This window comes from Amycolatopsis sp. NPDC049688 (assembly GCF_040674975.1).
Classification (GTDB): domain Bacteria; phylum Actinomycetota; class Actinomycetes; order Mycobacteriales; family Pseudonocardiaceae; genus Amycolatopsis.
This window is the reverse complement of sequence record NZ_JBFANY010000004.1, coordinates 340290-394212: the sequence shown is the minus strand read 5'-3', so window position 1 is coordinate 394212 and position 53923 is coordinate 340290. Positions and strand designations below refer to the sequence as shown.

At 73.3% G+C, this 53923-nt stretch carries 58 protein-coding genes (1 of these 58 running past the window's edge); 35 read left to right on the top strand and 23 right to left on the bottom strand.

From position 1 onward, the window contains the following. The first annotated feature begins 40 nt into the window (after positions 1-40). Together AB0J55_RS17160 and AB0J55_RS17155 are read left to right on the top strand one after the other, a co-directional pair. Positions 41-1006 (top strand): zinc-binding dehydrogenase, encoded by a 966-nt coding sequence (locus tag AB0J55_RS17160; protein ID WP_364248823.1) that lies wholly within the window; start codon positions 41-43, stop codon positions 1004-1006. Positions 1007-1030: 24 nt separating this feature from the next. Beyond that, a complete protein-coding gene (locus tag AB0J55_RS17155; RefSeq protein WP_364248822.1) occupies positions 1031-1756 on the top strand; it encodes a dienelactone hydrolase family protein in 726 nt (241 codons plus the stop codon). On the opposite strand, the gene AB0J55_RS17150 is transcribed toward AB0J55_RS17155, so the two are convergent. Both AB0J55_RS17150 and AB0J55_RS17145 read right to left on the bottom strand, forming a co-directional pair. Continuing rightward, positions 1753-3060 carry a M20/M25/M40 family metallo-hydrolase gene (locus AB0J55_RS17150; RefSeq protein ID WP_364248821.1) on the bottom strand — a complete coding sequence of 436 codons (1308 nt, stop codon included), beginning with the start codon at positions 3058-3060 and terminating at the stop codon, positions 1753-1755. The genes AB0J55_RS17155 and AB0J55_RS17150 overlap by 4 nt on opposite strands. After that, positions 3053-3880 (bottom strand): M55 family metallopeptidase, encoded by an 828-nt coding sequence (locus AB0J55_RS17145; RefSeq protein ID WP_364248819.1) that lies wholly within the window; start codon positions 3878-3880, stop codon positions 3053-3055. The genes AB0J55_RS17150 and AB0J55_RS17145 overlap by 8 nt, the downstream gene beginning before the upstream one ends. Positions 3881-4059: 179 nt before the next feature. Here AB0J55_RS17145 and AB0J55_RS17140 point away from each other — a divergent pair, with 179 nt between their 5' ends. The 5 genes from AB0J55_RS17140 to mptB are packed head-to-tail and all read left to right on the top strand — an operon-like array spanning position 4060 to position 11045. After that, entirely contained in the window at positions 4060-5892 is a 1833-nt protein-coding gene (locus AB0J55_RS17140) for an ABC transporter substrate-binding protein (RefSeq protein WP_364248817.1), read from the top strand. A 2-nt stretch (positions 5893-5894) separates the two neighbouring features. Further along, positions 5895-6920 (top strand): ABC transporter permease, encoded by a 1026-nt coding sequence (locus tag AB0J55_RS17135; RefSeq protein ID WP_364248815.1) that lies wholly within the window; start codon positions 5895-5897, stop codon positions 6918-6920. Continuing rightward, the gene (locus tag AB0J55_RS17130; protein WP_364248813.1) at positions 6917-7813 is read left to right on the top strand and encodes an ABC transporter permease; all 897 of its coding nucleotides are present in this window, start codon (positions 6917-6919) and stop codon (positions 7811-7813) included. The genes AB0J55_RS17135 and AB0J55_RS17130 overlap by 4 nt, the downstream gene beginning before the upstream one ends. Beyond that, complete coding sequence (locus AB0J55_RS17125; protein ID WP_364248811.1) at positions 7810-9462, top strand: ABC transporter ATP-binding protein; 1653 nt, start codon at positions 7810-7812, stop codon at positions 9460-9462. The genes AB0J55_RS17130 and AB0J55_RS17125 overlap by 4 nt, the downstream gene beginning before the upstream one ends. Positions 9463-9509: 47 nt before the next feature. Then, complete coding sequence (gene mptB / locus AB0J55_RS17120) at positions 9510-11045, top strand: polyprenol phosphomannose-dependent alpha 1,6 mannosyltransferase MptB (protein WP_364248809.1); 1536 nt, start codon at positions 9510-9512, stop codon at positions 11043-11045. Here the strand turns inward: mptB and AB0J55_RS17115 are convergent. The 3 genes from AB0J55_RS17115 to AB0J55_RS17105 are packed head-to-tail and all read right to left on the bottom strand — an operon-like array spanning position 11042 to position 14255. Next, positions 11042-11443 carry a TIGR03668 family PPOX class F420-dependent oxidoreductase gene (locus AB0J55_RS17115; RefSeq protein WP_364248808.1) on the bottom strand — a complete coding sequence of 134 codons (402 nt, stop codon included), beginning with the start codon at positions 11441-11443 and terminating at the stop codon, positions 11042-11044. The genes mptB and AB0J55_RS17115 overlap by 4 nt on opposite strands. After that, positions 11440-12339 (bottom strand): LD-carboxypeptidase, encoded by a 900-nt coding sequence (locus AB0J55_RS17110; RefSeq protein ID WP_364248806.1) that lies wholly within the window; start codon positions 12337-12339, stop codon positions 11440-11442. Before AB0J55_RS17110 ends, AB0J55_RS17115 begins: the two co-directional genes overlap by 4 nt. Then, on the bottom strand, positions 12336-14255 hold the full coding sequence (locus tag AB0J55_RS17105; RefSeq protein ID WP_364248804.1) for a prolyl oligopeptidase family serine peptidase: 1920 nt from the start codon (positions 14253-14255) through the stop codon (positions 12336-12338). Before AB0J55_RS17105 ends, AB0J55_RS17110 begins: the two co-directional genes overlap by 4 nt. Positions 14256-14332: 77 nt before the next feature. On the opposite strand from AB0J55_RS17105, the gene AB0J55_RS17100 reads away from it, so the two are divergent. The 7 genes from AB0J55_RS17100 to AB0J55_RS17070 all read left to right on the top strand — a co-directional run bounded on the left by AB0J55_RS17100 (position 14333) and on the right by AB0J55_RS17070 (position 19886). Continuing rightward, positions 14333-14908, top strand: a complete 576-nt coding sequence (locus AB0J55_RS17100) for a DUF3090 domain-containing protein (protein ID WP_364248802.1) — start codon at positions 14333-14335, stop codon at positions 14906-14908. A 2-nt stretch (positions 14909-14910) separates the two neighbouring features. Continuing rightward, complete coding sequence (locus AB0J55_RS17095; protein WP_364248800.1) at positions 14911-15708, top strand: SCO1664 family protein; 798 nt, start codon at positions 14911-14913, stop codon at positions 15706-15708. Further along, positions 15693-16580, top strand: coding sequence for an aminoglycoside phosphotransferase family protein (locus AB0J55_RS17090; RefSeq protein ID WP_364248798.1), 888 nt, complete (start codon positions 15693-15695; stop codon positions 16578-16580). Before AB0J55_RS17095 ends, AB0J55_RS17090 begins: the two co-directional genes overlap by 16 nt. A 51-nt stretch (positions 16581-16631) precedes the next feature. Next, positions 16632-17444, top strand: coding sequence for a DUF3097 domain-containing protein (locus tag AB0J55_RS17085; RefSeq protein ID WP_364248796.1), 813 nt, complete (start codon positions 16632-16634; stop codon positions 17442-17444). An 84-nt stretch (positions 17445-17528) separates the two neighbouring features. Continuing rightward, positions 17529-17963, top strand: coding sequence for an NfeD family protein (locus AB0J55_RS17080; protein ID WP_364248794.1), 435 nt, complete (start codon positions 17529-17531; stop codon positions 17961-17963). Then, positions 17960-18448 (top strand): SPFH domain-containing protein, encoded by a 489-nt coding sequence (locus AB0J55_RS17075; RefSeq protein ID WP_364248792.1) that lies wholly within the window; start codon positions 17960-17962, stop codon positions 18446-18448. Before AB0J55_RS17080 ends, AB0J55_RS17075 begins: the two co-directional genes overlap by 4 nt. A gap of 88 nt (positions 18449-18536) precedes the next feature. Continuing rightward, positions 18537-19886, top strand: coding sequence for an SPFH domain-containing protein (locus AB0J55_RS17070; RefSeq protein WP_364249532.1), 1350 nt, complete (start codon positions 18537-18539; stop codon positions 19884-19886). A 53-nt stretch (positions 19887-19939) separates the two neighbouring features. On the opposite strand, the gene AB0J55_RS17065 is transcribed toward AB0J55_RS17070, so the two are convergent. Beyond that, complete coding sequence (locus AB0J55_RS17065) at positions 19940-21283, bottom strand: MFS transporter (RefSeq protein ID WP_364248790.1); 1344 nt, start codon at positions 21281-21283, stop codon at positions 19940-19942. A gap of 153 nt (positions 21284-21436) precedes the next feature. On the opposite strand from AB0J55_RS17065, the gene AB0J55_RS17060 reads away from it, so the two are divergent. The 7 genes from AB0J55_RS17060 to AB0J55_RS17030 all read left to right on the top strand — a co-directional run bounded on the left by AB0J55_RS17060 (position 21437) and on the right by AB0J55_RS17030 (position 25706). Beyond that, positions 21437-21592: a hypothetical protein gene (locus tag AB0J55_RS17060; RefSeq protein ID WP_364248788.1), complete on the top strand. Its 156-nt coding sequence runs from the start codon at positions 21437-21439 to the stop codon at positions 21590-21592. 40 nt (positions 21593-21632) lie between these two features. Beyond that, entirely contained in the window at positions 21633-22253 is a 621-nt protein-coding gene (locus AB0J55_RS17055) for a TetR family transcriptional regulator (protein ID WP_364248786.1), read from the top strand. A gap of 78 nt (positions 22254-22331) precedes the next feature. Next, complete coding sequence (locus AB0J55_RS17050) at positions 22332-23837, top strand: FAD-dependent monooxygenase (protein WP_364248784.1); 1506 nt, start codon at positions 22332-22334, stop codon at positions 23835-23837. 26 nt (positions 23838-23863) lie between these two features. After that, complete coding sequence (locus AB0J55_RS17045; RefSeq protein WP_364248782.1) at positions 23864-24250, top strand: VOC family protein; 387 nt, start codon at positions 23864-23866, stop codon at positions 24248-24250. After that, positions 24250-24570 carry a metalloregulator ArsR/SmtB family transcription factor gene (locus AB0J55_RS17040; RefSeq protein WP_364248780.1) on the top strand — a complete coding sequence of 107 codons (321 nt, stop codon included), beginning with the start codon at positions 24250-24252 and terminating at the stop codon, positions 24568-24570. Before AB0J55_RS17045 ends, AB0J55_RS17040 begins: the two co-directional genes overlap by 1 nt. Beyond that, positions 24567-25010, top strand: coding sequence for an SRPBCC domain-containing protein (locus tag AB0J55_RS17035; RefSeq protein ID WP_364248778.1), 444 nt, complete (start codon positions 24567-24569; stop codon positions 25008-25010). Before AB0J55_RS17040 ends, AB0J55_RS17035 begins: the two co-directional genes overlap by 4 nt. Before the next feature lie 90 nt (positions 25011-25100). Further along, positions 25101-25706, top strand: coding sequence for a TetR/AcrR family transcriptional regulator (locus AB0J55_RS17030; RefSeq protein ID WP_364248776.1), 606 nt, complete (start codon positions 25101-25103; stop codon positions 25704-25706). On the opposite strand, the gene AB0J55_RS17025 is transcribed toward AB0J55_RS17030, so the two are convergent. Further along, positions 25686-26462: an SGNH/GDSL hydrolase family protein gene (locus tag AB0J55_RS17025; RefSeq protein WP_364248774.1), complete on the bottom strand. Its 777-nt coding sequence runs from the start codon at positions 26460-26462 to the stop codon at positions 25686-25688. The two genes, AB0J55_RS17030 and AB0J55_RS17025, sit on opposite strands and share 21 nt — an antisense overlap. A gap of 354 nt (positions 26463-26816) precedes the next feature. Between AB0J55_RS17025 and AB0J55_RS17020 the strand changes: the two genes are divergently transcribed. Continuing rightward, positions 26817-27476 carry a class I SAM-dependent methyltransferase gene (locus AB0J55_RS17020; protein WP_364248772.1) on the top strand — a complete coding sequence of 220 codons (660 nt, stop codon included), beginning with the start codon at positions 26817-26819 and terminating at the stop codon, positions 27474-27476. On the opposite strand, the gene AB0J55_RS17015 is transcribed toward AB0J55_RS17020, so the two are convergent. Continuing rightward, positions 27466-27975, bottom strand: a complete 510-nt coding sequence (locus AB0J55_RS17015) for a CGNR zinc finger domain-containing protein (protein ID WP_364248770.1) — start codon at positions 27973-27975, stop codon at positions 27466-27468. The two genes, AB0J55_RS17020 and AB0J55_RS17015, sit on opposite strands and share 11 nt — an antisense overlap. A gap of 25 nt (positions 27976-28000) precedes the next feature. On the opposite strand from AB0J55_RS17015, the gene AB0J55_RS17010 reads away from it, so the two are divergent. Beyond that, positions 28001-28165: a hypothetical protein gene (locus AB0J55_RS17010; protein ID WP_003091228.1), complete on the top strand. Its 165-nt coding sequence runs from the start codon at positions 28001-28003 to the stop codon at positions 28163-28165. A 19-nt stretch (positions 28166-28184) separates the two neighbouring features. Here the strand turns inward: AB0J55_RS17010 and AB0J55_RS17005 are convergent, their stop codons facing one another. Continuing rightward, positions 28185-28541 (bottom strand): darcynin family protein, encoded by a 357-nt coding sequence (locus tag AB0J55_RS17005; RefSeq protein ID WP_364248768.1) that lies wholly within the window; start codon positions 28539-28541, stop codon positions 28185-28187. Continuing rightward, positions 28531-29430: an NAD(P)H-binding protein gene (locus AB0J55_RS17000; protein WP_364248766.1), complete on the bottom strand. Its 900-nt coding sequence runs from the start codon at positions 29428-29430 to the stop codon at positions 28531-28533. Before AB0J55_RS17000 ends, AB0J55_RS17005 begins: the two co-directional genes overlap by 11 nt. Positions 29431-29537: 107 nt before the next feature. On the opposite strand from AB0J55_RS17000, the gene AB0J55_RS16995 reads away from it, so the two are divergent. Further along, complete coding sequence (locus AB0J55_RS16995; RefSeq protein WP_364248764.1) at positions 29538-30458, top strand: LysR family transcriptional regulator; 921 nt, start codon at positions 29538-29540, stop codon at positions 30456-30458. Between the two features lie 5 nt (positions 30459-30463). On the opposite strand, the gene AB0J55_RS16990 is transcribed toward AB0J55_RS16995, so the two are convergent. Further along, positions 30464-31498, bottom strand: coding sequence for a site-specific integrase (locus tag AB0J55_RS16990; protein ID WP_364248762.1), 1035 nt, complete (start codon positions 31496-31498; stop codon positions 30464-30466). A 93-nt stretch (positions 31499-31591) separates the two neighbouring features. Between AB0J55_RS16990 and AB0J55_RS16985 the strand changes: the two genes are divergently transcribed. Beyond that, positions 31592-31936 carry a YciI family protein gene (locus AB0J55_RS16985; RefSeq protein ID WP_364248760.1) on the top strand — a complete coding sequence of 115 codons (345 nt, stop codon included), beginning with the start codon at positions 31592-31594 and terminating at the stop codon, positions 31934-31936. Next, a complete protein-coding gene (locus AB0J55_RS16980; RefSeq protein WP_364248758.1) occupies positions 31933-33132 on the top strand; it encodes an RNA polymerase sigma factor in 1200 nt (399 codons plus the stop codon). Before AB0J55_RS16985 ends, AB0J55_RS16980 begins: the two co-directional genes overlap by 4 nt. Here the strand turns inward: AB0J55_RS16980 and AB0J55_RS16975 are convergent. Then, positions 33105-35834 (bottom strand): P-loop NTPase fold protein, encoded by a 2730-nt coding sequence (locus AB0J55_RS16975; protein ID WP_364248756.1) that lies wholly within the window; start codon positions 35832-35834, stop codon positions 33105-33107. The two genes, AB0J55_RS16980 and AB0J55_RS16975, sit on opposite strands and share 28 nt — an antisense overlap. Before the next feature lie 147 nt (positions 35835-35981). Here AB0J55_RS16975 and AB0J55_RS16970 point away from each other — a divergent pair, with 147 nt between their 5' ends. The 3 genes from AB0J55_RS16970 to AB0J55_RS16960 are packed head-to-tail and all read left to right on the top strand — an operon-like array spanning position 35982 to position 37834. After that, a complete protein-coding gene (locus tag AB0J55_RS16970; protein WP_364248754.1) occupies positions 35982-37043 on the top strand; it encodes a hypothetical protein in 1062 nt (353 codons plus the stop codon). Positions 37044-37052: 9 nt separating this feature from the next. After that, entirely contained in the window at positions 37053-37403 is a 351-nt protein-coding gene (locus AB0J55_RS16965; RefSeq protein WP_364248752.1) for a metalloregulator ArsR/SmtB family transcription factor, read from the top strand. Further along, positions 37400-37834, top strand: coding sequence for an SRPBCC family protein (locus AB0J55_RS16960; protein WP_364248750.1), 435 nt, complete (start codon positions 37400-37402; stop codon positions 37832-37834). The genes AB0J55_RS16965 and AB0J55_RS16960 overlap by 4 nt, the downstream gene beginning before the upstream one ends. A gap of 4 nt (positions 37835-37838) precedes the next feature. Here AB0J55_RS16960 and AB0J55_RS16955 read toward each other — a convergent pair whose 3' ends face one another. Genes AB0J55_RS16955 through AB0J55_RS16940 form a run of 4 tightly spaced genes read right to left on the bottom strand, consistent with a single transcriptional unit; the run spans position 37839 to position 40769 of the window. Beyond that, on the bottom strand, positions 37839-38567 hold the full coding sequence (locus tag AB0J55_RS16955) for an SDR family oxidoreductase (RefSeq protein ID WP_364248748.1): 729 nt from the start codon (positions 38565-38567) through the stop codon (positions 37839-37841). Further along, a complete protein-coding gene (locus AB0J55_RS16950; protein ID WP_364248746.1) occupies positions 38564-39202 on the bottom strand; it encodes a VC0807 family protein in 639 nt (212 codons plus the stop codon). Before AB0J55_RS16950 ends, AB0J55_RS16955 begins: the two co-directional genes overlap by 4 nt. Further along, positions 39199-39792, bottom strand: a complete 594-nt coding sequence (locus tag AB0J55_RS16945; RefSeq protein ID WP_364248744.1) for a TetR/AcrR family transcriptional regulator — start codon at positions 39790-39792, stop codon at positions 39199-39201. Before AB0J55_RS16945 ends, AB0J55_RS16950 begins: the two co-directional genes overlap by 4 nt. 47 nt (positions 39793-39839) lie before the next feature. Then, a complete protein-coding gene (locus tag AB0J55_RS16940; protein ID WP_364248742.1) occupies positions 39840-40769 on the bottom strand; it encodes an AraC family transcriptional regulator in 930 nt (309 codons plus the stop codon). A gap of 107 nt (positions 40770-40876) precedes the next feature. On the opposite strand from AB0J55_RS16940, the gene AB0J55_RS16935 reads away from it, so the two are divergent. Next, positions 40877-41329 (top strand): anthrone oxygenase family protein, encoded by a 453-nt coding sequence (locus AB0J55_RS16935; protein ID WP_364248740.1) that lies wholly within the window; start codon positions 40877-40879, stop codon positions 41327-41329. Here the strand turns inward: AB0J55_RS16935 and AB0J55_RS16930 are convergent. Genes AB0J55_RS16930 through AB0J55_RS16910 form a run of 5 tightly spaced genes read right to left on the bottom strand, consistent with a single transcriptional unit; the run spans position 41326 to position 45271 of the window. Next, positions 41326-41811 carry a GyrI-like domain-containing protein gene (locus AB0J55_RS16930; RefSeq protein WP_364248738.1) on the bottom strand — a complete coding sequence of 162 codons (486 nt, stop codon included), beginning with the start codon at positions 41809-41811 and terminating at the stop codon, positions 41326-41328. The two genes, AB0J55_RS16935 and AB0J55_RS16930, sit on opposite strands and share 4 nt — an antisense overlap. Next, positions 41811-42149 carry a YciI family protein gene (locus AB0J55_RS16925; protein ID WP_364248736.1) on the bottom strand — a complete coding sequence of 113 codons (339 nt, stop codon included), beginning with the start codon at positions 42147-42149 and terminating at the stop codon, positions 41811-41813. Before AB0J55_RS16925 ends, AB0J55_RS16930 begins: the two co-directional genes overlap by 1 nt. A gap of 2 nt (positions 42150-42151) precedes the next feature. Continuing rightward, entirely contained in the window at positions 42152-42910 is a 759-nt protein-coding gene (locus AB0J55_RS16920) for an alpha/beta fold hydrolase (protein ID WP_364248734.1), read from the bottom strand. Then, positions 42907-44181: an RNA polymerase sigma factor gene (locus AB0J55_RS16915; protein WP_364248732.1), complete on the bottom strand. Its 1275-nt coding sequence runs from the start codon at positions 44179-44181 to the stop codon at positions 42907-42909. The genes AB0J55_RS16920 and AB0J55_RS16915 overlap by 4 nt, the downstream gene beginning before the upstream one ends. A 19-nt stretch (positions 44182-44200) precedes the next feature. Then, positions 44201-45271: a TetR/AcrR family transcriptional regulator gene (locus AB0J55_RS16910; protein WP_364248730.1), complete on the bottom strand. Its 1071-nt coding sequence runs from the start codon at positions 45269-45271 to the stop codon at positions 44201-44203. An 86-nt stretch (positions 45272-45357) separates the two neighbouring features. On the opposite strand from AB0J55_RS16910, the gene AB0J55_RS16905 reads away from it, so the two are divergent. Further along, the gene (locus AB0J55_RS16905) at positions 45358-46533 is read left to right on the top strand and encodes a cytochrome P450 (RefSeq protein WP_364248728.1); all 1176 of its coding nucleotides are present in this window, start codon (positions 45358-45360) and stop codon (positions 46531-46533) included. On the opposite strand, the gene AB0J55_RS16900 is transcribed toward AB0J55_RS16905, so the two are convergent. Further along, entirely contained in the window at positions 46516-47292 is a 777-nt protein-coding gene (locus AB0J55_RS16900; RefSeq protein ID WP_364248726.1) for a TetR/AcrR family transcriptional regulator C-terminal domain-containing protein, read from the bottom strand. The genes AB0J55_RS16905 and AB0J55_RS16900 overlap by 18 nt on opposite strands. A 78-nt stretch (positions 47293-47370) precedes the next feature. Here AB0J55_RS16900 and AB0J55_RS16895 point away from each other — a divergent pair, with 78 nt between their 5' ends. The 4 genes from AB0J55_RS16895 to AB0J55_RS16880 are packed head-to-tail and all read left to right on the top strand — an operon-like array spanning position 47371 to position 52716. Then, entirely contained in the window at positions 47371-48297 is a 927-nt protein-coding gene (locus AB0J55_RS16895; RefSeq protein WP_364249530.1) for an ATP-binding cassette domain-containing protein, read from the top strand. Next, positions 48294-49076 (top strand): ABC transporter permease, encoded by a 783-nt coding sequence (locus tag AB0J55_RS16890; RefSeq protein WP_364248724.1) that lies wholly within the window; start codon positions 48294-48296, stop codon positions 49074-49076. The genes AB0J55_RS16895 and AB0J55_RS16890 overlap by 4 nt, the downstream gene beginning before the upstream one ends. Positions 49077-49120: 44 nt before the next feature. After that, complete coding sequence (locus AB0J55_RS16885; RefSeq protein ID WP_364248722.1) at positions 49121-51622, top strand: DEAD/DEAH box helicase; 2502 nt, start codon at positions 49121-49123, stop codon at positions 51620-51622. Next, positions 51619-52716 carry an SWF/SNF family helicase gene (locus tag AB0J55_RS16880; RefSeq protein ID WP_364248720.1) on the top strand — a complete coding sequence of 366 codons (1098 nt, stop codon included), beginning with the start codon at positions 51619-51621 and terminating at the stop codon, positions 52714-52716. Before AB0J55_RS16885 ends, AB0J55_RS16880 begins: the two co-directional genes overlap by 4 nt. Positions 52717-53082: 366 nt before the next feature. On the opposite strand, the gene AB0J55_RS16875 is transcribed toward AB0J55_RS16880, so the two are convergent. Beyond that, a protein-coding gene (locus tag AB0J55_RS16875; RefSeq protein WP_364248718.1) for an FAD-dependent monooxygenase crosses the window boundary here: on the bottom strand, positions 53083-53923 show its 3' portion. The gene runs 371 nt beyond the window's last position; 841 of the gene's 1212 nt are visible here — the last part of the coding sequence; its start codon lies beyond the right edge, outside the window; the stop codon is at positions 53083-53085.

Below are 53923 nucleotides of genomic sequence, written 5' to 3'. Positions count from 1 at the left end.
CGGTGGTCGGCCACCGCTTCCGCCGGTGAGAGTGGGACGCATGAAGACGATGCGTGCAGCGGTGTGTGCCCGGGCCGGCGGCCCGGAGGTCCTGGAAGTCCGGGAGGTGCCGGTCCCGGCGGTCCGGGACGGCTGGAGCCTGGTGCGGATCAAGGGCGCCGGCCTGAACCGGTCGGAGCTGCGGACCCGGCAGGGCCACTCCCCGGACGTGCGGTTCCCCCGGGTGCTCGGCATCGAAGGCACCGGGATCGTGGCCGCCTCCACCGATCCCCGCCTGCCCGAGGGCACGACCGTCGCGGCGGTGATGGGGGAGATGGGCCGCGCCTTCGACGGCGGCTACGCCGAATACGCCCTGCTGCCGAACCCGCTGCTCATGCCGGTCACCACCACCCTGCCCTGGGAGACGCTGGCCGCGCTGCCCGAGACGTACCTGACCGCCCAAGGTGCCCTGGACGCGCTGGGGATCGGCCCGGGCAGCACCGGACGGCTGCTGATCCGCGGCGGCACGTCCTCGGTCGGGCTCGCCGCGGCCGCCATCGCCGCCGGCCACGGCCTCGAGGTCGCCGGCACCACCCGCCGCCCGGCCAAGGCCCGTGCCCTGACCGGCCACGTCCTCATCGACGACGGCGGCCCCCTGACCGGCCTGCCGCAGCTGTGGCCCGAAGGCCCGGACTGGGTCCTCGACCTCGTCGGCGCCCGCACGGCCGTGGACTCGCTGAGCCTGGTCCGCCGCGGCGGCACGGTGTGCGTGGCCGGTTCGCTCAGCGGCTGGCTCGTCCCGGACTTCGAACCGATCGCGAAGATCCCGTCCGGCACCAAGCTGACGGCGTTCCACAGCAAGGACCACGCCGGCGCCACCGCCGTGCTGCAGCGGATCATCGGCGAAGTCGAAGCCGGCACCTACCGGCCGCACGTCGACCGGGTCTTCCCCCTCGACGAGATCGCCGACGCCCACCGGTACATGGAGGAGGACCGCGCCGCCGGAAAACTCGTCGTCGTGCCGTGATCCGGTGGCCTAGGCTCGGTGATCATGCCCACCCAGTCTGTGCAGATCCCCACCCCGGACGGCCACGCCGACGCCTTCGCCGTCTTCCCCGACGACGGTGCCCGCCACCCCGGCGTGCTGATGTACCCCGACGGCTTCGGCATCCGGCCCGTGCTGCGGGAGATGGCCCGCGAACTGGCCGGCCACGGGTACTGCGTGCTCGTCCCCAACCCGTTCTACCGGCACGGCCCCACGCCGGTGCTCGACCTGCCCGAGCACATCGGAGCCGAAGCCCGGCCCGCGATCTTCGCCCGCCTGATGCCGATGATCGAGGCGCACACCACCGACCGCATCCTGCGCGACGCCGACGCCTACCTGGACTTCCTCACCAGCCGGCCCGAGGTCAGCCCCGGACCGGTCGCGGTGACCGGCTACTGCATCGGCGGCCTCCTGGCCACGCACACCGCCGCGGCCCACCCCGGCCGGGTGGCCGCCCTCGCCGGTTTCCACGCCCCCGTGGGCGCGGCGGGGCCCGACAGCCTGCACCGCCTCACCGCCCGGGCCCACTTCGGCCACGCCGAAACCGACCTGACGCCCGAGGCACTCGCCGAGCTCAACCACACGCTGGACGCCGCGGGGATCGAGTACACCTCCGAGATCTACCCCGGCACCGTCCACGGCTTCACCATGGCCGACACCGACGCCTTCGACGCCGCCGCCCTGCAGCGGCACTGGGAAAACCTGCTCGGTCTCCTCGGCCGCGCCTTCTAACAGCTCTCCAGGAACCGGGCCAGGACGCGGGTGCCGAAGTGCAGCCCCTCGACCGGCACCCGCTCGTCCACCCCGTGCGCCATCGCCCGGTACGGGAACCCCTTCGGCAGCCACAACGGCGCGAAGCCGTAGCAGTCGATCCCCAGCTGCGCGAACGCCTTCGCGTCCGTCCCGCCGCCCAGGCAGTACGGCACGACCACCGCCTCGGGATCCTCCGCCTGCAGCGCCGAAGCCATCGCGTCGAACCACGGGGACTCCACCGGCGCCTGCACCGGCGGCTGGTGCGCGACGAACTCCCGCGTCACACCCTCGCCGAGCAGCCCGTCCAACGCCGTGAACAGTTCTTCCTCGGTCCCCGGCAGCACCCGCACGTCGACCTGCGCCGAAGCCGTCGACGGGATGACGTTCACCTTGTACCCCGCGGCCAGCATCGTCGGGGTGGTGCTGTTGCGGACCGTCGGCAACACCAGCGAACCCGCCGGGCCCAGCGCCGCCACCGCCGCGTCCACACCGTCCGAAGAGGACAGATCGACCGGGACGCCCAGCGCGGCGCCGGTCCGCTCCAGGAACGCCCGCACCGCCGGGGTCAGCGACACCGGCCAGCGGTGCCCGGCGATCCGGTTCAGCGCACCCACCAGCCGGACGACGGCGTTCTCGTCGTTCGGGCGGGAACCGTGCCCGGCGCGGCCCCGCGCGGTCAGGCGCAGGTGCGCCGTGCCGCGTTCGGCCGTCCCGACCGGGTACAGGTGCACGTCCCGGCCGTCGGCGGCGGGCACGTGGTAGGTGTAGCCACCCGACTCGCTGATCGCCGCCGCACACCCCTCGAACAACGACGGGTGGTGGGCGACCAGCCAGTGCGCGCCCCAGTCGCCGCGGTCCTCCTCGTCGGCGACGAACGCCAGCACCAGCTCCCGCCGCGGCCGCACCCCGCCGGCCAGCGCGGCCAGCACCATCGCCACGAAGTCCTTCATGTCGGTCGCGCCGCGGCCCCACAGGTACCCGTCGCGCACCTCGCCGGCGAACGGCGGCACCGACCAGTCCGCGGCGTCCGCCGGGACGACGTCCAGGTGCCCCTGCACCAGCAGCGCCGGCAGCGACGGATCGGTACCGGGCACCCGCGCGACCACGCTGGCCCGGCCGGGCGCGGCCTCCAGGATCCGCGACGGGATGCCGAGGCCGTCGAGGAACGCGGCCACGTACTCCGCGGCCGGCCGCTCCGGCTCGGCGTCGTTGTTCCCGCGGTTGGTCGTGTCGAACCGGATCAGGTCCGCGCACAGCTCGACGACGTCGGCCAGGTCAGCCATAGATGCCCTGCACCGCCCCGCCCGCGATCGCCGTGACGACCTTGAAGCACTTCATCGCCTCGGTCATGTCCGGGGCGTCGAACCCGACGCGGCGCGTCCCGATCTGCTCCACCGTCGGGATCACCGCCGTGGCCTGCGCCAGGTGGCTCGCGTCGAACTCCACCTCGATCCGGTGCGGCGCCACCTGGCGCTCCTCCCGGCCCGCGCGCGCCATCGCGTCGGCCGCCGCGGCGGTCAGCAGCTCCGCCGTGCGCGCCGGCGGCAGGCAGATCGCCGCGTACCGGCTCACGCACTCCTTCACCGGGACCAGCTCCGCCTCCGGAGCGTAATCACGGGCGTCGTCACACGTTTTGTCGTCACCCGAAACGAGCAGGACAGGCACGCCGTACTCCGCGGCCATGCCCGCGTTGAGCCGCCCCTCGCTCGCCGGGACGTCGTCCAGCCACACCCCGGTGATCTGGTTCTCCAGGTAGGTGTGGGAAAGGACCCCGTCGAAGCCCGCCCCGGCGTGGTAGCCCAGGAACACCACCCCGTCCACGCCCGAGTCGATGCCCTGCATCATCGACAACGGCTTGTGCCGCCCGGTCAGCATCCGCGCCCGCGGGTCCAGGTCCTCCAGCAGCAGGTTCCGCTGCGACGAATGCGCCTCGTTGACCAGCACATCGGTGGCCCCGCTCGCGTACAGGCCGGCCAGCACCGCGTTGACGTCCCCGGTGAACAGCCGCCGGAAACGGTCCCACTGCGGGGAACCCGGCACGACGTCGTCGGTCCAGGTGACGCCGGTGGCGCCCTCCATGTCCGCCGAGATCAGGATGCGCATGCCGGGCACTCTAGCCAGCCCGCCCGGCCCCCGGACGCGGAACGCCCCTTCCTCGATGTCACTCAGCGTGACGGCGAATGGATCGATAACGATCGGGCACCTGCCGAGGCGGCAACATATTGCGCGGTTGTCCCCGCATGTGGTTACTTCTCGTCTTCGGGGAGGCTCACAAGCGAACGATGGGGTGGTTTTCGGTGCAGTTCCAACGCAGATCGGGGCGGTTCGCCCGCGTGGGCGCGGTCGTCGCGGCCGCGACACTGGCGGCGATCCCGCTCGCCGTACCCGCGCAGGCCCAGCAGGCCAAGGTGCTGCGGGTCGCGCTCACCACCGGCATCGACCACCTCAACCCCTTCACCGCCGTGCTCGCCGCGTCCACGCAGATCGGCCGGTTCACCTTCGAGTTCCTCACCGTCCCGGACGCGGCCAAGGCCGAGGCCTCGCCCGCGCTCGCCGAGTCGTGGACCCCGTCGGCGGACAAGCTCACCTGGACGTTCAAGATCCGCAGCGGCGTCAAGTGGAGCGACGGGCAGCCGGTGACCGCCAAGGACGCGGCCTACACCTTCAACCGGATGCTCACCGACGAGAACGCCCGCACCGCCAACGGCAACTACGTGGCCAACTTCGAGACGGTCACCGCCCCCGACGACACCACGCTCGTCATCAAGACCAAGACCGTGCAGGTCAACATGAACCTGCTCGACGTGCCGATCGTGCCCCAGCACATCTGGGAACCGGTCAAGGACCTCAAGGCCGCCGAAACCGACGACGTCAAGATCGCCGGCGTCTCCGACGGCCCCTTCCAGGTCACCGAGTACAAGCCGAACGAGTACGTCAAGTTCAAGGCCAACAAGGACTACTGGCGCGGCGCACCGAAGGTCGACGAGCTGCAGCTGCTGCAGTTCAAGGACACCGAAGCCGCGGTCAACGCGCTCAAGCAGGGCGAAGTCGACGTCATCAACCGGCTCAACCCCAACCAGTTCGCCGCGCTGCAGGGCCAGCAGGGCATCACCACCAACGCCGCCCCCGGCCGCCGCTACGACGAGCTGACGCTCAACTTCGGCGTCACCGACAACGCCAACAACCCGATCGGCGACGGCAACCCCGTCCTCAAGGACTTCAACGTCCGCAAGGCGATCGCCCAGGCCGTGGACACCAAGACGATCGTGGACAAGGTGCTCAAGGGCCTCGGCCAGGCCGGCGGCGGCGTCGTGCCTGCCATCTACGCCGCCTACCACTGGGACCCCAGCGACGCCGAACGCATCAAGTTCGACCTCGCCGCCGCCAACACCACCCTCGAGCAGGCCGGCTACAAGAAGGGCGCCGACGGCGTCCGCACCACCCCCGCCGGCGCCAAGCTGGAACTGCGCCTGACCGGGCACGCCAACCGCAGCTACGACCAGGGCGTCGCCCAGTACGTCACCGGCTGGCTCAAGGACATCGGCATCACCGTCAAGCAGGACCTGGTCTCCGACGACGAGCTGTCCGACCGCACCTCCACCGGCAAGTACGACCTGGCCATCGGCGGCTACGGCACCAACCCCGACCCGGACTACGTGCTCTCGCTGCACACCTGCGCCGCGCGCCCCAGCCCGGAGGCCAAGGGCGGCAGCACCGACACCTTCTTCTGCGACGCCGCCTACGACGACCTCTACAAGAAGCAGCTGACCGAAACCGACGACGCCAAGCGCGCGGACTACGTCAAGCAGGCCCAGGCCCGGCTCTACAGCCAGATCCCGACGATCGTGCTGGACTACCAGAACACCCTCGAGGCCTACCGCTCCGACAAGTTCGCCGGCTTCACCACCCAGCCGCAGCCCAAGGGCGCGATCCTCGAGCAGACCGGCTACTGGGGCGTCTACGGCGCCACCCCGGCCGGCACCGCGAACGCGGCGGACTCCGGCAGCGGCAACACCGTGCTGTGGATCGTCCTCGGCGCGGTCGTCGTGGTCGTCCTCGTCGGCGGCGGTGTCCTGCTCGGCCGCCGCGGCAAGTCGGCGGAGGACCGCGAATAACCATGACCGCCCCCGAACAAGCCGCGGTGCTCGCCGATCCCGGCGAGCACCGCGGCGGGACCGGCACCGCCCGGTTCGTGCTCAGGAAACTGCTCGAAGCCGTCATCAGCGTCCTGCTGGTGATCGTGCTGTTCTTCTTCCTCTTCCGGATGCTGCCCGGCGACCCGGTCGCGGCGATGACCCGCGACCGCGTCACCAGCCCCCAGCAGATCGCCGAACTGCGCGAGAAGATGGGCGTCGACAAGCCCGTCCTCGTCCAGTTCGGCACCTACTTCTGGAACCTGCTCCACGGCGACCTCGGCGAATCCCGGCTGCTCAACAACGGCCGCCCGGTCGCCGACATGATCGGCGAACGGCTCTGGCCGACCATCCTGCTCGTCGGCAGCGCCACCCTGCTCGCCGTCGTCCTCGGCCTGTGGCTGGGCATCCGCGCCGCCTGGCGCCGCGACAGCCTCTTCGACCGCACCCAGACCGGCATCGCGCTGACCCTGTGGTCGGTCCCGCAGTTCTGGCTCGGCCTGATGCTGCTCGTGGTCACCGGCGGCCTGTTCCCCAGCCGCGGCATGCACTCGCCCGACGCCGCCCCCGACGTGCTGTCCCAGACCCTCGACGTCCTGCACCACCTGGTGCTGCCCTGCGTGACGCTGCTGGCGGTGTTCTACGCCCAGTACATGCTGATCATGCGCTCGTCGCTGCTGGGGGAGATGAACGCCGACTACCTCACCACCGCCCGCGCCAAGGGCCTGCGCGACGACCTCCTCCGCCGCCGCCACGCCGTCCCCAACGCCCTGCTGCCCACCACCACGCTGGTGTTCATGCAGTTCGGCCAGGTCGTCGCGGGCGCGGTCACCGTCGAAGCCGTGTTCAGCTGGCCCGGCCTCGGCCAGCTCACCTACGACGCCCTGCACGGCCCCGACCTGCCGGTCCTGCAGGGCGTGTTCACCGTGCTGGCGAGCGCGGTCGTGCTGATGAACCTGCTCGCGGAACTGCTCTACCGCGTGCTCGACCCGAGGGTGCGTACCTCATGACCACCGCCGAGACGCCCCGGCAGATCGCCTGGGCGCGCCGCCGCGCGTCGCTCGCCCGGACCTGGCGCGAGTTCGCCGCCCAGCGCACCGCGCTCGCCGGGCTCGTCCTGCTCGGCGCCACCGTGCTCGTCGCCCTGCTCCTGCCGCTGATCAGCGACGAGAGCGGCCTCAACGTCACCAAGGCCACCGGGCAGCCGCTGTCCCCGCCCACCGGCGAGTTCTGGCTCGGCACCGACAACTTCGGCCGCTCGGTGCTGCTCATGACCGTCTGGGGCACCCGGATCTCCCTGCTCGTCGGGTTCTCCGCCGCCCTGCTGTCGGTCGTCATCGGCACCCTCATCGGCATCACCGCCGCCCACTTCGGCGGCTGGGTGTCGGCGACCCTGCTGCGGTTCACCGACTTCTTCCTGGTCCTGCCCTCGCTGATCCTCGCCATCGCCCTCTCGGCGGTGCTGCCCAAAGGGGTCGGCACGATCATCGTCGCCATCGGCCTCACCGCCTGGCCCAGCACCGCCCGGCTCGTCCGCGCCCAGACGCTGACCATCGAAAGCCGCCCCTACATCGAGCGCGCCCACGCCCTCGGCGGCGGCCACCTGCACGTCATCGGCCGGCACGTGCTGCCCGGCGTGATGCCGCTGGTCCTGGCCAACACCACCCTGGTCGTGGGCAACGCCGTCATCGCCGACGCGACCCTGTCGTTCCTCGGCGTCGGCGACCCCAACTCCGTCACCTGGGGCCTGGTGCTGGAAAGCGCGCTCAACAACGGCGCCATCAGCCGCGGCGCCTGGTGGAACGTCCTGCCGCCCGGCATCGCCATCGTCCTCGTCGTCCTCTTCTTCACCCTGGTCGGCCGGGGCCTGGAGACCGTGTTCAACCCGAGGTTGAAGAAGTGACCACCCCGCTGCTGCAGCTCCACGACCTGAACGTCACCTACGCGGTGGGGGACACCGACGTCCCCGCCGTCCGCGGCGTCGACCTCACCCTCGCCCCCGGCGGCACCCTCGGCGTCGCCGGCGAATCCGGCTCCGGCAAGTCCACCGTCGCCATGAGCGTGCTGCGGCTGCTCCCGCGCACCGCGAAGATCACCGGCGAGATCCTCCTCGACGGCGAAGACGTCACCGCCATGAAGTGGGGCCGGCTGCGCGCGGTCCGCTGGGCCGAGGCGTCGGTGGTGTTCCAGGGCGCCATGCACGCCCTCAACCCGGTGCGCAAGATCGGCGAGCAGATCGCCGAACCGCTGCGGCTGCACCCACCGTCCGGCAAGGCCCTCACCGACGCCGAGGTCGACGCCCGTGTCGCCGAACTGCTCACCCAGGTCGACCTGCCACCCGGCCGGGCCGGCGCCTACCCCCACGAGCTGTCCGGCGGCCAGAAGCAGCGCGTCATGATCGCCATGGCGCTGGCCTGCTCGCCCCGGCTGATCATCGCCGACGAGCCGACCACCGCCCTCGACGTCATCGTCCAGGCCCAGGTCCTCGCCCTGCTCACCCGGCTGGTCGCCGAACAGCGCATCGGGCTGATCATGATCAGCCACGACCTGTCCGTGCTCGCCGCCACCTGCGAACGCATCGCCGTCATGTACGACGGGCAGATCGTCGAAGAAGGCCCCAGCACCGAGGTGATGGGCTCGCCGAAGCACGAACACACCCGGGCGCTGGCGGCGGCGTTCCCGACGGTCGGCGACCCGGTGTCCCGCTTCGCCCCCGCCACCAGCACCCCGCTGCCACCCGAACCCCCGGACCGGGTGGCGAGCGGGGAGCCGCTGCTGGCCGCGGAAAACCTGCGCGTGTCCTTCCGCGACCGCACCGGCAAGCGCATCGACGCCGTCGCCGGCGTCGACCTCACCGTGTCCCGCGACGAAATCGTCGCCCTGGTCGGGCAGTCCGGCTCCGGCAAGACCACCCTCGCCCGCACCCTGCTCGGCCTGCAGAAACCCGACTCCGGCGTGGTCCGCTACGCCGGGAAACCGGTACCTGCCGGGGGAGCGGGCCGCAAGGCCTACCGCCGCCAGGTCCAGCTCGTCCTGCAGGACCCGACGAGCGCGCTCAACCCGGCCCACACCGTGTACGAGGCCGTCGCCGAAGGCCCGCGGATCCACCGGCTCGCCGACGAACGCGCGGTCGTCCACCGGGCCCTGGAAGCCGCCGAACTGCGGCCGGCGGAGAAGTACGCCGACCGGCTCCCGCACCAGCTCTCCGGCGGCCAGCGCCAGCGCGTCGTCATCGCCGGGGCGCTGGCGCTCGAACCGTCGGTGGTGGTGGCCGACGAACCGGTCGCCTCCCTCGACGCCTCCGTCCGCGGCGAAATCCTCGCGCTGCTGCTGCGGCTGCGGCGCGAACTCGGCCTCGCCGCCCTGGTGATCACCCACGACCTGGGCCTGGCCTGGAACATCGCCGACCGCGTCGCCGTGATGTACCGCGGCGAGCTCGTCGAGACCGGAACCGTCGAACAGGTCCTGCTCGACCCGCAGCACGAATACACGAAGTCCCTGCTGGCCGCCCTGCCCGGCGGGACCGCCCAGCGGCGCACCGTGGAAACCTGATACTGCGGGAACTCCGCACGAGTGCGTTGTGTAATCTCCGAACGGAAATGGCGACCACCACCGACCCCGCACAGACGTCCTCGGCCGGACTGGCCGAGCGGCTCCGCGTGCCCTCGCGATTCCCGTACCGCACGATCGCGATGGGCACGGTCGGCAGCACGCTGCTGATGATCGCCGCCCTCGGTGCCGGCGGCATCCTCATCAAGGACCCGGTGCTCGGCCACGGCCCGCTGTCCTGGGTCCGCTACGGCCACGGCCGCATGCTCGCCAACGCCGTCCTCTACACCGGCTTCGGCCTCGTGGTGTGGGCCTGGGTCCGGCTCGGCCGTTACGTGCTGCTCGGCCGCGTCGGCAGCCGTCCCGTCCTGATCGCGGCCGGCTGCTGGATGGCGCCGCTGCTGGTCTCGCCGCCGCTGTTCACCCGCGACGTCTTCTCCTACCTCGGCCAGGGCGCCCAGCTGCTCTACGGGCTCGACCCGTACGCCAACGGCCCCGCCGAGCTCGACGTGCTGCCGAACGTGGTGCAGAACGTCCACCCGCTCTGGCAGACCACCCCGGCCCCGTACGGGCCGCTGTTCCTGCTCATCTCCAAGGGCGTCGTCGCCACCACCGGCGACAACATGATCCTCGGCGTCATCCTCATGCGCGTGGTGCTGCTGGCCGGCCTGGCGGGGACGCTGTGGGCGCTGCCGCGGCTGGTCAAGCACCTCGGCGGCAAGCTCCCGGTCGCCCTGTGGCTCGCGGTGGCCAGCCCGATGATGGTCATCCACCTCTTCGGCGGCCCGCACAACGACCTGATGATGCTCGCGTTCCTCACCATCGGCGTCCTCGCCGCCCTGGAACGCCGCCACGTCGCCGCGATCGTCCTGGTCACCATCGGCATGCTGATCAAGCCCACCGCGGCGATCGCCCTGCCGTTCCTCGTCTGGATCTGGGCCAACCACCTCGAAGGCGAGTCCAAGGTCCGCAACTTCCTGCGCGCCGGCGCCGCCTCGGTCGGCCTGTTCCTCCCGGTGTTCGTCGCCGGCACGTGGATCTCGCTCGGCTCGCTCAACCTCGGCTGGTGGTCGGGGCTGAAGGCCCCGCAGCTCATCGCGAACTGGCTCAACATCCCCACCGGCATCGGCGAGGTGTTCTACAACCTGGTCCACCTGATCGTGGACGTCCAGGTTTCGCCGTTCGTGACGGTCGCCCGCGCGGCCGGCATGCTCCTGCTGATCGCGATCGGCATCCGCCAGTGGTGGCTCGGCCGCGGCGGCGGCACCGAGGCGGTCTACCGCGCCGGGATCTCGCTCCTGGCCGTGGCGATCCTCATGCCGCCGACCCTGCCGTGGTACCTGACCTGGGGTTTCGTCCTGCTGTCGGCGTTCAAGTGGCAGCCGCGCCACCTGGCGCTCGTGGTCGCGGTCTCGGTGTTCGTGACGCTGGTGTACTACCCGACCGGCGAGCAGGCCCTGTACGACTGGTGGTTCATCGCCGGAGTCGTGCTGGCCAGCCTGTATGCGGCGGCGTCCCTGCTGCGCCCGGACCCCCTCGGCCTGATCGACGCCTGGCGCCGCCCGGAGAAGTTCCTCCGCGACTAGCTCCCCGTCCAGCCGCGCCACGTGTGCACGTCCGTGACCACCACGGCGTGCTCCGGCGGCCGCTCCGCGTACTGCTCGTACTTCGCCACCAGCCACGACGCCGGCTCCGAGCCCGGCGGCAGCACCCGAGCGGTGCCGTCCGCCCGCGCCCACCACAGCCGCGACCAGTCCTCGTCGTAACCGTCGGCCAGGAAGCACACCGCCGGGTTCGCCTCGATGTTGCGCAGGCGGCGCAGCGCCACCGAAGACTTCGGCTTGTGGTCCACCGCGAACACCACCACGTCGCCGCGCACCGCGAACGTCACCGGTACCAGGTGCGGCACCCCGGCCTCCGACACCGTCGCCAGCCGCGCCACCCGCGCGGCGGCGAACCGGTCCCGCGCCGCGTCTGGAGTCACGTCAGCGCCGGCTCGTCGAAGGTCAGCGTCCCCAGGTCCGCGTCCAGCGTCACCGGCACGCCCAGCGGCAACGTCGGCGACGACGCCACGTGCCCGAACCCGAAGTCCGCCACCAGCGGCACCCCCAGCGGCACCAGCCGGTCCGCCACGAGGGCCCGGATGTCCGCCGGGTCGCCGCACGCCGCCCACGACCCCAGGACGATCCCGCGGACCCCGGCGAACCAGCCGCTGCGCAGCAGCTGCGTCAGCATCCGGTCCAGCCGGTACACGCTCTCCGTCACGTCCTCCAGCAGCACCACCGCGTCCCGCGCCGACCCCTGCTCCGGCGTCCCGATCCCCGCCGCCAGCAGCGACAGGTTCCCGCCGGTCAACCGGCCCGACGCCCGGCCCGGCACCAGCGCCGACCCGCCCCGGACCACCAGGTTCCGCTCCGGTTCGAACAGCGCCCGCCGCAGGTGCTCGTGAGCGAAGTCGTCGAACAGCACGCTCGCCGGCATCGGGGAGAACAAACTGGACAGTCCCAAGTGGACGTCCACCGCGCGGTGCAGCGCCGTGACGTCCGACGACCCGGCCAGCACCTTCGGCCCCGCCGCCCGCAGCGCCGCCCAGTCCACCAGGTCCAGCATCCGCTGCACGCCGTAGCCGCCCCGCGCCGCCAGCACGCACCGGACGCCGGGATCCAGCCACGCCTCGGTGAACTCCGCCGCCCGCGCCGCGTCCGGACCGGACAGGTACGGCGGCGAGGCGGGCGACGCACGCACGCACGGCCCGACCCGCACCTCCACGCCCCAGCCCTGCAGCACCGGCAGCGCCTTCTCCAGCAGGTCCGCCGGCACCGGCCCGGCCGGCGCCACCAGCGCCACCGTGTCCCCGGCCCGCAACCGCGGCGGCCTCACCGCGACAGCTCCAGCCGCGCCACACCCGGCGTCTCGAACCCGAACGCCTGGCCGTAGAACGACAACTCCGCCTCCAGCGCCGCCACGATCGTCGCCGCCTGCCGGAATCCGTGCTGCTCCCCGGGGAACCGCTGGTAGGCGTACGGGATGCCGCGCCCGGCCAGTCCGGCCACGAACCGGTCGGCCTGTTCCGGCGGGCAGATCTTGTCCTCGAGGCCCTGCTGGAACAGCACCGGCCCGGCCAGCGCCCCGGCGTTCGCCAGCGGCGAGCGCTCCACGTACCGCTGCCGCGCCGCCGGCAGCGGCCCCACGAGGCCGTCGAGGTACCGGGACTCGAAGTCGTGCGTGTCGCCCTCGGTGCCGGTCCACCCGGCCAGGTCCAGCACCGGGAACATCACCGTGCCGGCCCGGTAGGTCTTCGTCGTCGTCAGCGACGCCGCCGCGGTGAACCCGCCCGCGCTGCCCCCGCGGATCCCCAGCCGGTCGCCGTCGGCCAGCCCGGCCGCCACCAGCGCCTCGGCCACCGCCACGCAGTCGGCCACGTCCACCACGCCCCACTGCTCCCGCAGCCGCTCGCGGTAGGCGCGCCCGAACCCCGTCGACCCGCCGTAGTTCACCGCCGCCACGCCGATCCCGCGGCTGGTGAAGTACGCGATCTCCAGGTCCAGCCCCGGCAGGTGCTGCCCGGTCGGCCCGCCGTGGACGTGCACCAGCAGCGGCGGCCGCTCACCCTCGGGCGCGGCGAAATCCGGGTTCCGCGGCGGGTACAGGACCACGGGCAGGGCCTCGCCGTCCGCTGTGGTGAACACCCGCTCCTGCGGCACCGGCAGGTACGCGTGCGGCAGCTCCGGCTGCGGTGTCAGGTCCGTCACCGCGCCGTCCGGGGAAACCCGCACGACCGCGGCCTCCCGCTCCGGGCCACCGGCGGCGCCCACCACGTCGTCCCCGGCGACCGCGAAGGCGGTCGAAGACCACGCCGTGAGCTCGGCCGCCACCGGCGTCACCGAGCCGTCCGCCTCGTCGAGCACCACCAGCCGCCCCGAGCACAGCACCGCGTGGCGCCCGCCGCCCAGGGCCGCGAACCACCGCGAGCCCGGCTTCCACAGCGGTCCGCCGAGCTCCTGCTCCACCGGAGCGACGTTCACCACCGACCCGTCCAGGCCGATCCGGTGCAGGTTCCACCAGCCGTCCGGGTCCAGCAGCGCCAGCAGCGACGCCGACGTCTCCCATTCGACCTGGCACACCGAGACGTCCGCGCCGCCGGCCAGCACCCGGTGCGGCCCGAACCCGCCGTCCTCGGCGACCGGCGCCACGCACAGTTCGGTGCCGTCCCACGGCATCAGCGGGTGGTCCCAGCCGAACCAGGCCGCGTGCCGCCCGTCCGGCGACAGCTTCGGCACGGTCAGGAACCGGTGGCTCGCGGCCAGCACCCGCTCGCCGCCGCCGTCGAGCCCGATCGCCACCAGCTGCCGCTCGACGTCGGTGGGACGCGGCCCGGTGCTGCGCTCCCGCACCGCCCACACCTCACCCGGCCGCCCGGCCCGCAGATCGCCGTAGCGGACCCCCTGCGGTTCGGCCGGGGACGGCGTGAGGGGCGCCACGCCGGTTTCGCTCTGCGCGTACACGCGCTGATCGGCCCAGTGCGTGAACACCACGACCCCGTCGACCGCCGCCCACGGCCGTCCGCCGTACTCGTGCAGCCGGTTGCGGACGTTCCACGGGGCGGCCAGGACGTCCTCGGTGCCGCCCGGCACCGCCCGGACCAGCGCGACCCGCCCCTGCTCACCGGGCCGCGCCTCGGCCCACCACACTTCTCCGGAGACGACGTCGAGCCACTGCGGGCCGCCACCGGCGGCGGCCACCCCGGCGGCGGTGATGGGCGAAGACCAGGTTCCGTACGGCGAGATCCGAGACACCCCCCGAGGCTAGCGGCCCCGCGAACCAGGGGCGGCGGATGCCGATCATGCGCCGGTGGCCTAGGGTCGTCAGTGCTATGTCTCGCGTAATCCACGTCTTCCGCCAGCCGGATCGGTTCGTCGCCGGCACCGTCGGCGAGCCCGGCGATCGCACGTTCTACCTCCAGGCGTCGGAGGACGTGCGCACGATCAGCGTCACCATCGAAAAACAGCAGGTCGTCGTCCTCGCGGAACGGCTGAGCTCGCTGCTGGAGGAGGTCGCCAGCCGGTTCGGCGCCGACGTGCCCGACGACGCTCCCGACGACCTCGTCGACCTCGACCCCCTCACCGTGCCGGTCGAGGAGGAGTTCCGCGTCGGCACCATGGGGCTGGGCTGGGACGCCGACAGCAGCGCGGTCGTCATCGAACTGCTCGCCATCACCGAAGGCGAGGTCGACGAAACCGTCGTGCTCGACGACACCGAGGAGGGCCCGGACGCGGTCCGCGTCTTCCTCAGCCCGGCCGCCGCCCGCGCCTTCGCCGAGCGCGCCGACCGCGTCGTCAACGCCGGCCGCAAGCCGTGCCCGCTGTGCGGCGAGCCGCTCGACCCGGCCGGGCACATCTGCCCCCGGCAGAACGGCTACCGGCGCGAGACCGACGCGGGCGAAGACTGACCATGACGCCTGTCCCGGCCGACCCCGCCTCCCGCGAACTCGTCACCCACGGCCGCATCGACGTCGAAGGCCGGCTCGTCGACGCCTCCAACGTCACGCTGTTCTGCAACATCGAACTCGACGGCGTCACCGGCCGGGTCGTGTACAAGCCGGTGTCGGGGGAGCGGCCGCTGTGGGACTTCCCCGACGGCACCCTGGCCGGGCGCGAGGTCGCCACCGCGATCATCGCCGACACGACCGGCATCGGCGCGATCCCGCCGACCGTGCTGCGCGACGGCCCGTTCGGCCCCGGCATGGTCCAGCTGTGGGTGGAGACCACCGAGGACGACCTGGTGGAGGTCCTGCCGCCCGCCGACGTGCCCGACGGCTGGCGCGTGGTCCTGCACGCCCACGACCGGGCCGGCGAGCCCGCGGTCCTGGCCCACGCCGACCACCCCGGCCTGCGCGACCTCGCCGTGCTCGACATCGTCACCAACAACACCGACCGCAAGGGCGGGCACCTGCTGCCCGGCACCGACGGCCGCGTCTACGGCGTCGACCACGGCATCTGCCTGCACACCGACCCCAAGCTGCGGACCGTCCTGTGGGGCTGGATCGGCGAGCCGGTGCCGCCCGACACCGTCGAGAAGCTGCGCAAGCTGCGCTCGGAACTCGACGGCGGCCTCGGCCGGACCCTCGCCGAGCACATCACGAAGCTCGAAATCCGCGCACTGGCCGAACGCACCGACGTGCTGCTCGCCGAGGGCATCTTCCCCGAACCCGGCGACGACTGGCGCGCGATCCCGTGGCCCCTGTTCTGATCGACGACGCCGCCCGCGCGCGGCTGGCCGGCCGTTTCGGCGCCGAGCTGGCCGGACCGTGGTGCGACGCGCTGCCGGACCTGGTCGCCCGGCTGGCCGCGAAGTGGGGCCTGACCGTCCGCGAAGCCCGGCCCGGCAACACCGGCCGCACCCTGCTGTGCACCGGCCCGGCCGGTGAGCTGCAGGTCCTCAAGCTGACCCCCGACCACGAAGTCGCCCGCCTGGAGTTCGCCGGGCTGCAGGCGTGGAAGGGCTGCTCGCGGGCGGTGCAGGTGCTCGACACCGACCTGGACGTCGGGGCGATCCTGCTCGAAGGCCTGGTCCCCGGCACCGAACTGCGCGGCCGGGACGTCCCGTGGCCGCAGGTCGGGCGCCTGCTCACCGAGCTGCACAGCGTGCCGCCCCCGGCCGGCCTGCCGCCGCTGACCGAGCGCGTGACGTTCATGTACGACATCACCGAGCGGACCCTCGCGGAGTCCGCGGCCGGGCACCTCCTGCCGCCCGGGCTCCTCGCGGAAGCCCGCGGCCGGGCCCTGGCCCTGGCCGGGGACGGCCCGGTCGCGGTCGTCCACGGCGACCTGCACCCCGGCAACGTCCTCGACGCCGGCCCCCGCCGCGGCCTGGTCGCCATCGACCCGCGCCCGAGCGTCGGCGACCCGGCGTTCGACCTCGCCGACTGGCTCTACCTGCCCCTGGCCGCGGGCGGCACCGTCGACGACGGCATCGAGGCGCTCCGCCCCCACCTGCCCGGCCTCGACGCCGGGCGGGCCCGCGCGTGGTGCGCCGCGCTGGCTCCGCTGGCCGCCCTCGCCCCGCTGCGCCGGGGTGAGCGCACGCCGTTCACCGATGCCCTGCTGGAGATGGCCCGCTGACCGGCGTGGCATGACCCGCCGCGGCCGTCACCGCCGCTAGGTTCCCAGGTCGTGCGCTCCCACTCCTATGACGACGTGCTCGCCGGCCCCCGCCGCAGGAAGGTGCCGGAGGTCCCCGCCGAACCCGGTCTGGTCGTCGAGGACCCGGCCAGCGGCTACTGCGGCGCGGTGGTGAAGATCGAGTACGGGAACGTCGTGCTCGAAGACGCCAAGGGCCGCCACCGCGTCTTCCCGCTCGCCCCCGCCGGGTTCCTGCTGGAAGGCAAGCCGGTCACCCTCGTCCCGGTGAAGACGGTGAAAGCCCCGGTCAAGCAGGTGTCGGCGTCCGGATCGGTGAAGGTGCAGGGTCTGCAGGCCCGCGTCGCCCGCGACTCCCGCATCTGGGTCGAAGGCAAGCACGACGCCGAGCTCGTCGAGCGCGTCTGGGGCCACGACCTGCGCGTCGAAGGCGTCGTCGTCGAGCCGCTCGACGGTGTCGACGTGCTCGCCGACCGGATCGCGGAGTTCGGCACCGGGCCCGGCCGCCGGCTCGGCGTGCTGGTCGACCACCTGGTGCCCGGCAGCAAGGAGTCCCGGCTCGTGGAGGCCGTCCGGGACGAGAACGTGCTGGTCACCGGCCACCCCTACATCGACGTGTGGGAAGCCGTGCGGCCGGAGGCGGTCGGGATCAGGGCGTGGCCGAAGATCCCCCGCGGCACCGAGTGGAAGCAGGGCATCTGCGACGCGCTCGGCTGGGGGCAACCTTTCGAAGGCTGGCAGCGTGTCCTGAGCGGGGTGAGCAGTTTCCGCGACCTCGAGACCCCGCTCATCGGGGCCGTGGAGCGGCTCATCGACTTCGTCACCGAACCGGCGGAAGAGGGCTGAATGTCCGTTTTGTCCAAGGTCACGCGAAGGTTACGTCCCGTCACTGCTCCGGTGCGAACCGGCGCGATCTGAGAGCATGAAGCCATGGCTTGGGCACTGGTCTGGTTGATCGTCGGCATCGCCCTGATGATCGCCGAAGTCGTCTCCGGCGACTTCGTGCTGATCATGCTGGGCGTCGCCGCGCTGTTCGGCGCCGGGGCCGAGGTCCTCACCGGGAACCTGCTCGTCGACGTCGCCGTGTTCGCGGTCGCCTCGGTCGGCATGCTCCTGCTGGTCCGCCCCGCCCTCAAGCGGCGCCTGCTGTCCGGGCCGGCCCACCACACCGGCATCGACGCGCTGATCGGCGCCCGCGCCGTCGTGTTGTCCACAGTGGACGCCGAGGCGGGCCAGGTCAAGCTGGGCGGCGACGTCTGGTCGGCCCGCAGCCTGGGGGAGCACCTCCCGCCGATCCAGCCCGGCACCTCGGTCACCGTCGTCGAGATCTCCGGCGCGACGGCCGTCGTGTCGGCCGAGCCGTGAGCCTGGGGCTCGTCATCGTCGGCGACGGCCACGCCGCGGTGATCGAACGCGGCGGGAAGTTCCGCACCGTGCTCGGCCCCGGCCGCCACTTCGTGCTCCCGTTCGCCGACCGGGTCCGGGCCCGCGTCGACCTGGGCGAACAGATCCTGTCCGCCCCGCCCCGGCCGGTCGAGGCCGGCGACGGGCAGGACGTCCTCATCGGCTTCGAGGTCACCTTCGCGGTGACCGACCCGCGCCTGGCCGCCTACGGGATCTCGAACCCGGCGCTGGCGATCGAGCAGCTGACCCGCACCGCGCTGCGGCAGGAAGCCGGCCTGACCACGGCCGAGCGCGCCGTCACCGCGCCGGGCGACCTGCACCGTACAGTGTGGACGGTCCTGCACGACACCACCGGCCGCTGGGGCATCACCGCGAAGGAGCTCAAGCTCGCGGTGCGCCCGCCCGCGGCACCCACAACGCCGTCAACCGCGCAAGAATGGTACTAGGTAAGGGGAAAGTCTCTTGACCGGATTCGCGATCGGCTTGGTCATCGCCTTGGTCCTGCTCGTGATCATCACGATAGCCAAGGCGGTCATGGTGGTGCCGCAGGCGCAGTCGGCCGTGATCGAGCGGCTCGGCCGGTTCCGCACGGTCGCCTCGCCCGGCCTCAACATCCTCGTGCCGTTCCTGGACAAGGTGCGCGCCCGGATCGACCTGCGCGAGCAGGTCGTCTCGTTCCCGCCGCAGCCGGTGATCACCGAGGACAACCTGACGGTGTCGATCGACACGGTCGTGTACTTCCAGGTCACCGATTCGCGTGCCGCGGTGTACGAGATCTCCAACTACATCGTCGGTGTCGAGCAGCTGACCACCACCACGCTGCGCAACGTGGTCGGTGGCATGAGCCTCGAGCAGACCCTGACCTCCCGCGACTCCATCAACAGCCAGCTGCGCGGCGTGCTCGACGAAGCCACCGGCCGCTGGGGCATCCGCGTCGCCCGCGTCGAGCTGAAGGCGATCGACCCGCCGCCGTCCATCCAGGACTCGATGGAGAAGCAGATGCGCGCCGACCGCGAGAAGCGCGCGATGATCCTCACCGCGGAAGGTCAGCGGGAGTCGGCGATCAAGACCGCGGAAGGCCAGAAGCAGAGCCAGATCCTCGCCGCCGAAGGTGCCCGGCAGGCGACCATCCTCGCCGCCGAGGCCGAGCGGCAGTCCCGCATCCTGCGGGCCCAGGGTGAACGCGCCGCGCGCTACCTGCAGGCGCAGGGCCAGGCGAAGGCGATCGAGAAGGTGTTCGCCGCGATCAAGGCCGGCCGCCCGACCCCGGAGGTGCTGGCCTACCAGTACCTGCAGACGCTGCCGCAGATGGCCCAGGGCGACGCGAACAAGGTCTGGATGATCCCCAGCGACTACGGCAAGGCCCTCGAAGGCTTCGCCCGCGCGCTCGGCGCCCCGGGCGACGACGGCGTGTTCCGCTACGAGCCGCCGAAGGACGACGACGTCCCGGACAAGGTCGACCTCGAGGACGAAGAGGTCGCCGACTGGTTCGAGACCAAGAGCGACCCGAAGGTCGCCGAGGCCGTCGCGGCCGCGGAAGCGGTGGCGCGCAAGGAGGTCCCGGCGATCGGGGCGCCCTCATCGCCGCCCGTCCGGCCGTCGATCCCGCGCCCGGCCCAGCAGCAGGCCGAGCCGGAGGCCGACGAGGACCGCGGCACGGAGGCGGTGCCCCCGCCGCAGCAGCCGTCGACCCCGAAGAGCGGCCAGCCCGCGCTGCCGCAGCCGCAGGCCCCGGCCGGCCCGCCCCCGGGTGGCCAGTACCAGGGCCCGCCGCCGCAGGCCCCGCCGCCGGGCCAGTTCGGCGGCCCCCAGCAGAACCCGGGCACCGGCCCGTTCCCGCAGCAGCCCCCGTTCGGCGGCCCCCAGGGCGGCCCGCGCCGCTGACGTCCGGCACGCCGAAGGCCGCCACCGAAGGTCGGTGGCGGCCTTCGTTTCGTTCAGCGCTGGTAGACGGTGACGTCGTCGATGTCGGCCTTCGAGCGGTCCTTCAGGAAGATCACGCACAGCACGGTGACCACCGCGGACAGGATGATGTAGCCGGAGATCGCGTACGGCGTCCCGGTCGTGTGCAGCAGCCACGTCGCCAGCAGCGGCGCCGGCCCGCCCGCGAACACCGACGCCAGCTGGTAGCCCAGCCCCGCGCCGCCGTAGCGCAGGTGCGTCGGGAAGCTCTCGCCGATCAGCGCCGCCTGCGGGCCGTACTGCAGCGCGTGCGGGACGAACGACACGACGACCGCGACGAACACCAGCGCGTGGCTGCCGTGCGCCAGGATCGTGAAGTACGGGAACGCGATCAGCCCGGTCAGCACCGCCCCGCACAGGTAGACCCGCTTGCGGCCGAAGGTGTCCGACAGCGAGGAGAACAGCGGGATCAGCGCCAGCTCGCAGGCGGCGCCGACGAGGACGGCGTTGAGCACGAACGTCTTGCTGAAGTCGTGCCGCGACACGACGTAGATCAGCACGTAGCTGGTGAACAGGTAGAACGGCATCTGCTCGCTGAACCGCACGCCGGCCGAGAGCAGGATTTCCCGCCAGTGGTGCCGGATCGCGTCGAGCACCGGGGTGCGGGCGGTCTGCCGGTTCTCGACGAGCTTGGCGAACATCGGCGTCTCGAGGATCTTCAGCCGGATCACCAGGCCGACCGCGACCAGCACCAGGCTGAGCAGGAACGGGATCCGCCAGCCCCAGGAGTCGAACGCGTCGGGGGACAGCGTCGCCGACAGCAGCGTCATGCCGCCGGTGCCCAGCACCAGCCCGACCGGGACACCGATCTGGGCGAAACTGCCGAGCAGCCCGCGTTTGCGCTGGTCACCCCACTCCATGGCAAGCAGCACCGAGCCGCTCCACTCACCGCCGATGGCGATGCCCTGCACCAGCCGCAGCAGCACCAGGATCAGCGGCGCGGCGATCCCGATCGCGGACGTCCCGGGCAGCATCCCGACCACGCCGGAGGAGATGCCCATCAGCAGCAGCGTGACGATCAGCGTCGCCTTGCGCCCGATCCGGTCGCCCCAGTGCCCGAAGATCGCGGCCCCAACCGGCCGCGCGGCGAACCCGACCGCGTAGGTGGCGAACGACTGCATGGCCCCCGCGTACGCGCTCGAGGCGGGGAAGAACAGGTGCGGGAAGACCAGCGCCGCCGCGGTGTTGTAGAGGAAGAAGTCGTACCACTCGATGGTCGTGCCGATGGCGCTCGCCAGCGCCGCCCGCCGTACCTGCACTCGCCCCGACCTGCTGTCCGGCGCCACCTGGTGAGTGACGCCGTTGTCGCCCAGAACCATCTCGCAACACCTCCGGTGACCGATGTCACACAACAGTGTGACGCGCGTCGACGCTTTCGGCGATCGATGACTCGGTTTCCGTCCGGTGCGTGACGGGGTACCGCGAAAACCAGGGGCTACGACACCGACCGGGGTCCGTCGTGGATCGCCTGGGTGCGGTTCTCCAAGACGTGGCGGACCGCCTACGTCCACGGCCGGGAGCTGCGCCGGTGGCCGGGGCAGTGGGACGCCAACTTCGTCGACGACGACGCAGCCGCCCGCTACGCCGCTTTCCTCGGCGGCGCGCCCGACACCAAACTTGCCGGCTAGGCAACTTTGCAGATTCGGCAAACTTCGGTACCGTGAAGCCATGGACACCGGACACGGCCTGCGCGAGCGCAAGAAGCACGAAACGCGCATCGCGCTGAGCTGGGCGGCGATCCGGCTGACCGTCGAGCGCGGGTTCGACAACGTCCGGATCGAAGACATCGCCGCCGAAGCCGGGGTGTCCACCCGGACCTTCAGCAACTACTTCGGCAGCAAGGGCGAGGCCATCGTGGCCCGCCACCACGACCGGGCCCGCTCGATCGCCGCCGCGCTGCGGGAACGGCCGGACGGCGAGCCGATCTGGGAGGCCATCACCCAGGCCGCGCTCGCCGGGTTCGCCCTCGGCGAACCCATGCCCGGCAAGGGGATCCCGGACCAGGCGTGGGTGGAGGGGCTGCGGCTGATGGTCGCCGAACCCGCGCTGCAGGGCGAGTTCCAGAAGGCCGGCGCGGCCGCCGAAGCCGAGTTCGCGCTCGTCGTCGCCGAACGCACCGGCACCGATGCCACCCGGGACGTCTACCCGCGGCTCGTCGCGGGCGTCGTCGGGGCCGCGCTCAACGTCGTCACCCAGCAGTGGCTCGTCGCCGAGCCGTCGCAGTCGCTGGAAAGCATCCTGCGGGACGTGTTCGGGCGGCTCGCCGCCGGCCTGCCCGCCCCGCGCTAGACCACGCCGCACTCATGCCCGCGTGCGCCGGGCTTCTTCGGCGTGCCCATTTTCCCTGCCACCACAAGGAGTTCCGTCATGGAAGACGTCGTCATCGCCGGAGCCGGCCCCAACGGCCTCATGCTCGCCTGCGAACTCGCCCTCGCCGGCATCCGGCCACTGGTCCTGGAACGGCTGCCCGAGCCGACCACCGAAAACCGCGCCAACGGCCTCGTCGGCCAGGTCGTCCGCCTCCTCGACCGCCGCGGCCTGCACGAACGCCTCGCCGGGCCGATCGGGCCACCCGTGCCCGGCTTCGTCTTCGGCGCGATGCGCCTGGACCTCACCCTCGCCGAGCGCAATCCGCTCCACGTCCTCGGCGTGCCGCAACGCCGCATCGCGGCGATGCTCGAGGAACGCGCCGCCGAACTCGGCGTCGAGATCCGGCGCGGGCACGAGCTCGCCGGCCTCGCCCAGGACGCCGACGCGGTCACCCTCGAGGTCACCGGTCCGGACGGGCCCTACCGGCTGCAGACCCGGTACCACGTCGGCGCCGACGGCGGACGCAGCGTCACCCGCAAGATCGCCGGAATCGGCTTCCCCGGTGTCACCGACGACCGCACCGTCTCCCACTCCGCGAACGCGACCGTGCCGGCGGAGTTCACGGACCCGGAATCCGGCGGGCTGCGGATACCGGGCCGCGGCGTGATCCCGCCGTTCTTCCACTACCGCACCGAAAACGGCCTGTTCGCCTACGCGCCGTTCCCGGCGGGCACCCTCGTCACCGCGATGGAGTGGACCGGCGACGAAGGGTCCGACGACGAACCGCCGATGTCCCTCGGCGAGGTGCGCGCGAGCATCCGGCGCGTCCTCGGGTTCGACCTGCCCCTCGGCGAGCCCGAAGGGGCGGGGCCGCACCTGCTGCGGCGGTTGCGCGGGCGCAACACACGGCTGGCCGAAAAGTTCCGCGAAGGGCGCGTTCTGCTGGTCGGCGACGCCGCGCACGTCCACTCCGCGATCGGCGGTCCCGGCCTCAACCTCGGCCTGCAGGACGCCGCCGGTCTCGGCTGGAAGCTCGCCGCCACGCTGCACGGCTGGGCGCCGGAGGGGCTGCTCGACACCTACGAAAGCGAACGCCGTCCGGTCGCCGAGCGCGTGGTCATGCACACCCAGGCCCAATCCGCGCTCATCGCCCCGGGCGGGGACGTCACGGCGCTGCGCGAGTTGTTCGGCGAGCTGTTGCGGCTCCCGAGCACGGTGCAGCACATCGCGGATCTCATGTCCGGCGCCGACGTCCGCTACGAACCGGCCACCGGCCACCCGCTGGACGGCCGCTGGGCGCCGGACCTCGTGCCCGCCGAGCTGACCCGGACGGCCCGCCCGGTGCTGCTGGACTTCACCGGCTCGCTCGGCGACGAGCTGCGCGGCTGGGGCGACCGGGTCGATCTGGTCCCCGGCACCGCGCAGGACGACGTGACCGCGCTGCTGGTCCGGCCCGACGGGTACGTGGCCTGGGCGACCAGCTCGGCCACCCCGGACGACGCGGACCGCAAAGCCCTGCGGACCGCTCTCGAACGCTGGTTCGGCGACCCCCTTGACGCGTAGGAGATCTCCTACGTAATGTCGGCGGCATGACGATCACCCACGTGCAGTTCCTGACCCTGCCGGTCGCCGACCACGCCCGCGCGCGGGACTTCTACGTCGGCAAGCTCGGTTTCGAAGCGCTCGTCGACCGCCGCACGCCCGAGGGCGGCCGGTTCGTGCTGGTCGCGCCGAAGGGGGCGAAGACCGGCGTGGTCCTCACCGACCAGCAGGTCACCGGCGCCGGCGGCGGGCCGCAGCACTTCCAGCTGCAGTCCACCGACCTCGACGCCGACGTCGCCGCGCTGCGGGCGGCCGGGGTGGAGGTCGCCGACCCGGAAGTGCGGCCGTGGGGCCGGGCGACGTCGTTCCGGGATCTCGACGGCCACACCCTCGGCCTGCTCGAGCCGTCGGACTTCGGCGCCGTGCCGCGCTGATGCCGGTCAACGACGACGTCTTCGCCGCCCTGGCCAGCCCGGCGCGGCGCGAGGTGCTGCGGCTGCTGCTCGACGGCCCGATGGCCGCCGGCGCGATCGCCGAGCGGTTCGCGATGGCCCGGCCCAGCCTCTCGGAACACCTGCGGGTGCTGCGGGAGGCGGGCCTGGTCACCGAGCAGCGCCAGGGCCGCAACCGCGTCTACCGGCTGGACGCGGCCCCGCTGGAAGAGGTCGCGGACTGGCTGACCCCGTACGAGCGCTTCTGGCGCACCAAGCTCGCCAACCTGCGCGACCTGCTGGACGAAGAGGAAGACCTGTGACCGACGACGACCCGGCCGCGATCCACGTCGACCAGTTCCTCGCCCACCCGGCCGCCAGGGTGTGGCGCGCCTTGACCGAGCCGGACCTCCTGGAGCGCTGGCTGAACATGCCCAACGACATCAAACCCGTGGTGGGGCACCGGTTCGAGCTGCTGGCCGAGCCGGTGCCGGCGGCCGGGTTCGCCGGGGGCCCGGTCGCGTGCGAGGTCCTCGAGGTCGAGCCCGAGCGCCGGCTCAGCATCCGCTGGGGTCCGCAGTGGACGGTCACCTGGCGGCTCGAACCGGAGGGCACCGGCACCCGGCTGTTCCTCAGCCACGAAGGGTTCGACCCGGACGACGAGTTCCAGCGCATCTCGCGGCGGATCATGGGGGCCGGCTGGCGCTCCCACGTACCACGGGCCCTGGCCCGGTTGCTGGACACGCTGCCGAGCCGCCCGTAAGGAGGCCGGTCTCCGCATGGCGGGTAACGGCGGCCACGAAGCCGTTCGGCCGTGGCCGGGCCGCCGGGATCGGCGCAGTACGATCGGAGGGTGAATCCCGCCGCCGCTGACCCCGCGTCGAAACCCTTGCGCGCCGACGCCCGGCGCAACCGGGCTCGCGTGCTGCAGGCGGCCGAGAACGTCTTCGCCGCCAAGGGCACCGGGGCGCCCACCGAGGAGGTCGCGCGCGTCGCCGGCGTCGGTATCGGCACGGTGTTCCGGCACTTCCCGACGAAGGAGGCGCTGCTCGAAGCGGTGCTCTTCGCGCGGCTGCGCCGGTTCGTCGACGAGGCCGAAGCGGCCGTCGCGGCGGAGTCGGCGGACCCCGGCGCCGCGTTCTTCGCCTTCCTCACCAGCTGGGTGGAGATGTCGAGCGCGAAGAACGCCTACTTCGAGGCCCTCACCGCGGCGGGGGTGACGGTCCCGGTGGCGAAGTCCGACACCGGCGCGCGTCTGATGTCGGCGCTGGGTGTGCTGCTGTCGCGGGCGCAGGAGGCCGGTGCGGTCCGCGGCGACCTCGCCGTCGGCGAGCTCGTCCCGGTGATCATCGGGGTCGCGCGGGCGGCCGAGTACGCCGGCCCGGACGCGCCCCTGCGCGACCGGGCCGTGGCGATCCTCTTCGACGGCCTCCGCCCGTCAGCGGGAAACCGGAGCTGACTCGACCGGCGCCAGCGCCGGGCGTTTCGCGGTGAGCGTGTCGCCGGAGGACTCGCCCCGCAGCCGGCGCCGCACCCACGGCAGCGCGTGTTCCTGCGCCCACTTCAGGTTCTGGCTCCGGCGCGCGGCGGGACTCAGCACCACGCGCGGCGCCGGTTCCGGGTTGACCAGCGGGTGTTCCACACCGAGCACCCGCAGCACCTCGATGGCGACCTCGGTGTGCCCGAGCGTGTTGAGGTGCAGGCGGTCCGGCGCCCAGAACCGGCGGTCGCACAGCTGCCGCATCGACCACAGGTCCACCAGCAGCGCATCGTGACGCGCCGCGATGCCGCGAACGAGCTCGTTGTAGATGGCCACCCGGCCGCGGATCGCGCGGAACAGCGGGTCCTCGACGCCGTCGACCCCGGTGAACAGGACGAGGCGGGCGCCCGTCGCCCGGATCCTCGCGACGGCGGCTTCGTAGTCGGCCATCAGCCCGTCGATGTCGACCTTGGGCCGCATCAGGTCGTTGCCGCCGGCGTAGAGGCTGACGAGATCGGGCTCCATGGCCAGCGCCGGTTCGAGCTGCTCGGCGAGCACCTGCGGCAGCAGCTTGCCCCGGATGGCGAGGTTGGCGTACCGGAATCCCGGCTCGCGCGCGGCGAGCTGCTCGGCCACGCGATCGGCCCAGCCACGCACCCCGTTCGGGGCGGCGGGGTCGTCGTCACCGACGCCTTCGGTGAACGAGTCCCCCAGGGTCACTAAGCGCTTGCTCATGTGTCCAGTGTAGGCAGGGCGGAGAACGAGGTTCCGCCAGGAGTGTCCTCTGCCTTGGCCACCTTTCCACGCTCGACGGCTACGCCGGCCACCGCAGCCATTGGGCAGGCGGGGCCCCGGCTCCTTGGCCCACCGCGCGGCCGCCTACCACCATGGTGACTCGGCCAGGACCTGCCCGGCGAACGCGCCGTTCCTCCGCGCGGACTTCGACCTGGAGCTGCTCGGCGCCCGGACCTTCGACGCCACACGCAGGTGCTGACCTACCGCCCGGCCCGGCATGGTCGACCGGCGCAGCCGTTCCGCCCGGCGCGGAATCCGTGGACCGCCGCCCCGCGAGCCCGGTACACGGGACAGGTGACCGACTACGACGCGATCGCCGACTGGTACGAGACCACCCTCGTCCCCACCTGGCGCGAGGACCCGCTGGAGTTCGGGCCGACGCTGCGGGAACTCCTCGGCCCGGGCTCGGGACCGTGCCTGGAGCTCGGCTGCGGCACCGGCGCCCACGCCGGGCGGCTCCGGGAGCTCGGGCGCACGCCGCTCGGGGTCGACGTCTCCGCCGGGATGCTGCGGCACGCGGCCGCGCGGTTGCCGGTCGTGCGGGGTGATGCCACGGCGTTGCCGATCGCTTCCGGGGTGCTGCCCGCCGCCGTCGCGATCATGGTCCACACCGACATGCCCGCCTACCCGGCGGTGCTGCGCGAAGCGGCCCGTGTCCTGGCGCCGGGCGGGGTGTTCGTGCACGTCGGCGTGCACCCGTGCTTCTGCGGCGGGTTCGCCGACCGCAGCGACAGCCGGGCCGTGGTCATCCGCCCCGGCTACCGGGAATCCGGCTGGACGATGGAGTCGTGGAGCGACCAGGGCCTGCGGGACAAGGTCGGCGCCACCCACCTGCCGCTGCCGGCGCTCCTGGGCGCGGTCCTCGACGCGGGCCTGGTGTTCGAGCGCTTCGCCGAGGGTGGCGCGCCGACCCCGACCGTCCTGGCCTGGCGGGCGAGAAAGCCTAGGCGCTGACCTGCCGCGCCCGGTGCTCGGCGACGTGGACCCGCGTCGCGCAGCGCGTCGAGCAGAACCGGCGGCGGCCGTTGCGCGAGGTGTCGACGTACGCCGTTTCGCAGCCTTCGCGGCTGCAGATGCCCAAGCGGTCCGGGGCTTCGCACACCAGGTGGGCCAGGCCGCCCGCGGTGTACGCGCGGACCCGGCCCACCGGGCCCGCGTCCGCCGCCGAGTAGTGCAGGTGGGGTGGCTTGCCGTCGTGGGTGGTGATGTACGGCCGGCAGGCCGCTTCGGCCAGCAGGTCGTTGACCAGCCCCGGCCGGTCCGCCGGGGCCGCGGCGAACACCGGCCGCAGGTGCTCCGCCCACGCGCCGATCCGGGCCGCTTCGCCGGCGGTCAGGGCCGGAATGGACATGCCGTTGCGGACCATGCCGTCGAGGAGCTCGCTCGCCGACCCGGCGTTGACCAGGTCGGCGGCCACGAGCGCGGCCGGCCCGCCGTAAGGGTTGAAGTGCACTGAAGCATTACAGCACGATCGGGGCATGGATCGGAACCGTTGCCCCCGCTGCGGCTGGCCGCTGGCCGAACTCACCGCGACGCGGCCCGTCACCCACCGGCTCGACTACGTGCGCTGCGTCTGCGGCAGCTGGCTCGCCCGCCTCGACGGCGAAGTCGTCGGCGCCACCCGCGCGCGGCTGACCCCGTGAGGCGGGCGGAGCCGGCTCGTCAGGTGCCGATGGTGGCCACCGTCTCGACGCCGTAGGTGTGCGCGTAGCCGTTTTCGGTGCCCACCAGCAGGTCGACGACGTCGAAGTAGCGGTCCCAGAAGGGGGTTTCGCGCAGGGCGTCGATCAGCAGCCGGTAGGCCGCGTGGTCGTCGGCTTCCCAGACCCAGACGTCGGTGACCCGTGCCGAGTAGAACTCCGTGTCGTAGAAGCGGCAACGGACACCGTGGGTGCGGGCCTCGATCACCGGGACGACCTCGGTGGTGAAGGCGTGGATGCGTTCGGCGACGGACATCGCCAGCCACTCGGGGCTGGTCTTGACCAGCATGAACGCGGTGACCGGGGGCTCAGCGGGCATCGACGGCCTCCGCGGTGACCAGGGGCTTCAGCACGTCCGCGCACCACTGCGCGAACCCGGTGCCCGCGCGCGGGCACCGTTCGACCCCTGAGTCCAGGCCCTCGTCCTTGGCGCGCTTCATCTCGACCATGCCTTCGACGAACGTCTCGTCGAGGCCGTAGCCGAGCATCGTGGACCGCAGGTCGCCGAGCGATTCGCGCTCATAGCGGACCGGGCGGCCCAGCTCCGCGGTCATGATGCGGGCGAGGTCGTCGGGGGAGAGGTCCTGCGGGCCGAGCACCGGGACGCTGCCGGTGCCGGACCACGAGCGGTCCAGCAGCAGCCCGGCCGCGGCCGCGGCGATGTCGGCGACGGCCACCAGCGGAGCCTTCCGGTTCGCGGCGACGGTGTCGGTGAAGACGCCGCGTTCCCGGATCGAGCCGGCCTCTTCCAGCAGGTTCTCGTAGAAGGACGGGCAGGCCAGGGCGCGGTAGGCGACGCCGGAGCCGGCGATGAGGTCGTCCATGGCGAGGGACGCAGTGACCAGCCCGGCCTTCCCGGCCAGCGGGGTGTCGCGGCCGAGCGCCGAGACACCCACGACGTGGCCCACGCCGTGGGCGGCGAAGGCTCGCACGGCCGGGCGGGTGAAGCCGCGGTACGCCTGGTCGGGCGGCACCGAGCCGTCCGGCGGCACGAGCCAGAAGACGGCGTCGGCCCCGGCGAAGGCGCGGTCGACGGTCTCGGCGTCGCCGTGTGAGCCGGTGACGACGTCGACGCGGTCGAGGACGGACTCGGGCAGCCGGGCCGGGTCGCGGACCACGACGCGCAGCTCCTCGCCGGGGGCGGCCTCGACCAGCAGTGACAGCAGCCGCCGGCCGATGTTCCCGGTGGGGGCGGTGATGACGATCATGAAAACCTCGGTCGGGATCGGGATCGGATGACCCCTTCAGCGTGCTGATCCGTACCGCATTGCCACAATGGGAACCTCAGCATCCAATCATTGCCTGAAACGGAACAATGCCGGTGAGCACCCTCGACGCGAATCTGGCCGTCGCCCTCGACGCCCTGTTGACCGAACAGAGCGTCACGCGCGCGGCCGCGCGGCTGCAGACGTCACCCGCGGCGATGAGCCGGACTCTCGCCTGCCTGCGCCGGGTGCTGCAGGACCCGCTCCTGGTGCGGGCCGGGCAGGCGATGGTGCCGACCCCGCGCGCCGAGGGGCTGCGGGACGAAGCCGCCGCGGTGGTCCGCCGGCTCGAGGCGTTGCTCACGCCGGGCGGCGGGGTCGACCTCGCGGCCCTGCGGCGCACCTTCACCGTCCAGACCTCGGACCTGGTCGGCGCGGCTTTGGCGCCGGGGCTGCTGGAGCTGGCCCGCCGCGAGGCCCCGGGCGTGTCCCTGCGGGTGCTGGCCGAGGAGTGGGAAGCCGGTCCCGCGCTGCGCGAAGGCCGCGTCGACCTGGAGATCGGGGCCATCGACCACGTCGACCCGGAAACCCGGGTGGAGGACCTGGTCCGCCTGCGGATGACGGCGGGTGTCCGGGCCGGGCACCCGCTCGACGGGGAGACCCTGACCCCCGCCGCCCTGGCCGCGGCCGAGCACGTGGTGGTCAGCCGGAAAGGCCGGTTCACCGGGCCGCTGGACGGGGCGCTGGCCGAGCACGGCCTCGGCCGGCGGGTCAGCGTGGTGCTGCCCGGCCACCTGGCGGCGATGGCGCTGGCCGCGGCCGGCGATCTGGTGTGCCTGGTGCCGGCCGAACAGCCGGGCGAGCCGCCATCACCCCTCGGCGACGCGGCCCGCGCGATGGGCCTGCGCCTGCTGGACATCCCGCTGCCGTTGCCGCCGCTGGTGATCGGCATGGCGTGGCACCCGCGCCACACCGCCGACGGCGGCCACCGGTGGCTGCGTGGTGCCGTGCGCCGGGTGTTGTGCCCCTGACGGGCTCAGAGGTCGAGCGCGCCCGCCGCGTTGTCGTTCCACTGGTCGACGCGGCGGATGTACTCGTACAGCGCGCGGCTGCCGCGCACCCAGCGGCCCTGGTCGGCGATCGCCAGGTCGTCGGCCCCGGCGCGGCGGGCCTCGGTGGCGAACCCGGACCGCAGGGAGTGCCCGGTCACCGGGTACGGCAGGCCCGCGCGCACCCCGGCCCGGGTGAGGATCTGGTTGACGCCCGTGGTGGTCAGCGCGGGCACCCCGACGTTGCCGTGCCGGTCGACGCGGCGGAACGCCGGTCCCTCGGTGATCCCGGCGCCGGATCGCCACGCGTGCCAGGCCCGGACGGGGTCGGTGTCGGGGTTCTCGCGCCGCGGGACGACCATGTCGCCGGTGCTCTTGCCGTGCCGGACGGTCACCGCCAGGCCCCGGTCCTCGACCGGCTGCACGTCGGTGACCAGCAGGTTCGCCAGGTCGGAGCAGCGGGCGGCGATCGGGAAGCCGATCAGCAGCATCGCCCGGTCGCGGGCGCCGGCGAGGGTGTCCGGGCACGCGCGCGACATCGCCCGCAGGTCGGCGAGGGTGACCATGGTGGCCTTGCCGCGGCCGCGCTGGATCCCCTCCCTGGCCAGCCGCTGCCGGTAGCCCTTCAGCGCCCGCCACGCGGCGCGGCTCGCCTCCGGATCGACGACGACCTTGTGGTGGCGCAGCCCGGCGAGCGCGCCGGTGAGGCGCCGCTCGATCGTGGACGGCGCCGCCGGGGCGGCCCGCTCGGGCACCTCGGGCACGGTGCGTTCGCCCGGCCGCAGCGTGCGTCCGCGTTCGAGCCAGACGACGAACCCGGTCAGCGCGCCGATCGAGGCCGACAGCGGCGGGATCCCGGCTTCGGCGGTGTAGTCCTGCCAGACCTGCCAGTCCTGGGCGTAGGCCTTGAGCGTGTTGGGCGGCCGCTGCTCGTCGACGTGCCGGGCGGCCGCGGCGTCCAGCAGCGCCAGCCGGTCCTGCGGGCCGAGCGCGGCGTCGATCACCGGTTCCAGGTCGGGCACGCGCCGAGATTACGGGATCTCGGTAGGTTCACGTGTCGATCCACGCGGGCGCCGTTCGTATCAGTGCCGGAAGCCCGATCCGAGGAGGACGCCGTGAAGCAGTACCTGCTCAGCATCTACCAGCCCGACGGCCCGACCCCGCCGCCGGAGGTGCTCGAGGGCATCGCGAAGCAACTCGACGCGCTCAACGCCGACCTCAAGGCCGCCGGGGCGTGGGTGTTCGCCGGCGGCCTGCACCCGCCGTCGACCGCGACCGTGCTGCGGGCCGACGACGGCGGCACCTTGGTCACCGACGGGCCCTACGCCGAGGGCAAGGAGCACCTCGGCGGGTTCACGATCATCACCGCGCCCGACCTCGACGCCGCCCTCGCCTGGGGCGGCCGGCTCGCCGACGCGGTCGCGCCGCTGCCGGTCGAGGTGCGGCCGTTCCGCGGATGAGCGTCGAGGCGGTGTTCGCCGCCGAGTACGGCCGGGCGGTGTCGGTGCTCGTGCGGGTCTTCGGGGACATCGACATCGCCGAAGAAGCCGTGCAGGACGCCTTCGCCGAGGCGGTCCGGCGGTGGCCGTCGGCCGGGCTGCCGCCGAGCCCGGCCGGGTGGATCATCACCACCGCCCGCAACCGGGCCGTCGACCGCCTGCGCCGCGAGGCCGCCCGGGCGGACAAGCACGCCCAAGCCGCGTTGCTGCACGCCGCCGCCGACCCCGTGGAGGAGGGCGCCGTGCCCGACGAACGGCTCCGGCTGATCTTCACCTGCTGCCACCCGGCACTGGCCCGGCCGGCACAGGTCGCGCTGACGCTGCGGCTGCTCGGCGGCCTGACCACCGCGGAGATCGCGACCGCGTTCCTGGTCGCCGAGCCGACGATGGCGCAGCGGATCGTCCGCGCGAAGCACAAGATCCGCGACGCGGGCATCCCGTACCGCGTCCCGCGCGACGCCGACCTGCCCGCGCGGCTGGCCGCGGTGCTCGGCGTGCTGTACCTGATCTTCAACGAGGGGTACTCGGCCAGCGCGGGGGAGAACCTGGTCCGCGACGACCTGTGCCGGGAGGCGATCCGGCTCACCCGCGCCCTGGCCGGCCTGATGCCCGACGAGCCCGAGGTGCAGGGGCTGCTGGCGCTGATGCTGCTCGTCCAGTCCCGCCGCGCCGCGCGCACCACCGCCGACGGCGCGCTGGTGCTGCTGGCCGATCAGGACCGGGCCCGCTGGGACGCGGACCTGATCGCCGAAGGCCAGGACCTCGTCCGCCGCTGCCTGCGCCGCAACCAGCCGGGCCCGTACCAGATCCAGGCGGCGATCCAGGCCGTCCACAGCGACGCGCCCACGGACTGGTCGCAGGTCAAGGCGCTCTACGACCACCTGCTGACCGTGACGCCGACCCCGGTGGTGGCGCTGAACCGGGCGGTCGCGGTGGCCGAGGTCGACGGCCCGGCGGCGGCATTGGCGCTGGTCGAGGACCTGGAGCTGGCCCGGTTCCCGCTGTTCCACGCGATCCGCGCGGACCTGCTGGCCCGGTTGGACCGGCGCAGGGAAGCGACCGAGGCGTACACGAGGGCGATCGAGCTGACCGGCAACGCCGCGGAGCGGGACCTCCTGCGGAGCAAGCTTCAGACTCTGCCCGGTGCGAGCACGTAGGAGAACCGCCGCACGCGCGGTACCCACGTCTGGAACACGCTGACGTCGGGCAGCGTGATCGACGGCGCGAGTTCGGTCAGGCTGCGGTGCAGGTGCGCCCACTGCGCGACCTCGGCGGCGGTGATCGGGCCGATGGCCTGGCTGTGCCACTGCTCGTCGCTCTCCACCGGCTGCAGGTCCGCCACGAAGTCGCTCCACGGGGTCTGCGGCGCCTGCCGGAGCAGGGCGTCGGCGAACCGGCCGAGCAGGCGCCCGTGCGCGGTGCACGTCCCGAGCAGCACGACCACGGCCTCGAACTCGCCGTCGAGGAAGGCGGACGCCGCCGAAAGGTCCCGCGTCGCCCGCAGCATCCGGTAGAGGTTGATGAGGCGTTTCGCGTCCCGGGGCGTGTCGACCAGCCAGTCCAGGCGCGCGAGCAGGGTGATCTCGGGTTCGGTCAGGGGACGCGGTTCCGCCGGCGGCTCGGCCGGGTCCAGCTGCGCGGCGACCTGCGAGCCGGGCTCCACCGGCTGGTCGGTGACCGGCCGGTCCCACGTGGCCGGCGGTTCCGGTTCCGGAGCCGGCTCTGGTTCCGGAACCGGAACCGGAACGAGCGGCGGTTCGGCGAGGTCGTCCAGCAGCCGCCGGAGGCTGCCGGCGGGCATCCGGGGCAGGACCAGCGGGATGTTGAGAATCTTTTCCAGGTAGTCCTCGGGGGTCACGTGCCACCCGTCGGCCCGCACGACGGGGTCGGCCTCGATCAGCCGATCGTAGTGCGAGCTCAGCGACCGCAGCAGCCACCGCGGGTCCACGCCGACGACCACGACGAACAGGTCGAACGCGAGCAGCAGGTGCACCGCCTGCAGCACGTCGACGACCTGGCTCGGACTGCAGCGGTCGAGGTCGTCGATGTAGAGCACGATCCGGTCCAGCGGCCGGGTCCCGTCGTCGGCACCGGCGGTCATCAGGGCGACGAGCTTCTCGAAGTCCTTGCGGATGGTGGAGATCAGGCCCAGGTTGCCGTGGTAGTCGTCGGTGCGGGAGCGCTCGGCGAGGAAGGCGTAGAGCCGCCGTCCGGGCGTCAGTTCGGTGAGCTGCCGGCCCAGCTCGCCGATCCGGGCGACGACCTCTTCCAGCTGCCGTTCGGCGATCTGCTGCTCGGCGTCGGCTTGCCGCAGGGCGGCGACCTCCCGGCGCGTGGTGGCGTCGAGGCCGTTTTGCAGGTCTTCGGCGAGGGTCCGCAGCCGCCGCAGCCCGCCGGCGGCCATGCGCACCAGCGTGAGCCCGGTGGTCAGGAGGGCACCGGCCACGGCCCCGACGCCGATCAGCCAGCTGCGGATGTCCGGGACGAACGCCGTGAGGGCCACACCCGCCAGCAGCACGATCCCGGCGACTGCCAGCGCCGCCCGGCCGTGGCGATACCGCGAGATCCGGCTCAGCTCTTCGGTTTCCCCGCGGGTTTCCCGGAGTTCGCCGGCCAGCAGCCGGCCCTGCTCGGCCACGTCGCCGACGCCGAGCTTCCGCCACACCTCGGCGTACTGCTCCCGCAACGTCGGCGAATTTCCCAGTGCGCGGACGAGGTCGAGGGCCCGCTGGCGGCGGCTGCTGCCGGCTTCGCCGATCTTCAGCTTGAGCGCAGCCGCTTCGGCTTGGGCTCGCTCGGTCACCGCGGTCAGCTGTTTGCGCTGTTCCAGTTCGCCGGCGAGCTGTTCGCGCAGGCGGGCACCTTCCTTGAGCCGGGCCTCGTGCTCGGCGTCCGGTTCGCCTGGTTGCCGGACGGGTTCGGCGAGCTGGCGGAAGATCTCGTCACCGAGGCTGGCCCAGAGGTTCGCGTCCGCGTAGTGCCAGGCGTTGAACCCGACCTGCGCGATCTTCCGGCACTGCCCGGGCTTGCCCTCCAGGTCTTTGACCTGGCCGCGCAGCATGCCCATGAAGAAGCTCTTCCCGGCGCCCCACTCGCCGAACACCCCGATCGACAGCGGCAGCGGCGTGTCCTTCGCGGCGATCACGGTGGCCAGCATCGAGACGTAGGGCTTGACACCGAGGTGGTCGCGGGACAGCGGGATGCATTCGTTCGGGTCGACGAGGTCCTTGTCCAGCCCACCGGCGAGCTGGTCGGCCGAGAAGCCGCGCACGACCTTTTTCCGGGGGAACTTCGCGGTCAGCCACCGCGCGGCGATGGCGTCCACGTGGTCTTCACGGAGAGAGAAGAACACTACTCGGCGCACGGCGGTGTGCGCGGCCAGCGCGCCCTTGATCAGGGCGTCGGCGGCGACCTGTGGCGCCATGCCCAGCTGGCCGGTGGCGAACAGCGGCAGCGCGACGGAGACCGCCCCGGCCTGAGCGGCGGCGTGGATCGCGGCCTCGGACGCGGCCGCCACCGCCTCGGCGGTGGCGGAATTGCGCCCCCCGGGCGAGTGGGGCGTCGCGATCACGATCAGCCGGACCTGAAGCTCCTCGTCCCGGCCTTTCAGGTCCAGCACGGCCGGCGCGTGCGGCGTGACGAGGTCCAGGTCGATCACGTCGAAGCCCGTATCCGGGAACTCCTGCCGGACTTCCGCCGCGAGCTGCCCGTAGCCCGCGCCGACGGAAACCGCCAAGGCGTCGACCGGCAACTCCCAGGGACGGTTGGTCAGGGCGACGCCGTAGGAGACGCCGTCGATGGTCCGGAGCGGGGTCACCTCGGGCCGCGGGGAAGGGTGCACAGTTTCAGACTCGCCCATCCACCCTCCGTCGTTACTCCGGGGGCTCCCCGGGTGTTCTGAGTTGGGATATGTGACCTTATCCAAACTCAAGCACGTCAACCTGAATCTTTAAATTTTGAACAGATGCTTCTAGTTCTGATCAGAAGCTTTGATAGAGTCCTGATCATGACGGAAGACGCAGGTCAGGTGCGGGTTTGCGAGTACCGGAGGTGCGGGGCGCCGCTGCCACCGGCTGTGGGACGCGGAAGCCGGGCCCGGTTCTGCCAGGACGGCAAGACCTGGGGACGCCGCAACCTCACCTGCCGCGACGCCGAGGCCGTGCTGTCGGACGCCGAGTCGCTGCGGGAAAGCGACACCGAGCTGGACGACACGGCCGTCACGGCGTTGGCCGGCCAGGTCGACCGGGTGCTCGAACCGGCCCGCGGGCTCGTCGAGACGCTCACGACCCTGCGCCACCAGCTCGAGGCGACGACCGCGACAGCGCTCGCCGAACGGGACGCCGCCCTGGCCGAGGCCGACGAACACCGGCTGCAGCGGGGCCGTGCCGACGCCGAAGCCGCTCAGGCGCAGGACACCGCCGAGACGGCCGTTGCCGCGGCCGCCTCGGCGGAGAAGGACAAGGCAGCCGCCGTGCGCGAGCGGGACGAGGAGCGGGCCGCCCGGCGCGCCGCGGTTCAGGAGCAGCAGCGGGCCGAAGGGCAGCTGGCGGCGGTGCGGGACGAACTGGCCCGCGTCGCCGATCGTGCCGATGCCTCCGCGGCCCTCGCCGGCGAACGCGCCGCGGTGATCGCCACGCTGACCGCCGAACTGGCCGCCGTCCGGACCGCGCTCGAGGAGGAACGCGGGCGCGGGCAGGCCGCCGCGGCGCGGGCGGAGACGGCCGAGGCCCGCGCCGACGCCGTCCAGGAACGGCTCGACGCCACCCGCGACGACCACGTCCGGGCGCTCGCCGCCCAGGAAGCCGCGCTCGATCGGGCCCGTGCCGACGCTGAGCGCCGGCAGGCGCAGTTCGACCAGCGGCTGGCCGAACTGCAGGCGGCGCACGAGCAGACCGTCCGGTCGATGCACGAAACCACGACGAACCTCGGCGCCGAACTGCGTGCCGCGCTGAGCCGGGCCGACACCGCCGAGCGCGAACTGGCCGAAGTGGTCAGGGTTCTGCGTGCCACTTCCGAGCTCCCGGCAATACTTAAGCAATTACTTGACCGTTGGCCGGAGCAGAGTTAGCTTAAGTAGGTGCTTAACCATGAGGAGTCGTTGGACCTGGTGTTCCGCGCCCTGGGCGACCGGACGCGGCGGGCCATGGTGGAGCGGCTGGTGCGCGGCCCGGCGTCGGTCAGTGAGCTGGCCGAGCCGCTGACCATGTCGCTCGCCGCCGTCGTCCAGCACCTGCAGGTGCTGGAGACCGCCGGGATCGTGCGGTCGGAGAAGGTCGGCCGTGTCCGCACCTGCCGGATCGAACCGGCGGTGCTGCGCGCGGGCGAGCAGTGGCTGGGGCGCCAGCGCACCACGTGGGAGAGCAGGCTCGACCGGCTCGGCGACTTCCTCGCCGAGCCGCCCGGAACGTCGGAAGGGAGCACGTCATGACCGTCTTGCACAGCACGTTCAGCCTGGAGCGCACCTACCCCGTGCCGCCGGAGCGGGTGTTCGCCGCCTGGGCCGACCCGGTGGCGAAGCAACGCTGGTTCGTTTCCGCCGGCGAGCACGAACTGGACTTCCGCGTCGGCGGCCGCGAGACCGTCGAGGGCCGGACCCCGAACGGGGGTCCGATGACCTTCGTCGCGAACTTCCACGACATCGTGCCCGACCGGCGGATCGTCTTCTCCGGCACGCTCACCGGCGACGGCACGCTCGCGACCGTCTCGACCACGACGGTGGAGCTGTTCGGTGAAGGCGAAGGCACGCGGCTGGTGCTCACCGAGCAGGACACATTCCTCGACGGCGCCGAGAAGCCGGAGTGGCGCGAGCAGGGCACCGGCGACTGGCTCGACCGGCTCGGCGGCGAACTGAAGTCGTGACGGCTCAGTCCGCCGCGAGCGCCACCTCGGGTGCCGGGACCAGGGTCAAGGGCCGGCCGGCCTGGGTCGCCCACACCTGCCCGGTGCCGGGGCCGGCCAGCACGGTCTCGACCGCGGCGGCGACCGCGTCGGGATCGGCCAGCTGCAGGCGGTGTTCCCGCAGCGCCCGCCGGTGCAGGGCGAGGGCGGGGGTGTCGACCAGGCCCGGGCACAGGGCGTTGATCCTGATTCCGGCGGCGGCCAGCGCCGGGGCGGCCGACCGGGCCAGGCCGACCAGCGCGTGCTTGCCGGCGGCGTAGAACACGTCCGGTGATCCGCTCAGCCCGGCGAGGCTGGCCATGACGGCGATGGAGCCGTGACCCTGCCGCCGCAGCGGGGTCAAGCAGGCGTGCAACCCGTAGACCACGCCGTCGAGGTTGGTGCGCAGGGTGTCGCGGTAGCGCTCGACGGTGAAGTCGTGCAGCCCGCAGCGGCCGGGGACGCCGGCGTTGAGCACGACGTTGTCCAGCCGCCCGAAGGCTTCGACGGCGGCGTCGACCGCGCGGGTGTTGTCGGCCGGTTCGCCGACGTCCGCAGGGACGAACAGGCCGCCGACCTCGGCGGCGACGGCCTCGCCGGCGGCCGAATCGCGATCGGCGATCACGACGCGGCCGCCGCGGCGGCCGAACCGGCGGGCGGTCGCCGCGCCGATGCCGCTCGCGCCGCCGGTGATCAGCGTGACCGCGCCGGTCACCGGGCCGCCGCCACGGACGTGAGCTGCACGCCGTCGAGCCGCAGCCCGTGGCGGCGGAGGAAGGCGCGGCCGAAGAGGCGCTGGACGAGGACGAGGGCGGCGAGCGTCACCGCCAGCAGGGCCAGTTCGGCGATGGGCACCGCGTCCACCGGCAGGGCCAGCACGATCACCGCCCGCAGCCCCGCGTCGAGCAGGCACGCCGCCGCCCAGAGGGCGCTGCACAGGCGCAGCAGGCGGCGGAACGGCGGGTGGTCGTCCCAGTTGCGGCACCAGGTGCGCTGCTTGTCCGGGTCGAGGACCGTCTTCGTCGCCTCGTACAGGAACGGGCGCCGGGCCCACACGGTGACCAGCAGGAACACGCCGAGTGCCGCCATCAGCACCACGCTTCGCAGCAACAGCGCGCGGGGGCTGCCGCTGATGAAGGACCCGGCCACGGTCACTGCCATGGCCCCGAGCACGAACCAGCGCACACCGCCGATCCGCTGTCCCGCCGTCAGGTCACGCAGCCCGGTCACGACCGGGATGGCCGCTCCGGCGAGCAGGGCGAGCAGCTGGTTCACCCCCGCGGCGCGCAGCCCGTAGAACAGCGCCAGCGGCGCGAGGACGTCGACCAGGATGCCGTTGAACCGCTTCACCGGGCCACCGCCCGGGTGAACGTCGTGACGGCTTCGCGGGCGTAGGCGTCGAAATCGAAGTCGGCTTCGTCGCGCATCCGCCGGGCGGCGCCGTCGACGGCGCCCCGGATCAGCACGGCCATCGACCGGACGTCGAAGTCGCGGAATTCGCCGCTGGTCTGGCCCTGGGCGAGCAGTTTCTCGAGGCTCTGCACGCTGACTTCCTGCGCTCCGACGGAGGTGTAGGGCCGGCCGGCCGCGGTGCGCAGGTGCGGGCCGATCTCGGTCAGGGCCGCCATGTCGGCGGGGTGTTCGCGCAGGAACTGCAGGTTGGCCTCGAGGTAGGCGCGCACCTTGCCGGTCGCGGTGTCCTCGGCTTCCACGCGTTCGTTGATGAACACGGCCCCGGCGGTGAAGACGTGCATCAGGATCTCGTGGATCAGGTCGTCCTTGTCGGCGAAGTGGTAGGAGATCATGCGCGGGCCGCTCAGCCCGGCCTTCTCGGTGATCCGCGCGAAGGACGCTTTCGCGTACCCCACCTCCGCGATCGTGTCGATCGCCGCCCGCATGATCTGGGCCCGCCGTGCCTCGTTGGTGAACGTCCGTCCCATGGCCCCCTCCGAACTTTTATCTGGTCAGATAAAAGTTACCACAGGCATTACGTTCGGGATCGGTAGTTCTGCGGGCTGACGCCGAACTCGCGCTTGAACGCGGCGCTGAGGGCGAACGCGCTGCCGTAGCCGACCTGGCGGGCGACCGAGGCGATCGTCGTGTCGGGGTGCTGGCGCAGCAGGTCCGCGGCCAGCGCGAGCCGCCACCCGGTCAGGTACGCCATCGGTGTCTCGCCGACCGCCGCGGCGAACCGCCGGGCCAGGGCCGCACGGGACACGCCGACGTCGGCGGCGAGCTTCGCGACCGTCCACGGCTCGGCCGGCTGGTGCTGCAGCAGCCGCAGCGCCTGACCCACCACCGGGTCGTCGTGGGCCCGGTACCAGGACGGCGCGGGGGTGTCCGGCCGGTCGAACCAGGCCCGCAGCGCGGCGATGAGCAGCAGGTCGAGCAGCCGGTCGAGGACGGCTTCCTGGCCGGGGACGTCCCGGCCGATCTCGGCGGCGAGCAGCCCGGCGAGCGGGGTGGGCCAGTCGGCGGCGCGCAGGACGATCAGGGTGGGCAGCGCGGCGATGAGCTTCCGGCTGATTTCGCCCGCCATGCCGTAGGTGCCGGTGAGCAGCACGACCGGGCCGCCGGTGCCCCAGGTGCGGACGCCGAGGTCGGCGTAGGCGGTGAGGTGGCCGCCGTCGGGGGTGCGGCACTCCTGGCCGGGCAGGATCACCGCCTGTGGCGGCGTCGAGGGGTGGTCGGCGACCAGGTACGGGTCCGGGCCCCGCGCGATCGCGACGTCGCCTTCGCCCAGCAGGACGGCGTCGCCGGTGTCGGGCACGATCCACGCTTCGCCGCGGACCACCGACACCACGGTCAGGGGTGCCTCGTCCTCGATGCGCAGCGACCAGGGCGGCGTCAGCACCGAGCGGAGCAGGAACGCGCCGTGGGCGCGGGGGCCGTCCAGCAACGCGGCAAGGGGATCCATGCCCGGGAAGTGTAGACGCTGAAACATGCCATCGAGGTCTTTAACTATGGAGAGTCTCACTGAGGGCCGCTTGACTGAGCGGCATGACAACGGTGAAGGGGAGACCGATGGCGACGGTGGTGCTGGTGGCCGCGATGGTCGCGGCCGGGCTGATCGCGGGGCTGTTCTACGCCTACGCCTGCTCGGTCATGCCGGGCCTGGCGCGCGCAGACGACCGGACGTTCGTGGAGGGGATGCGCGGCATCAACGTCGCGATCGTCAACCCGGTCTTCATGCTGACGTTCCTGGGCGCGCCGCTGCTGGCGGGGGTGGCGGTGTTCCTGAACCCGGGGCCGCGGCCGTGGGTGATCGCGGGGTTCGTGCTGCTGGTGGCGATGGTGGTGCTCACCGGCGCGGTGCACATCCCGCTGAACAACGCCCTCGACGGCGGCGGGGACGACTACCCGGCGGTGCGGGCGGCATTCGAGGCGGTGTGGGTGCGCTGGAACGTCGTGCGGGCGCTGGTGACCACGGCCGGGTTCGGCTGCCTGGTGGCGGCCGTGGTCACCAGCCGCGGCTAGTCCGCGAGGCGGAAGAGCAGGTCGGTCACCCACTGCGCCGGATCCGGGACTTCGCGCGGGTCGGTGCGCAGCACTTCCAGGCGGCCGCCCCACTCTTCGCCGTCCGGGGTCTCGGTGCGGTCCCACGTGAGGCCTTCGGCGGCGCCCCAGGCCAGCACGGCCTCGGTTGCGGCGGCCAGGCCGTCCGGGGCGCCGGCGTGGGTGTCCAGGACGTACCGGCCCGCCGGCAACTCGCCGAGGAAGGCAGGCCCGGCCGGGGTGTGCTCGCCGTCGATCGGGACCCCGGCTTCGACGGTGAACCGCTGGCCGGGGTGCAGCACGCGGTAGCGGAAGAACGGGGCTCCGGCCAGGGCGACGCCCTCGGCGGCGAGGGTGCCGACGAGCGGGGGCAGCCGGTCGGCGATCCGCGGGAACTCCGGGATGCCGAGGGTGGCGCGCTCGGCGACGTACCGCTGGGCGGGCCGCTCGACGATCACGGGCATCAGGCGAAGTCCTCCGGGCCGAGCATCGGGCGGACTTCGATGCTGCCGTAGCCGGCGGCGGGGTGGCGGGCGGCGAGCTCGAGGGCCTCGTCGAGGTCTTCGCAGTCGAGGACGACGAAGCCGCCGATCTGTTCCTTGGCTTCGGTGAACGGCCCGTCGGTCAGCAGCACTTCGCCGTCGCGGACGCGGACGGTGGTCGCTTCCGACGGCGGGCGCAGGCCACCGCCGCCGCGGACCTTGCCGGCGCGGGCCATGTCCTCGCTCCAGCCGCCGCAGCCGTCGGTGCCGTGCTCTTCGGCGGTGGCTTCGTCACCGCAGATCATCAGCAGGTACTGCATCTTCAGCATCCTTCCAGTACTTCGCGCAGGCGCGCGGCGAAGGCTTCCGCGTGGGTGGCGAACCCGCCGTGGCCGCCCGGGAACGTCTCGGTGCCGGCGCCGAGGGCGGCGCCCAGGCCGCGGGCGGCCTGGTGGACCGGCAGGGCGGCGGAGTCTTCGCCGACGGCGACGACGATCCGCGCCGGGCTCGCCCGCAGCGCGTCGAGGTCGGGGTCGTAGGCGCCGATCGCGGGCATGAGGTGGCCGAAGAAGTAGGCGAAGTTGCCTTCCGCGCCCGGGTCGAGCGGCGGGGCGGGGTCGACGCCGACGACCTTCATGAACGCGGCGTAGGCGGGGGCGAGGCCCTGGTCGCGGAAGAGGGCGGGGATGTCGGGGCCGGCCTGGCCGGGCAGGTAGCGGGTGACCGGCGGTTCGTGCAGCACGGCGGTGCGGACGTCGGCGGGGTGCCGTCGCAGGTGTTCGAGCAGGGTGAGCGCGCCGCCACTGGAGGCCAGGACGTCGGCCGGGCCGACCTCGGCGAGCAGCCGGTGCACGTCCTCGGCGTGGTCGCGGACGGGGTCGGGGCCCGGGGTGCCGTCGAGGGGGCTGCGGGACAGCCCGCGCGGGTCGTAGGTGACGACGGTGTGGTCTTGGGCCAGCAGGGGCCGCAAGTGGGTGAACACCGCGGCGTCGGCCGGCCCGCCGGGCACCAGCAGCAGGACCGGTCCGTGGCCGTGGACGTCGTAGGTGAGGGTGGCGCCGGGGACGGCGAGGGTGGTCATGGGTGTTCCTCCGGTGGTCGGGCTTCACCTGCCCGACGAACGGGCTCGCCCGTGACCGACACCGATTCGGAAATCCGCCGGGTGAGGTAGCGGCGTTCGGCGTCGGTGCCGGCGAGGTCGCGGGCCCGGGTGTACCAGTGGACGGCTTCGGCGTGGCGGCCGAGGCGGCGGAGGAAGTCGGCGCGGGTGGCGGCCAGCAGGTGGTAGCCCTCGAGGGGCAGGTCGCCGAGGAGGGCGAGCCCGGCTTCGGGGCCGTCGGCCATGCCGACGGCGATGGCCCGGTTGAGGTCGACGACGGCGCTGGGGACGTGGCGGCGCAGCTGGTGGTAGAGCCCGGCGATCTGGGGCCAGTCGGTGTCGGCCGGGTGGGCGGCGGTGGCGTGGCAGGCGGCGATGGCGGCCTGGATCTGGTACGGCCCGGGCCGGTGGCGGCGCAGCGCGGTCTCCAGGACTCCGGTGCCCTCGGTGATCGCGGTGTGGTCCCAGCGGGTGCGGTCCTGCTCTTCGAGGGGCACGAGGACGCCGTCGGCGCCGACGCGGGTTTCGCGGCGGGCGTGCTGGAGCAGCATCAGCGCGAGCAGGCCGAGGACCTCGGGTTCGTCGGGCATCAGCCGGGCCAGGACGCGGGCGAGCCGGATCGCTTCGGCGGCGAGGTCGGGGCGGAGCAGGTCGGGGCCGGTGCTGGCGGAGTAGCCCTCGTTGAAGGTCAGGTAGAGCACGCCGAGCACGGCGTGGGTGCGTTCGGGCAGCAGGTGGGCGGGCGGGACGCGGTAGGGGATGCGGGCGTGGCGGATCTTGCGCTTCACCCGCACGAGCCGCTGGGACATGGTGGCTTCGGGGACGAGGAAGGCGCGGGCGATCTCGGCGGTGGACAGCCCGGCGAGGGTGCGCAGGGCCAGCGCGACCTGGGCTTCGGTGGCCAGTGCGGGGTGGCAGCAGGTGAAGATGAGCCGCAGCCGGTCGTCGGTGACGCCGCTGTCGTCGGGTTCGGGTGCGTCGGGGACGGGCATGCGGGCGGCCTCCCGGAGCTTGGCGGCGCCGACGGCGTCGCGGCGGAGGCGGTCGGTGGCGCGGTGGCGGGCGGCGGTGGTCAGCCAGGCGCCGGGACGGGCGGGGACGCCGTCGCGGGGCCAGGTGCGCAGGGCGAGGGCGAAGGCCTCCTGGGCGCATTCCTCGGCGAGGTCCCAGTCGCCGGTGATCCGGATGAGCGTGGCCACGACCTGGCCCCACTCCTCCCGGAACGCCTCGGCGACCGCGGTCTCGACGTCCACTTCCGCTCCTTCCGCCGGGTCACCCTCCCGACGAACGGCCGGGCCCGGGACCGACAGCCACCGCGTGGCACGCGCCGAACCCTTCGGCGCGCGCGACGATCCGGCCGCCTTCTACGCGGACGGCGGTCTCGGTGGCGTCGCTGACGGCGGTGACGCCGGCGGCCGCGGCGAGGTCCCCGGTGGCGTCGCAGACGATCCGCAGCCGCGGCCGGGCCGGGGGCGTGATCGCCTGGTCGAGGCAGCCGCGCAGGTCGGCGACGGCGAGCCGGGCCAGCGGGGCGAGTTCGCCGGGGTCGCTGGTGACGAGCACGGCGGTGACGTCGGCGCCGGCGCGGACGGCTTCTTCGAAGGCGGCGGCGCGGTGCAGGCCGAGGACGGTGACGACGCCGTCGCCGGGGCGGACGGGGTCGCCGGTGAGCAGGTCGGTCGCGGCCGGCGGGTCCCACGGGCGGTCGTCGGGGCGGGCGGTGGTGGTGATCGGCGGTTCGGCGGGCCAGTCGTCGGCCAGGTCGAGGCCGAGCAGGGCGGTGCAGGCGGTGACGAGGTGGAACGGCTCGCCGAAGCCGGGTGCGGCGGCGGCGAGCTGGCTGGCGCCGTGCAGCGTGGTGAGCGCGGCTTCGGCGACCCGCACGAGCCGGCGGCCCGGGCGCAGGCGTTCGAGGGCGAGCCCGAGCAGGATCGCGTTGACGCGCATGAGCTGCGCGTACGGCCGGCGGGTGTGCTCGTCGGCGAGGATTTCCGGGAGCAGGTCGCGGGCGAGGCGGGCGTCGTCGCTGTCGCTGTCGGTGGCCAGCGGGAGCCGGGCGATCCAGGCCCGGGCGAAGGCGGCCAGGACGTCGTCCGCGGCGGGGTCCGGCGGTGGGGTGGCGGGGCGGGGGGCGCGTTCGGCGAGGTCGGCCAGGACGGCGAAGTACAGGGCGCGTTTGCCGGGGAAGTTGGAGTAGACCGCGCCGCGGGTGAGTTCGGCGCGTTCGGCGATGACGTCGATCTTCGCCTCGCGGAAGCCGCGGCGGGCGAACTCGGCGCGGGCGGCCGTGAGCACCTTGGCGCGGTTGCGTTCCTGGGTCTCCGCCCTGCTGAGCCTGACCATGGTCCTCCTTGCCGCCGGGTCGGGAGCCAAGATACCGTGACCACTGAGATGCTAAGACCATCTGATTTGAACATCTGGAGTGGTGGATGACCCCCGAGATCGACTTGACCGACCCCAAGGTGCTGACCGACCCGTTCACCGCCTACGACCGGGCGCGGGAGGTGAGTGCGGTGGCCAAGCTGGTCATCCCCGGCTTCGGCCCGTTCTGGGCCCTGACCCGCTACGCCGAAGCGCGCGCGATGCTCGCCGATTCCCGGTTCGAGGTGAATTCCGGCAGCTTCCTGCGCCCGCCCGGGATCCCCGAGCACTGCCTGCAGTACCTGGAGACGATGGCGGAGAAGGACGGCCCGGAGCACCTGCGGCTGCGGCGCCTGGTGGCTCCGGCGTTCACGCCGAAGCGTGCCGTGCAGCTGCGGCCGCGGCTGGTGGCGATCACCGGGAAGCTGCTCGACGAGCTGCCCGCGCACGCCGAGGACGGCGTGGTCGACCTGGTGCCGCACTTCGCGCGGCCGTTGCCGATCGACGTCATCTGCGAGCTGGTCGGCATCCCGCACGCCGACCGGGCCCGCTGGCGCGAGTACGGGGCCGCGGTCGCGAGCGGGATGGGACCGGACTTCGCCGCGGCGATCCCGGCGATCATCGAGGGCGCGAAGGATGCGGTGGCGCGCAGCCGCGCCGAGCCCGGCGACGACCTGATCGGCGACCTGGTGCGGATCCAGGCCGAGGACGGTGACCGGCTCACCGACACCGAGCTGGTCACCCTGGTCTGGCACCTGGTGCTGGGCGGGCAGACGCCGGTGAACCTCATCGCGAACGCCGTCGAGGCGCTGCTGCGGCACCCCGATCAGCTGGCGCTGGTGCGAGCGGACCCCGGGTTGTGGCCGGGGGCGGTGGAAGAGCTGATGCGCTTCTGCAGCCCGCAGCTGCTGACCACGCCGCGCTTCGCACGGGAGGACGTCGAGATCGACGGGCACCTGATCGGCACGGGCGAGCGGGTGACGGCGGCGGTGGTGGCCGCCGACCGCGACCCGCGGGCGTTCGACGACCCGGACCGGTTCGACGTCACCCGCACGGGGCCGGCGCAGCTGGGCTTCTCCCACGGGCCGCACTTCTGCCTGGGGGCGTCGATCTCGCGGGTGCAGACCGAGGTGGCGTTGTCGTCGCTGTTCGCGCGCTTCCCCGAGCTGGCTCTCACCGAGGACGTCCCGAGGGCACCCGACGGCGGGACCTGGCGTCCGGCTCGGTTACTGCTTTCGCTGTGACACCAGCGCCTCGATGCCGTCGAGGACGCGGGCGAGGCCGAACCGGAAGGTGTAGGCCGGGTTCTCGGCGGCGTTGTGGGCCTCACCGGCGGCTTGGCCGACCCGGGAGGACAGCGGGTAGTGCGCCGCGTCGGCGGCCGGGATGCCGGCCAGGACCGGCGCGGCGCGCTCCCACCACTGGGCGTCGGTCATCCCGCTGGTGCGAACCAGCCGGGCGTTGTCGAGCGAGCTGCGCGCGGTCGTCCGGACGAGTCCGGTGACGAGGCTGACCACGGCGTCCATTTCGACGTCGTCGAGGCCGATGCCGTCGACCGCGGCCAGCTCGTGCTCGTACTTGGCGAAGCTGTGCGGCCCCAGCGCCGAGCGGCTGGTGGTGACCTGCAGCAGCCAGGGGTGGCGGTGGAACAGCGCCCACTGCTGTTCGGCGATCGCGGTCAGGGCTGCGCGCCAGCCGAGGCCCGGTTCGGGCGCGGGGAGTTCGCCGTGGGCGTGGTCGATCATCAGGTCCAGCAGCTCCGTGCGGCCGGGCACGTAGGTGTAGAGGGACATGGGGGAGACGCCGAGGTGTTCGGCGACGCGGCGCATGGTGACGGCGTCGATGTCGTCGGCGTCGGCCAGTGCCACCGCGGCCCGCACGACGTCGGCGGTGGTCAGCTTCGGTTTCGGGCCGCGGCGCGGGGGTGCCGGGACGCCCCAGAGCAGCTCGATCGCCCGCCGCGGGTCGCCTTCGCCGTTGTCCTGCGTGCGCACGCCGGCCATTCTGCCCGCCTTATTCTCGTACAACGTACAGAGTTGTGCTAACCTCTTCTCCGTACACAGTACAGAGTTAGGGGCTTGATGACTCCGCAGATCCACGCCGAGGGACTCCGCAAGCGCTACGGCGACGCGTACGCCCTCGATGGGTTCGACCTCTCCGTCCCGGCCGGCACCCTGTGCGGCGTGCTGGGACCCAACGGCGCGGGCAAGACCACCGCGGTCCGCGTGCTCGCCACGCTGCTGCGCCACGACGGCGGCCACGCGCGGGTCGCCGGGTTCGACGTCGCCACCGAACCGGCGAAGGTGCGCTCGGCGATCGGGCTGGCCGGCCAGCAGGCCGCGCTCGACGAGCTGCTTTCGGGCCGGCAGAACCTGGTGCTGTTCGGCCGGCTGCACCACCTGGGCCGGCGCGAAGCCATCCGCCGCGCCGACGCGCTGCTGGAGCGGTTCGGGCTGGCCGAGACCGGGTCGAAGCCTGTCTCGGCGTACTCGGGCGGGATGCGGCGGCGGCTGGATCTGGCCGCGTCGCTGCTGGCGGCGCCGCGGGTGCTGTTCCTCGACGAGCCGACGACCGGGCTGGACCCCCGCAGCCGCATCGAGGTCTGGACGGCGGTGCGCTCGCTGGTCGCCGACGGCACGACCGTGCTGCTGACGACGCAGTACCTGGAGGAGGCCGACCGGCTGGCCGACCGGATCTCCCTCGTCGAGCACGGCCGCGTGATCGCCGAAGGCACCCCGGCCGAGCTGAAGGGGTCGCTGGGGGCGACCCGGATCGAGCTGCTGCTGACCGATCCGGGCGCGCTCGGCGCGGCGGCGGCCTTGCTGGCGCGGGTCACCGGGGCCGAGCCGGTGACCGACCAGCTGCGGGTCAGCGCACCGGCCGAGCCGTCGATGCTGACCGGCGTCGTGCGCGAGCTGGCCGTGACCGGGCTGTCGTTCGCCGACGTGGCGCTGCGGCACCCGACGCTGGACGAAGTGTTCCTGGAACTGACGGGGGTGGCGCGATGAGGTGGGCGATCGAAGACGGCTGGACGCTGACCCTGCGCTACCTCGCGCAGCTGGCGCGGCGCCCGGCCCGGCTGGCCACGGTGGTGGCGTTCCCGATCCTGATGGTGCTGATCTTCGCCTACCTGCTCGGGGGCGGGATGACCGTGCCCGGCGGCGGCTCCTACCGCGAGTTCCTGATGCCGGGGATGTTCGCCATGACGATGGCCTTCGGGCTGTCGGGGACGATGATCGCGGTGCTGGACGACGCGGCCAAGGGGGTCACCGACCGGTTCCGGTCGCTGCCGATGGCGCCGTCGGCGGTGCTCACCGGACGGGTCGCGGCGGACCTGCTGAACGCGCTGCTGGCGTTGGCGGTGCTGCTGGGCTGCGGGTTTGCCGTCGGCTGGCGTCCGCACGGCAGCCTCGGCGAGACCCTGGCCGCGCTCGGCCTGCTGCTCCTGCTGCGCACGGCGCTGGTGTGGGCGGGGATCTACCTGGGCCTGCTGACGGCGGATCCGTCGATGGTGACGCTGGCCCAAACTCTCGAGTTCCCGTTCGGGTTCCTCTCCAGCGCTTTCGTGGCGACCTCGACGATGCCGGCGTGGCTGGGAACCGTGGCGGAGTGGAACCCGTTGTCCTCCACGGTGACCGCGGCGCGGGTGCTGTTCGGCAACCCCGGCGCGGCCGGGACGTCCTGGGTGAGCGCGCACGCGGTGCCGATGGCGGTGGGGTGGCCGCTGGTACTGCTGGCGGTCTTCGTGCCGCTGTCGGTGCGACGGTACGGGAGGCTGGGGAACTGAACGTCCACTTCGAACCGGGTGAGCCGCCGCGGGCGGGCCGCCTGGTGGTCGACGGTCGCGATCTGTCCATCGTGGACGGCCTGCCGGAACTGCTGGGTGGCGCCGGCGCGTTCTGGGCGACCGCGGCGCAGGCCGCGCTGCGGCTGGTCGCGGCGGGACGGCTGCTGCCGGGGGTCACCGAAGCCGGGCACGACGCCTGGCGGATCGGCCCGCTCGAACCGGCGGAAGCGGCGTGGCTGCGGGACCTCGCGGCGGCGATGCCCGCGGACGAGCGCGCGCCGGGGCCGCTGCTGCGGGCGTTCCTCGACGCCGTCGCCGACACGCTGCCCCGCACGCCCGCCGCGGCGAAGGCCGCCGGGACGCGGTTGTTCGCCGCCACGGCACCCCAGCGCGCGGAGGCGCTGCGGGACTGGGCCGGGGAACTGGCGGCGGGGCTGGACTCGGGGGTGCGGGTGTCGTTGCGGGTGGAAGCACCCGAGGGGTTCGACACCGGCCGGTTCCGCGCCGTGGTGCAGGTGCACAGCCTCGCCGAGCCGGGGCAGGTCGCCGACGCGGCGCAGCTGTGGGAGACCGGCCGGTTCGGGCCGCGGGCCCGCATCGACGTCGTGCTGGCGCTGCGGCGGGGTGCGCAGGTGTGGCCGGCGCTGGGCCCGCTGCTGACCTCGGCGGTGCCGGATGCGCTGGCCCTCGGCGAGGACGACGTGACCGAGCTGGTCGCGTCGGCGGCGCCGCGGCTGGCGGCGGCCGGGATCGACGTGCACTGGCCGGCCGAGCTGGCGGGAGCGCCGACCGCGCGGGCGGTGGTCCGCGGCGGGGACGACCCGGGTGACCTGCCGTCGTTCTTCGGCGGCGGCCGGGCCCTGCGGTTCGACTGGCAGCTCGCCCTGGGCGGCGAGGTGCTGACCGAGGCCGAGCTGGACGCGCTGGCCGAGGCCCGCCGTCCGGTGGTGCGGCTGCGCGACCGGTGGGTCCTGGTCGATCCGGCGTTGGCGGCGAAGGCCCGCGAACGCACGCTGAAACCGCTGAACCCGGTCGACGCGCTCGGGGTCGTGCTGTCGGGAACCACCGAGGTCGACGGCGAACCCGTCGAGGTCGTCACCGACGGCTGGCTGGCGCGGCTGCGGGAACGGCTGTCCGCACCGCCGGAACCGCAGGCGCCGCCGCCGGGGCTGGCCGCGCAGCTGCGGGACTACCAGCTGCGCGGGCTGCAGTGGCTGGCCACCGTCACCGGCCTCGGGCTCGGCGGCTGCCTCGCCGACGACATGGGCCTGGGCAAGACCGTCACGCTGATCGCGCTGCACCTGCACCGGGCGTCGGGGGCGACGCTGGTGGTGTGCCCGGCGTCGCTGCTGGGCAACTGGGAACGCGAGATCCGCCGGTTCGCCCCGGACGTGCCCGTGCGGCGCTTCCACGGCAGCGCGCGGTCGCTGGAGAACCTCGACGGGTTCGTCCTGACCACCTACGGCACGCTGCGCACCGACCCGGCGCCGCTGGCCGGGGTGCGGTGGGACCTGCTGGTCGCCGACGAGGCCCAGCACGTCAAGAACCACCGGTCGGGCACGGCGAAGGCGTTGCGGCTGGTGCCCGCGGCCGCCCGGGTGGCGCTGACCGGCACGCCGGTGGAGAACACGCTTTCGGAGCTGTGGGCGATCCTCGACTGGACCGCTCCGGGCCTGCTGGGGTCGCTGAGCGAGTTCCGGGCGCGCTGGGCGAAACCGATCGAGTCGGGCGACGCGGGTGCGGCGGAGCGGCTGGCCCGGTTGCTGCGGCCGTTCCTGCTGCGGCGGCGCAAGGCCGACCCGGGGATCGCGCCGGAGCTGCCGGCCAAGACCGAGACCGACCGGCCGGTGGCCTTGAGCGCGGACCAGGTGGCGCTGTACGAGGCGGTGGTGCGGGAGATGATGGCCGGCATCGCCGCCAGCGACGGGATGGCCCGGCGCGGCCGGATCGTGAAGCTGCTGACCGCGCTCAAGCAGATCTGCAACCACCCGGCGCAGTACCTCAAGGAACCGGGCGGCCGCTCGGGGAAGGTGGAGCTGCTCGACGAGCTGCTGGACACGATCCTCGCCGAGGGCGGCGCGGTGCTGGTGTTCACCCAGTACGTCGCGATGGCCCGGCTGCTGGAGAAGCACCTGGCCGGGCGGGGGATCGCGACGCAGCTGCTGCACGGCGGGACACCGGTGGCGCGGCGCGAGGAGCTCGTCCGGCGGTTCCAGGACGGCGAGGTACCGGTGTTCCTGCTGTCGCTGAAGGCGGCCGGGACGGGCCTGAACCTGACCCGCGCCGACCACGTCGTGCACTTCGACCGCTGGTGGAACCCGGCGGTGGAGGACCAGGCGACCGACCGGGCCTACCGGATCGGGCAGACCCGGCCGGTCCAGGTGCACCGGCTGGTGGCCGAGGGGACGGTGGAGGACCGGATCGCGGCGATGCTGCGGGAGAAGCGCGCGCTGGCCGACGCCGTGCTGGCCGGTGGGGAGGCGGCGTTGACCGAACTGTCGGACACCGAGCTGGCGGAGCTCGTCGAACTGAGGAGCCGCGGATGAGCGAGGACCGGGTACGCGGGTTCCCGGCGTTCGGGGCGGGCGCCCGGTTCGCCCGGTCCTGGTGGGGCCGGGCGTGGGTGCGCGCGATGGAGGACACCGCGCTGGACCTGCGGCAGCTCAAGCGCGGCCGCAAGTACGCGACGGCCGGGCTGGTCGGCTCGATCACGGTGAGCCCGGGCCGGATCGCGGCGGCGGTCGACGACGCCGACGGCGGCCCGTACCGGACGACGTTGCGGCTGGCGGAACTGCCGGAGGCGGACTGGACCCGGTTCTTCGACCGGGTGGCTTCCCGGGCCGGGCATCTGGCGGCGCTGCTGGACCGCGACATGCCGCACGACCTGGTGGAGGCGGCCGCCGACGTCGGCGTCCACCTGCTGCCGGGGATCGGCGACCTCGACCCGGAGTGCGACTGCGAGGGCTGGGAGCTGCCCTGCCGCCACGCGGCGGCGTTGTCGTTCCAGGCGTCGTGGCTGCTCGACGCGGACCCGTTCGTGCTGCTGCTGATGCGCGGCAAGGGGGAGCGGGAAATCCGCGAGGAGCTGTCGGGCCGCACGGTGCCGCGTGAACCCCTCGCGGCCGCTGACCGCACGCCGGGCGAGGTGCCGGACCTGGCCGGGTTCGAGCCGTCGGGGGCGCCGTCGATCCCGGCGGCGCCGGGGGTGCCGGCCGAGGCGTTCGCGATGCTGGCCGCCAATGCGGCGGGCCGGGCCCGTGCCCTGCTGGCGGGACAGCGGTGGCCTTCGCGGCGCCAGGATGCGGTGCGGTGGGCCGCGGAGTTCCCGTCGGCGGCGCAGGGGCTGGGGTCGGGCCCGGAGTTCGCGCGGGCGGTCGCGGCGTGGACGCACGGGGGGCCGGACGGGCTGGAGGTGCTGGAATCGACGTGGGCGCCCCCGAAGCCGGCGTTGGCGGCGGCGCGGGCGGCGCTGGCCGAGGTCGCGGAGGCGGAGCCGGTGTTCGACCGCAACCGGTGCACGGTGGGTGCGGTGCAGCTGCGGCTGGATCGCGGGGGCCGCTGGCACCCGTACCGGCTCGAGGAGGGAACGTGGTGGCCCGCGGGGGCCCCGGAGAGCGATCCGGGGTTGCTGCTGGGATGAGGAGGGCCGGAGGTTGAGGGCCACCGGCTGGATTCAGGTGGTTCTCGGCGCTCCAGCGCGGGACTTCGCCCGGGAAATCCGCACGAGTCGGCCGGGTGTCCGCTGCATTCGCCGGGACCGATCCCGCGGGTCTCCCGGCGCTTGCCGGCGCCCGTGTCCGCGGGCGTCACCGGGCGGAAATCCGTCCCATTTCCCGGTATCCAGCGCGGTACTCGTTGTCTCCTGTCCCCCGACGGCGGGTTCCGCCGGGCCACTGGGGGTGCGGGCGCGCGGGTTCTTCCCGCGCGCCCGCCCGGTTTCCGCCGGTGACCGAAGATCCGCTGTCGGGCTGGAGGGGGCTTTCGCGCGCGGCGGCCCCCTCCAGCGTCAGGCCGTTGCCGGCACCGCGTAGTCCTTGACCCGCATCGAGTCGTGCATGCGGACGCCGCCGGTGTTCAGCTTCGCGAGCGCCCGTGTCACGCCGGCCGGAAGCGTCGAGACAAGCTGGCCGCCGCGGGCCAGTGCCCAGACCCCCGCGCGGGAAGCCGGGATCAGGCTCCGCGAAGCGCCGACCGCGAAGGCCCGGCTGCGGCGGACCAGTTCGCCCATTTCCCGTTCGTAGGCGGCGAAGGCGCGCGTGTGGTCGCCGCCCGCCGCGGCCAGTTCGCCGGCCAGGACGTACGCGCCGAGCACGGCCAGGCTGGTGCTGCCGCCGACGGCCGGTCCGGGGCAGTAGCCCGCGTCGCCGACCAGGGTGACGCGGCCGCGGGACCAGCTGTCCAGCTGCAGCTGGGTGATCGAGTCGAAGTAGAACGGGCCGCCGTCGTCGAGGCGGGCGAGCCAGCCGTCGACCTGCGGGTGCATCCCGGCGAACGCCTCCCGCAGCAGGTCCTTCTGCCGCGGGATGTCCCGGTGGTGGTAGCCGAGTTCCCGGTCGCGGCGGAACAGGAAGACCGCGCGGGCGTCGCTCATGTGCCGGGCGCTGTAGAGGGACGCGGTGCGGCCGGCGCCGAGGTGGGTGATCGCCTCGCCGTCGAGGCCGAGCGTGTCGGGCAGGGACAGCACGGCCAGGTACGCGCCGATGAACCGCGTCAGCCCCGCTTCTTCGCCGAAGACCAGGCGGCGGACGTTCGAGTGCAGCCCGTCGGCGCCGACGACGACGTCGAACCGCCGCGGCGGGGCGTGCTCGAAGGTGACGTCGCCGTCGGGGGAGAGGGCGGTGATCGTG

What these genes read in the sequence shown, in the direction of transcription:
- AB0J55_RS17160 (WP_364248823.1), top strand. Translation starts at nt 41, where the DNA reads ATGAAGACGATGCGTGCAGCGGTGTGTGCCCGGGCCGGCGGCCCGGAG.
- AB0J55_RS17155 (WP_364248822.1), top strand. Translation starts at nt 1,031, where the DNA reads ATGCCCACCCAGTCTGTGCAGATCCCCACCCCGGACGGCCACGCCGAC.
- AB0J55_RS17150 (WP_364248821.1), bottom strand. Translation starts at nt 3,060, where the DNA reads ATGGCTGACCTGGCCGACGTCGTCGAGCTGTGCGCGGACCTGATCCGG.
- AB0J55_RS17145 (WP_364248819.1), bottom strand. Translation starts at nt 3,880, where the DNA reads ATGCGCATCCTGATCTCGGCGGACATGGAGGGCGCCACCGGCGTCACC.
- AB0J55_RS17140 (WP_364248817.1), top strand. Translation starts at nt 4,060, where the DNA reads ATGGGGTGGTTTTCGGTGCAGTTCCAACGCAGATCGGGGCGGTTCGCC.
- AB0J55_RS17135 (WP_364248815.1), top strand. Translation starts at nt 5,895, where the DNA reads ATGACCGCCCCCGAACAAGCCGCGGTGCTCGCCGATCCCGGCGAGCAC.
- AB0J55_RS17130 (WP_364248813.1), top strand. Translation starts at nt 6,917, where the DNA reads ATGACCACCGCCGAGACGCCCCGGCAGATCGCCTGGGCGCGCCGCCGC.
- mptB (WP_364248809.1), top strand. Translation starts at nt 9,510, where the DNA reads ATGGCGACCACCACCGACCCCGCACAGACGTCCTCGGCCGGACTGGCC.
- AB0J55_RS17100 (WP_364248802.1), top strand. Translation starts at nt 14,333, where the DNA reads ATGTCTCGCGTAATCCACGTCTTCCGCCAGCCGGATCGGTTCGTCGCC.
- AB0J55_RS17095 (WP_364248800.1), top strand. Translation starts at nt 14,911, where the DNA reads ATGACGCCTGTCCCGGCCGACCCCGCCTCCCGCGAACTCGTCACCCAC.
- AB0J55_RS17080 (WP_364248794.1), top strand. Translation starts at nt 17,529, where the DNA reads ATGGCTTGGGCACTGGTCTGGTTGATCGTCGGCATCGCCCTGATGATC.
- AB0J55_RS17070 (WP_364249532.1), top strand. Translation starts at nt 18,537, where the DNA reads ATGGTGGTGCCGCAGGCGCAGTCGGCCGTGATCGAGCGGCTCGGCCGG.
- AB0J55_RS17065 (WP_364248790.1), bottom strand. Translation starts at nt 21,283, where the DNA reads ATGGTTCTGGGCGACAACGGCGTCACTCACCAGGTGGCGCCGGACAGC.
- AB0J55_RS17055 (WP_364248786.1), top strand. Translation starts at nt 21,633, where the DNA reads ATGGACACCGGACACGGCCTGCGCGAGCGCAAGAAGCACGAAACGCGC.
- AB0J55_RS17050 (WP_364248784.1), top strand. Translation starts at nt 22,332, where the DNA reads ATGGAAGACGTCGTCATCGCCGGAGCCGGCCCCAACGGCCTCATGCTC.
- AB0J55_RS17045 (WP_364248782.1), top strand. Translation starts at nt 23,864, where the DNA reads ATGACGATCACCCACGTGCAGTTCCTGACCCTGCCGGTCGCCGACCAC.
- AB0J55_RS17040 (WP_364248780.1), top strand. Translation starts at nt 24,250, where the DNA reads ATGCCGGTCAACGACGACGTCTTCGCCGCCCTGGCCAGCCCGGCGCGG.
- AB0J55_RS17025 (WP_364248774.1), bottom strand. Translation starts at nt 26,462, where the DNA reads ATGAGCAAGCGCTTAGTGACCCTGGGGGACTCGTTCACCGAAGGCGTC.
- AB0J55_RS17010 (WP_003091228.1), top strand. Translation starts at nt 28,001, where the DNA reads ATGGATCGGAACCGTTGCCCCCGCTGCGGCTGGCCGCTGGCCGAACTC.
- AB0J55_RS17005 (WP_364248768.1), bottom strand. Translation starts at nt 28,541, where the DNA reads ATGCCCGCTGAGCCCCCGGTCACCGCGTTCATGCTGGTCAAGACCAGC.
- AB0J55_RS17000 (WP_364248766.1), bottom strand. Translation starts at nt 29,430, where the DNA reads ATGATCGTCATCACCGCCCCCACCGGGAACATCGGCCGGCGGCTGCTG.
- AB0J55_RS16995 (WP_364248764.1), top strand. Translation starts at nt 29,538, where the DNA reads ATGCCGGTGAGCACCCTCGACGCGAATCTGGCCGTCGCCCTCGACGCC.
- AB0J55_RS16980 (WP_364248758.1), top strand. Translation starts at nt 31,933, where the DNA reads ATGAGCGTCGAGGCGGTGTTCGCCGCCGAGTACGGCCGGGCGGTGTCG.
- AB0J55_RS16975 (WP_364248756.1), bottom strand. Translation starts at nt 35,834, where the DNA reads ATGGGCGAGTCTGAAACTGTGCACCCTTCCCCGCGGCCCGAGGTGACC.
- AB0J55_RS16970 (WP_364248754.1), top strand. Translation starts at nt 35,982, where the DNA reads ATGACGGAAGACGCAGGTCAGGTGCGGGTTTGCGAGTACCGGAGGTGC.
- AB0J55_RS16960 (WP_364248750.1), top strand. Translation starts at nt 37,400, where the DNA reads ATGACCGTCTTGCACAGCACGTTCAGCCTGGAGCGCACCTACCCCGTG.
- AB0J55_RS16945 (WP_364248744.1), bottom strand. Translation starts at nt 39,792, where the DNA reads ATGGGACGGACGTTCACCAACGAGGCACGGCGGGCCCAGATCATGCGG.
- AB0J55_RS16940 (WP_364248742.1), bottom strand. Translation starts at nt 40,769, where the DNA reads ATGGATCCCCTTGCCGCGTTGCTGGACGGCCCCCGCGCCCACGGCGCG.
- AB0J55_RS16935 (WP_364248740.1), top strand. Translation starts at nt 40,877, where the DNA reads ATGGCGACGGTGGTGCTGGTGGCCGCGATGGTCGCGGCCGGGCTGATC.
- AB0J55_RS16930 (WP_364248738.1), bottom strand. Translation starts at nt 41,811, where the DNA reads ATGCCCGTGATCGTCGAGCGGCCCGCCCAGCGGTACGTCGCCGAGCGC.
- AB0J55_RS16925 (WP_364248736.1), bottom strand. Translation starts at nt 42,149, where the DNA reads ATGCAGTACCTGCTGATGATCTGCGGTGACGAAGCCACCGCCGAAGAG.
- AB0J55_RS16920 (WP_364248734.1), bottom strand. Translation starts at nt 42,910, where the DNA reads ATGACCACCCTCGCCGTCCCCGGCGCCACCCTCACCTACGACGTCCAC.
- AB0J55_RS16910 (WP_364248730.1), bottom strand. Translation starts at nt 45,271, where the DNA reads ATGGTCAGGCTCAGCAGGGCGGAGACCCAGGAACGCAACCGCGCCAAG.
- AB0J55_RS16905 (WP_364248728.1), top strand. Translation starts at nt 45,358, where the DNA reads ATGACCCCCGAGATCGACTTGACCGACCCCAAGGTGCTGACCGACCCG.
- AB0J55_RS16900 (WP_364248726.1), bottom strand. Translation starts at nt 47,292, where the DNA reads ATGGCCGGCGTGCGCACGCAGGACAACGGCGAAGGCGACCCGCGGCGG.
- AB0J55_RS16895 (WP_364249530.1), top strand. Translation starts at nt 47,371, where the DNA reads ATGACTCCGCAGATCCACGCCGAGGGACTCCGCAAGCGCTACGGCGAC.
- AB0J55_RS16890 (WP_364248724.1), top strand. Translation starts at nt 48,294, where the DNA reads ATGAGGTGGGCGATCGAAGACGGCTGGACGCTGACCCTGCGCTACCTC.
- AB0J55_RS16880 (WP_364248720.1), top strand. Translation starts at nt 51,619, where the DNA reads ATGAGCGAGGACCGGGTACGCGGGTTCCCGGCGTTCGGGGCGGGCGCC.